The organism is Rhizobium vallis, assembly GCF_003985155.1.
Classification (GTDB): domain Bacteria; phylum Pseudomonadota; class Alphaproteobacteria; order Rhizobiales; family Rhizobiaceae; genus Rhizobium; species Rhizobium vallis.
Genome location: NZ_ML133704.1, coordinates 1 through 57588 on the forward strand (window position 1 = coordinate 1; position 57588 = coordinate 57588).

The window sequence follows — 57588 nt, forward strand, 5'->3', positions numbered from 1 at the left end:
CGTAAAATGCGATTTGACGCAAATCTGACATATCGCCTTCCTTCTTTCGTTCCATCCATCGCTGAGTAAAAGGCAGGCAGCTCGCGCCGCCTCGCATGGCAATCTTCAAAACCCGTGCCATGTGGGCAGCAGCATATAAAACAGCTGTTTTGCTGATCTTCAGCTATTTAGTTCCGAACTTTCGAAGGCGGGATCGACAAACTCTTGTCTCGAAACCGCCAAACTGGACGAAGCGGCTGCGAGGTCTTGTCGGTTGGAAATCGCTTGCGTCAAAGATCAACAAATCTCGTCCGTATCCTTACATCTCAGGCGAGGGACAGAAGTAGTGTGGCAAGTCGTAGAGCCAAGCAGATCGGTACCGTCTTGACGGCCGATCGGCTTCGCACCACGCGTCGAATCAAGGCCGGATGATCAGCAGAACGCATATGAAGGCACAGTAGAGATTGTCGCTTACAACAAACTCGCTGTTATGCTGTCTCCATGAACAAATAGGGGGAATGCCGACAGCTTGGCAGCTGCAGTCTTGCAGGCCCGGATTGTTTCGCCATTGGCTGAGATTGACAACGGAGCCGGTTTCGATCGTCAGCGGGCCAGATTCTGAGGAAATGCTCGAAGGCTACAGCAAAGATCGTGAGCAAGCTATCAAGTTAAAGCGCTAGTCGCGGACGCTTTTTTCCGGCCATACGCTCAGCTCCGACAAATTGTGGATCGCGTAGTCGAATACGGCGAAGAGCTTAAGGCAATTTTAGTAGGTGCTATCAGAATTGACCGATGATCATTATCCGACGACGACATCACCGCTCATCTTTAGGAAAGTGGCATTTGCGCGTGCCCGCACAGTCGTAATATCGGGAGCAATAATCCCCCGTATCGGTTCAACGTCGCCGGACAAGCCCGCCAAGTTGCATCTGTGGCCTTCACGTTTTCAAGATCTCGCGCCCGACGAACTCTGCCGCTCCAGAAAGACTTCCGCTTTCCTCAGGGAGAAAGCATTCATTAAAATCGCCGCATTCCTTGCAGCTGGGAGCGCTACAAAGGGAAAAGCCTTCAGCTTCGCAAATCTTGCGGTAAAAATACTTCTTCCACCTCATGTTGTTGGTGTTGCCTGCCACCAGCGCCGGAAAATGCGCGAACAGCAATCTCCTAAGTTCGGCTTTGTCAAGCAAGCCGAGATCCCGCCAGAGGTGGTCTTCGCGCATGGAACGTCGCGCAATGATCTTAGCAAAACGCACGCCCTCAGGGTCGCCTGGCCGCACATGCCCTAGGAGCATATCGCGCAACAGTTGCTCCTCCGCATCAGGCACGCAATCACTCGCCTCTTGCAGGGCAAAAGCGCGGATAAGCCTTGCCGGGAAACTGCGGGCTGGTATATCCCGCAGCTCCCTAAGCGAAAGGCCGGTTGCCTCGGTCGCGGTGGCAATCCCCATCTCAATTTCTTCAAGTGCGCGCGAAAAAACGCGGAAGAGCACATAGTCATCAAAATATAACTTGAGACCCATCTGGCATGGTCGGCTGAAATAGCGTGTTTGGCAATCGTCGCAGTGGTCGACGGCTATGCCGGTTTGACGTGCGGCGTCCGCAGCTGGCACCGCCACCGTCGAGACCCCGATGTGATGCACATTTGGCATGCGCTTCGTCGCTTTCTCCAATAATCGAATTCAGTTGGCTGCTTTGATCCCCGCAAGGCGAGCATTCAAAGGTTGTGCCAGCTTGAGCAAGTGACAGTTGAAGCCGGCTTTTCAATCACTCGATCGCCCGTGCAGCGGGGAGGCGATCCCGCCTCCCAGTTATCGCCAAACGGACAAACGCAGGCTTTCAATCTGCGGCGCCGATCGAGCAGTCTGAGTGTAGCAATCTGAGGGAAGATCAAAGATCAATTGCTGCGCAACGACGTGTTAGCCGCCGATAGAGTTATCATATGTCTCTTCGATAGTCCTCAGAGTAGTTGGAGACCGGCACTGAACGTCTTCCGACCTTCAGTGTTGACCTTTGTCCAGTTGAACGGGAGGCCTTCGGCAACGTAGTAAACGCCGCTTTGAGGCGTCAGCTTTCCGTTTCTCGAGCCCATGTCGCCACGCTCGCGGACTCTCAGCGAATCGGCGCGATAGAGTTCATTCTCCTGGATCCTATCATTCGTCATTGCGCTCATAGGAGCACCGGGGAGCGGCGATCAATACGCACTTGCAGGCCTTCCAGTGCGCCCGCAACGATGAGGCCCTTGTTCGCCACTCGGTCCATCGGAACAAACACAGGATCAAGCACCGGCCGGCAACATTCAAAACGTCGCGCGGCTTCCGTCATCGTTATTGACGGCGAACGATAAGGTTTACTACCATCGCCTCCCAAAAGCGCTATCTGCCCGGCAAGAGGGATCGGGTACCCGTCAAAGATCGTAAAGGCGGTTAACCCAACTCGCAAAGCTTCTTCGCCAACAAATAGCGAGTGCATGTCGTCGAAGCGGATCATCTGAATAAGATCACTGCCAATTAAACCGGCGATCGATGCAATGCTGTTGCGATCAGGGAGCTCAGCGGCGCGAAAGATCGCACTTTCTGGCTCCAACAGATACACAAAATTTTCCATATCCTTGCCTTCTAAATTCTTGAAAAGAGCTCGTGCCCAGCTGCTTTTGACGGGAGCGAAAGCGACTCGTGCATCAACTTGGGATAGCGACAACGCGCGGCAATATGCAGATTTCAGCGTGCTGTGTAAATGGTCCTGCGCCAATTCGGTTCGGTTCAATTCAAGCCAGGCTCCGGACGCGTCGCTCCGATGTCGCCCAGCCAGTTGATTCTATTGAGATATTTTAATGGGCGTGTTTTTATTCCGGCCAGCCCCCATACCAACTCCGGGCCAAACATGAACGCGACGATGTTAGACCATACCGGCAGCCGCGAGTCGACTAAGCGGGTTCAGCAATCGAACGCGGCGGCCATCGGCGTCGCCGCACGTATGGCTCGAATTTGTCCCAAATTTGCGGAACGGATCCCGACCTTGGGCAAACTATGCAAACGGGTGCGTGTTCCAAGTTTGACGAGATCTGTACGTTGTACGAATACCCGGCAGAATTAGAAATCATTTCCCATGCTGCAGACGCGAGAGCCTGAACTCGAAGCTAACGAGTGGAGCTTCTATCAAGGCACCCCTTACGACGTATAAAGCAGAAAGAAAATTTGCAATCGGCGAGTTCCATCCGAGCATCACGACATTTGGCTAGCGCAACCGGGGCAACAGCCGCGCTCACTGTTGGCTGACTTAAAGTGTGCTGAAAGCCGCGGTCGCGAGTTCGCGCTCGGTCCCCAGGCGTTTTCGGTGCCGCGTTTTTAGCGTTATTCAAAACGCGGATGATGGCATCCAATCAATCTATTTTGCCTGATTGGCGACCTTGGTGCATGACCAAGGTGTCTCACCAAACAAGCCGATCGCGACCTCAGCGGAGAACGTACAAAAATGCAATAGATAGGAAGCGGCAGATTTTATTGCGTATCCCGGAGAGATACTGGCGCCGCCTTGTTGCTCGCTATGGCGGCGGCCTTCGGAGTCTGGCGAACAGGATTTGCCGAGTCGGAAGCCGCGAAAGAAGAAGTCGTCACTTTGGCGTATTCGCGCTGACCCAACTTTTGGCAACCTATGGCACTCACGGCGAAGTCATGCACGTTCATAGCGTGGACGAATCGGGCGAAACGTCAGCGTCGACGCAGTTCAAGTATTGGACGAACGAACGGGAGCAAGGCCTTGTCCTTTAGAACTTTTTTTTGCATCCTGCTACTGGTCACGTGCACCAGCGCTGTTTCGGCCTACGCCGCGTCGCTTTCCATCTTCAAAGCGTTCGCCGTAACACTAGCGGCTTCGGTTTTCCTTCAGGTCGTTTATTTCTTGAGCCTGCTATTTATGTCCTTCCGGCCCACGCGCGAGAGCGACAGGTCGATACATTCAGGAACTCGGCAGGCAAACCAGCCACAAAAACATGATCGCGATGAAACTGAGCTGACCTGCCACTGAATTTTCATCCGGCGGCGATTAGAGCCTCGGCGGTTTTGAATACGCCAAGTGGCGCGGTGTGAGTTCGCGCGTTACGTCATCGACGATGTTGAGCACGCGAAACCTCCTTCCGCAAGCGAACTGGTCGTGCACGAAGTCTAGCGACCATCGGGCATTGGCCTTAGCTTCGACCAGAAATCGGAGCACGCGTGCGGACAGCACGGCGTCTGGCTTTGCGCTTGCGGACAGAGAGACCCTCCTCCCGATAAAGGCGATAGATGCGATTGACCCCGGACGGTTCTCCCTCCCGCCGAAGCAGGACGAACAGTCGCCGGTAGCCGAAACGCCGCCGCTCATTGGCGAGGTCGCGCAGCTTCGCTCGCAACTCGGTTTCCGGCGGTCGGTTCGACTGATAGCGGATCGTCTTGCGGTCGGCGGATATGATCTGGCAGGCCCGCCGTTCCGAAAGACCCATGACGGTCTTCAGATGCGTGACGGCGTCACGCTTCGCGACAGGCCCTACCATTTTTTTGAAAGAAGCTCGCGGAGTGCTGCTGCGTCCAACATCTGCTCGGCGAGCAGCTTCTTCAGCCTGGCATTCTCATCTTCAAGCGCCTTCAGCCGCTTGGCCTCGGAGACTTCCAGGCCGCCGTATTTGGCTTTCCAGTTGTAAAACGTCGCTTCTGAAATCCGTGCTTGCGGCAAAGGTCGGCCGCCTTCGCACCAGCCTCCTGCTCCTTCAGCACCGCAATTATCTGCTCTTCGGTAAATCTCTGCTTCTTCATTCGTCCGTCCTTTGATGGGCCGGACTCTAATCAATTCTGGAGGAAATTCGCAGGGGCAGGTCAGAGCAGTCCAACGTCCCCCAGCTTGACCTAAGGCGTAAACGGCGCACCCCTTAGTTAGCGGTGTAGGTATTGACCCAATTCATCAGGCTAAAGCTCAATTCGATGTCATGGAACTACTCAACAACCTCCAGCAACCGAGGACCGCTTTCTTCACCACGGTGCGGCGGTCCATGAGATGCTGCATTGGTCTCCCGATTGCTTCATCTTCGGCAGGAGGCTTCTGGATTGGGCATCGTCTGGTTTAGAAAGCACCTCCGACTCAGGCGACTGTTGCCGACCGCCGCTCCTGATTAGATGACATGTTTCCGGAAGAGAACATGCTTCGAAATTTGAGCGTTTCCCGTTGCCTTTTCTACCTACGCCGATCGAGAAGCTCGACCGTCTCGGTAAGCGCGGGGGTGGAAACATTAAGAACAACGTCAACGAGATGACTACAAGCTCAGAACTTGCATTTGGCGGAAATAAGCTCCGCAAACTTTACTACCGGAGGGTCGAGGCGGGTCCAGTCTGATTTGCCCAGAGCCGGCGCTTTTAACGCGGCGGCCTCGGCGCAGTCGACGACGTTCCCGCCCATCGGACGAAAACTGGCGGGGCAACTTCGACGTCGAAGATGGCGCGGATTGTTGCACGAAAGCCCGCCGCGAGGGCATCCCATGCAGGTCGCCGACTATCGGACGCAGACCGGCTTAGAGCAGTCTTTTGTCAGACATGTACTCCGCGGTTGTCGGCATTGAGACTGAATGGCGGGAGCTTGACACTACGCGCTGCTACGAAATGCCTGCTGAACCCACGAATTCACTTCGGCACGCGATTTGCTCTGGTCACGGTATGTCGCCAATCGCAGCGCGATGGTCTTCGGGCGGCGCATCGCTGTTCGCGTCTCGTGAGTTCCGATGGTTTGCTGGGCAATGATAGTGGCTCGGTTGTGTGTGCCGGGAAAATGTGAGGAGTGTTAGATGCGATCTAGAGTTCTTCGTTTGCGACCCACAACAATCGCCCACGTCGCGAGCGGTACAGCCAAAGCGGCAGACCTTGAGCCAGGCGGGAAGCCGGGGGTGTGGGACTGGACTGGAAGTTCTGTTTGCGGACGGGTCGGTGGGCGGGTGCGGTCGAACCTGCTGCGCCAATTCCTACGGTCGGCCGACCTATGGCGATACCGACATGTTCGATTTCAACCGGCTGCAAAACCCGCACCTGCCGCTCGGCCAGGGGCCGCATCTGTGCCTGGGCGCTGCGCTGGCGCGCCTGGAATTGGGAAGTGTCTTCCCCCCGCCGTTCGTGCGGCCGGAGGATCTGGCGCTGGCAATCGCCGCAGAGGGCGTGGTCTACACGTTGCCTTAACTCATTTGCTGCCCGCAGTCTGCCCATCATCTTCCGCCCCTTCCGGGCTTAAAGAGTGAAGCGTCACCATGTCCGAACAATCCTTGCCGACGCTGCCGATGTGGCGGGTCGATCACATCGAGCCCTCGCCCGAGATGTTAGCGCTACGCGCCAAAGGTCCGATCCACCGCGTGCGCCTTCCGTCCGGGCACGAATGCTGGTGGGTGACAGGCTATGACGAGGCCAAGGCGGTGCTGTCTGACGCGGCATTCCTGCCCGCGGGAATGCCTCCGGCGGATTTCACCCCCGATTCGGTCATTCTCGGTTCGCCGGGATGGCTGGTCTCGCACGAAGGGGACGAGCATGCTCGGTTACGCACGATCGTGGCGCCGGCCTTCAGCAACAGCAGGGTGAAGCTGCTTACGCAGCAGGTCGAGGCGATCACCGTGCAGTTGTTCGATACGCTGGCGGTTCAGCCCCAGCCCGCAGACTTGCGACGCCATCTCTCCTTTCCGCTTCCGGCCAAGGTAATCAGCGCGCTGATGGGCGTGCCCTTCGAGGAACACGCCTTTTTCGCAGGGCTCTCCGACGAGGTGATGACGCACCAGCATGAAAGCGGCCCGCGCAGCGCGTCCGGCCTGGCCTGGGAAGAGCTCCGCGCCTACATCCACGGCAAAATACGGGGCAAGCGACAGGATCCGGGCGATAACCTGCTGACGGATCTGCTAGCCGCGGTCGACCAGGGCAAAGCGACCGAGGAAGAGGCGATCGGCCTCGCGGCGGGCGTGCTGGTGGCGGGGCACGAGAGCACCGTCGCGCAGATCGAATTCGGCCTGCTGGCCATGTTTCGCCATCCGCAACAGCGCGAACGCCTGGTCCGCGATCCTTCCCTGGTTGACAAGGCGGTGGAAGAAATACTGCGCATGTATTCGCCTGGCGCGGGGTGGGACGGCATCATGCGCTATCCCCGGACCGACGTTACCATCGCGGGCGTGCATATACCCGCGGAGAGCAAAGTACTGGTCGGCCTGCCGGCGACCTCGTTTGATCCGTGCCATTTCAAAGACCCGGAAGTCTTCGACATCGGACGCGACGCAAATCCCCACCTGGCGTTCTCCTACGGGCAGCACAATTGCATCGGGGCGGCGCTGGCGAGGCTGGAACTGAAGGCCATATTCGGTTCGATCTTCCAGCGCTTTCCCGCGTTGCGCCTGGCCGTGGCGCCCGAAGAACTGAAGTTGCGCAAGGAGATCATCACCGGCGGGTTCGAGGAGATGCCGGTGCTCTGGTGCGGACGCCCCCCGGCATCGCAATCTTCTCATTTGGCGGCGCCTGGCGCGCACCGGTCAGATCAGCCACTCGACAGGTAATCAAGATGGACGTGCAAGACACCACGGCAGCATGCCACGACGCCTTCGCCGAGCTGGCGTCGCCAGCATGCATCCAAGACCCGTACCCGTTCATGCGGTGGTTGCGAGAGCACGATCCGGTGCACCGCGCGGCGTCGGGCCTCTTTCTGTTGAGCCGCCACGCCGACATCTACTGGGCGTTCAAGGCTACGGGCGATGCGTTTCGGGGGCCGGCGCCATCCGAACTGGCGCGCTATTTCCCGCGTGCGGCGAGCAGCCTGTCGCTCAATCTGCTGGCGTCTACGCTAGCCATGAAGGAACCACCGACGCATACGCGTCTGCGCCGGCTGATTTCGCGCGATTTCACCGTGGGCCAGATCGACAACCTGCGGCCGAGCATCGCGCGCATCGTCGCAGCTCGCCTGGATGGCATGGCGCCCGCACTGGAGCGAGGAGAGGCGGTGGACCTGCATCGGGAATTCGCACTGGCCTTGCCCATGCTTGTCTTCGCTGAATTGTTCGGCATGCCCCAAGACGACGTTTTCGAGCTCTCAGCGATCGTCAGCGCCATTCTAGAAGGCCTGAGCCCGCACGCCAGCGATCCACAGCTCGCCGCGGCGGACGTGGCCAGCGCCAGGGTGAAGGCCTATTTCGGCGACCTCATACTGCGCAAGCGCGCCGATCCCCGCCGCGACATCGTGTCGACACTGGTCGGCGCACACACCGACGACGCCGATACGCTCTCGGACGCGGAGTTGATCAGCATGCTGTGGGGCATGTTGCTGGGCGGCTTCGCCACCACTGCTGCGACTATCGACCATGCGGTGCTGGCGATGCTGGCCTACCCCGAGGAGCGGCACTGGCTGCAGGGAGACGCCGCAGGGGTGGAGGCATTTGTAGAAGAAGTACTGCGCTGCGAGGCGCCCGCCATGTTCAGCTCCATTCCGCGTATCGCCCAGCGCGACATCGAACTGCATGGCGTGGTGATCCCGAAGGACGCGGACGTGCGCGTGCTGATCGCGGCCGGCAATCGCGACCCGGACGCTTTCGCTGATCCCGACCGCTTCGATCCGGTGCGGTTCTACGGCACCAGGCCTGGCATGTCGAGCGACGGAAAGATTATGCTGAGCTTCGGCCACGGCATCCACTTCTGCCTAGGTGCTCAACTCGCCAGGGTGCAACTGGCCGAGAGCCTGCCGCAGATCCAGGCTCGCTTCCCCACGTCGGCCTTGGCCGAGCAGCCGACCCGGGAGCCCTCAGCGTTCCTTAGGACGTTCCGCGCGCTGCCGGTGCGGCTGCACGCGCAGGCGGCGGCTGAGGTTCGCGTCGTGGTCGACCAGGACCTGTGCGGAACCACTGGTCAGTGCGTGTTGACGCTGCCGGGCACCTTTCGTCAGCGCGAGCCGGACGGCGTGGCGGAAGTGTGCATGGCGACGGTCCCGCAGGCGCTGCACGCCGCCGTGCGCCTAGCAGCCAGCCAGTGCCCGGTCGCGGCCATTCGGGTGATCGAAAGCGAAGCCGGCGATGACCATTGCACCAACCCCGGCCCTACGCCCTCTCCGGCAGACGCTGAGCGACATGCAGCGAAAGACCTACGCAATCCAGGAGAACATGATGGAACGATTTAAAGGCAAGGTGGCCGTGGTGACCGGCGCCGGCGCCGGGATCGGCAAGGCATGCGCCCTCGCCATCGCGCGCGAGGGCGGCAGAGTGGTGGTGGCCGACATTGATGGCCCCGCTGCCATCGCCTGCACCGCACAGATCGCAGCCGAAGCGGGCCAAGCGCTGGCCGTGGCCATGGACATCGCAGATGCGCAGGCGGTGGCAGAGCTGTTCAAAACGGCGAAGCGGCGCTTCGGTGGGGTCGACGTGCTTGTGAACAATGCGAGCGCCATGCATTTGACTCCGCACGACCGCGCGATCCTCGACCTGGACGTGGCGGTCTGGGACCAGACCATGGCGACCAATTTGCGCGGCACGCTCCTTTGCTGCCGGCAGGCCATCCCACAAATGATCGGCCGTGGTGGTGGCGCGATCGTGAACATGTCATCGTGCCAAGGGCTCAGCGGCGACACCGCACTGACGTCATACGCCGCGTCGAAGGCCGCAATGAACATGCTGTCGGCCTCGCTTGCCACCCAATACGGACACGCGAAGATCCGCTGCAACGCGGTTGCGCCAGGTCTTGTCATGACCGAACGTCTCTTCGCCAAGCTGGACGAGTGCATGCAACGGCATCTACACCGGCACCAGCTCCTGCCGCACGTCGGCCGCCCCGAGGACGTAGCCGCGCTGGTCGCGTTCCTGCTCTCGGAGGAGGCTGCGTTCATCACCGGCCAGGTGGTGTGCATCGACGGCGGCATGTTGGCGCATGTTCCAACCTACGCCGACGGTGGCAACAGCGCGGCTCGGCCGGCCGGTGACGCCGCCGAAGCAGCCGCAGCGTCGCATTGGTGATGGACATGCTGCTCAACCCGCTGAACCGCTGGCGCCGGCTACGGGACGACATCCCGGTCATGCCTGGCGCTTTCCCCCTGGTCGGGCATCTTCCCGCCATCGTCTGCGATCTGCCGCGCCTGCTGCGGCGCGCGGAAAGGACCCTAGGCAGCCACTTCTGGCTGGACTTCGGCCCGGCCGGACACCTGATGACATGCCTGGATCCAGATGCGCTCGCATTGCTCCGGCACAAGGAAGTGTCCTCGGCACTGATCGAAGAGATGGCGCCCGACATCCTTGGCGGAACGTTGGTCACTTTGGACGGTAGCGCGCACCGGCAGGCGCGCGATGGGATAAAAGCGGCGTTTCTGCCGAGGGGTCTGACCGAGGCCGGCATTGGCGAGCTGTTCGAACCAATTATTAGGGCTCAGGTCAAGGCGTGGCGCGACCGCGGTGAAGTCGCTATCCTGCCAGACACCCGCAACCTGATGCTCAAACTCACCTTCAGTCTCATGGGCATCCCCGCCCAAGACCTGTCGGAGTGGCATCGCAAGTATCGGCAACTGCTACAATTGATGGTCGCGCCCCCGATCGACCTGCCGGGGATGCCCTTGCGACGCGGCCGCGCCGCCCGCGATTGGATCGACGCGCAGTCGCGCCAGTTCATCCGGGACGCGCGCGCGCGCGCCGCGCGCACCGGGTTGATCAACGACATGGTGAGCGCCTTCGATTGCAGCGATGGCGCGCTCTCCGATGACGTCCTGGTCGCCAATATCCGCTTGCTGCTGCTTGCCGGCCACGAGACCTCCGCCTCGACGATAGCCTGGATGGTGATCGAGCTGGCGCAGCATCCAGAGCTGTGGGACGCCCTGGTCGAAGAGGCGCAACGCGTGGGCGCGGTGCCGACCGGGCACGAGGACCTGGCGCAATGTCCGGTCGCAGAGGCGCTGTTTCGGGAGACGCTACGAATGCATCCGGCTTCCTCGCTCGTACCGCGTCGCGCGATGCAGGAATTACAACTCGGCCAGCGGCGCATTCCTTCGGGCACTCATTTGTGCATCCCACTACTGCATTTCTCGACCTCGCCGCTGCTGCACGAAGCGCCCGATCAGTTCCGTCTGGGGCGGTGGCTGCAACGCACGGAGCCGATCCGGCCGGTGGACATGCTGCAGTTCGGTGCCGGCCCACACGTCTGCATGGGCTATCACCTTGTATGGCTGGAGCTGGTGCAGTTCAGCATCGCCTTGGCATTGACCATGCAGGAGGCCGGGGTGCGGCCGCGATTGATGAGCGGCGTCGAAAAAGGCCGGCGCTATTACCCGACCGCACATCCGTCCATGACAGTCCGCATCGGATTCTCATGAGCTGGGATCCTCTGCCCCGTGTCAAGAGGCAGCGGCGACGACGATGGGCGGCATTGCTGCACTCGGCGCGCGCGCGCGGTGCGACGCCGGCAGCACCGCGGCGGCTCGCCGCTCGCCGCGGCATTCTCTGTCAGGTAGAAGGAGATGAACAACATGCAGAAGGGTTCCACGCTAAACGACGACCGAACTGGCGTTTCCCCGTTCGGCGGATCGGGCGCGCAGGCGTGCGGCGGATTGCCGGTGCGCGCGTCCATAGGCATTGGCGCGCTATGCGCCGTCGCGGAGGATGCCGCGCTTTACTCTGTACCGCGCACTGGATCGCTATCGCGCCTGTTTCGGCCTTGTATTGTAGGTGGTCGAGGATGACACGCCAGCGGATGACGCGACGCTGGGCAAGCCCCCGGCAAGCATGCGGCGGAGAAGAAAGCAACCGGCGTGCCGATCACGAAGCTGCATGCAGCGCCCCAGTCAGTGCCGGGCCTATGGCCAGAGGCCGAGGAAGCCATCACCTCGCTGCGCCCGCGTGCGGAGCGGTTGGCGCAGGCCGTGCAGCGGGCCAAAAGGGTATCTGTTCAAGCACGCGCCGTGCGCATTGGCGCCGGTCCGCACGGAGGCGCCGCCGTACCGCTGCGATCGGCCGGCGGCACCGCTAGATGCTACATTGTGTTCGATTCCACGGCGCAGATCGGAGCGGTTGCCCACCGCGGACCGCCGCCAGCATAGGTGCGCTTCGCCGCGCTTCTCGTCAACTGCCTGCAGAGGGAACATCCCGCATGAGTGCGCTGTCCGAACAGATCCTTTCTGAATTGCGCCACTTGCTGAACGAGACGCGCGATGGCGGCAGCGTGAGTCCGTCCGTTTACGACACGGCGCGCGTTTTGCAGTTCAGCGGCAACGTCACCGGTCGGCAGAACGGATACGCGTGGCTCATGGCGCAGCAACAGGCCGATGGCGGGTGGGGAAGTGCTGACTTCCCACTGTTCCGCCATGTACCCACGTGGGCGGCGTTGCTTGCATTGCGGCGTGCCGATCCTCTTCCCGGCGCTGCGGACGCAGTTCAGGCTGCAACGCGGTTCCTCGAGCGCCAGCCGGATCCCTACGCGGATGCGGTGCCGGAAGACGCGCCGGTAGGCGCGGAGCTGATCCTGCCGCAGATCTCCGGCGAGGCCACATCCTTGGTGGGCGACGTGGTGTTTCCGCGCTACCCGGCGCTGTTGCCGTTGCGGCAAGCGTGCCTGGTTAAGTTGGGGACGGTGGGACCGCTGCCGAGCGGCCATCCGTTGTTGCACTCCTGGGAAGCCTGGGGGACGTCGCCGACCACGGCATGCCTGGACGACGACGGCAGCATCGGCATCAGCCCGGCGGCAACCGCCGCGTGGCGTGCGCACGCCCTCACACAGGCGAGCGCGCCACAGGTCGAGCGTGCCGACAGGTATCTTCAGGCCGCATCGCGCGCGGCGCGCAGCGGCATCGAAGGTGTCGTTCCCAGCGTCTGGCCGATCAACGTGTTCGAGCCATGCTGGTCGCTGTACACTCTGCATCTGGCCGGGTTGTTTTCGCATCCCGCGCTCGCCGAGGCGGTGCGCGTGATCGTCGCGCAGCTCGATGCCTGTCTGGGCGTGCGCGGTCTGGGTCCGGCCTTGCACTTCGCGGCCGATGCAGACGACACTGCTGTTGCGTTGTGCATCCTGCACCTAGCAGGACGCAACCCGGCTGCCAACGCGTTGCGCCACTTCGAAATCGGCGGGCTGTTCGTTACCTTCCCCGGCGAGCGCAATGCCTCGGTGTCGACCAACATCCACGCCCTGCATGCGTTCAGACTGTTGGGAAAGCCCACCGCCGGTACCAGCGCTTACCTTGAGGCCAATCGCAACGCGGACGGTCTATGGGACAATGACAAATGGCATGTTTCGTGGCTGTATCCCACCGCGCATGCAATCGCTGCGCTCGCGCAAGGCGCGCCCCAGTGGCGCGACGAGCGCGCGCTGGCGGCGCTGTTGCAGGCGCAGCGCGACGACGGCGGCTGGGGCGCGGGTCGCGCGTCAACATTTGAGGAAACCGCCTATGCGCTGTTCGCGTTGCACGTGATGGATGGGCGCGAAGAGCCGACAGGGCGCGCCCGCATCGCGCTGGCGGTCGCGCACGCGCTGGAGTGGATGCTCGCTCGCCATGAGGCGCATGAATTGCCGCAGACGCCGCTGTGGATCGGCAAGGAATTGTATTGCCCGACCCGGGTCGTGCGCGTGATCGAACTCGCCGGCTTGTGGCTGGCTCTTCGTTGGGGGCGGCGCATCCCGACCGAGGGAGCAGGAGGAATGGCGCAATGATCCCGACGGAAAGCGCGCTGCAGCAAGTACTGGAGTGGGGGCGTTCCCTGACCGGATTCGCCGACGAGCATGCCGTAGAAGCAGTTAGGGGCGGACAGTACATCCTGCAGTGTATCCAACCGAGCTTGCACGATATCAGCGCCCGCACCGGCCGAGATCCGCAGGACGAAAAGCTGATCGTGGCGTTTTATCGCGAGTTGGCGCTACTGTTTTGGCTCGACGATTGCAACGACCTTGGCCTGATCGCGCCGGAGCAGCTGGCCGCGGTGGAGCAGGCGCTGGGGCAGGGCGTGCCATGCGCGGTCCCCGGTTTCGAGGGCTGCGCTGTGCTGCGCGCTTCCCTGGCCGCGCTCGCCTACGATAGGCGCGACTATACTGAGCTTCTAAACGATACCCGGTGCTACTGCGCGGCGCTGCGCGCCGGACCCGCGCAGGCGGCGGGGGCTGAACGCTGGTCGTACGCCGAATACTTGCACAATTCCATCGATTCGATCGCCTACGCGAACGTGTTCTGTTGCCTGTCGTTGCTATGGGGGCTGGACATGGCGACCCTGCGCGCGCGTCCGGCGTTTCGCCAGGTGCTGCGGCTCATCTCCACGATAGGGCGCCTGCAGAACGATCTGCATGGATGCGCCAAGGATAGGGCGGCGGGAGAAGCCGACAACGCTGCCATCCTGCTCCTGCAGCGTTATCCGGCTATGCCTGTGGAGGATTTCCTCAACGACGAGCTGGTCGGCCATGCGCGCATGCTGCACCGAGTGATGGTGAAAGAACGCTTTCCTGCACCATGGGGACCGTTAATCGAGGCCATGGCGGTCATTCGCGCGAAGTACTACCAGACCTCGATCAGCCGCTACGGCAACGATGCGGCGGGGGGAGGCCAGCGTGCGCCGGCGTGAACGCGCGGGAGGCGGCGGCGTGCGCGCGGCGCCCTCGGTCCGATCCGACGCAACGCCAACGCCCAATACGGCGGATCGAGCGAGCGGGTGCGACGACGCCCTGACCCGGCGCAAGGACGACCATCTGGACCTCGTGCTGGATCGGCGAACGGCGCCAGCCACGGTCGCTGCCGGCTGGGAGCAAATCCGGTTCGAACACTGCGCACTGCCCGAGCTGGACCTGACGCAGATCGAACTGCGCACATCGCTGTTAGGCAAGCCAATACGTGCGCCGCTGCTGATCAGTTCCATGACCGGCGGAATGCCACGCGCAAAGGCCATCAATCGGCACCTGAGCGAGGCGGCGCAAGCCTTGGGGATCGCCATGTGCGTCGGTTCGCAGCGCGTGAGCCTCCAATCGCGCAATTCCCAGGGGCTGACGCGCGCCCTACGCCGCCTGGCGCCTGACATTCCCTTGCTGGCCAATATCGGCGCTGCGCAACTGCGCGAGGCCGACGGCCTTGATCTGGCGCGCCGGGCTGTCGATGCGCTGGAGGCTGATGGGCTGATCGTCCATCTCAATCCGCTGCAGGAAGTGCTACAGCCGGATGGCGACCGCGACTGGCACGGCGTACTGGCGCAGGTGGCTCGCGCCGCGCGTAGCGTGGGCGTGCCTATCGTGGCCAAAGAAGTCGGGTGGGGCCTGTCCGCCTCGGTGGCCTGCGCGCTCGTCGAGGCGGGTGTTGAGGTGATTGATGTCGCCGGAGCCGGCGGCACCAGTTGGGCCGCGGTGGAGGGCGAGCGCGCCCGCGATGCCGCCGGCCGTGCAGTGGCGATGGCGTTTGCCGATTGGGGGATCCCGACACCGGCCAGCTTGCAGGCGGTCCGTCGGGCACTGCCAACGGTGAAGCTTATCGCGTCCGGCGGGATCCGCGACGGCGTCGACGTGGCCAAGGCCATTCGCCTGGGTGCGGACATTGCCGGGCAGGCAGCCGGCGTGCTGCCGGCGGCTACGGTATCGACCGAAGCGGTCGTTGCGCATTTCGAGGTCGTCATCCGCCAGTTGGCCGTCGCCTGCTTTTGCACCGGCTCACCTGATCTGGCGACGTTGCGCCAGGCGCGCTTGTTGCCCTCCGCGCACTTGTTGCCCTCCGCGCATCCGCCAGTCGGATGATGCCGGCGTCGCCCGCTCTGTCGGCCGGCCCTCCAAGCTGGTTGCAAAAACCGTTAACGCTAAAGCTAGACCTCTAATCCACCTTGGCCCAGCGGTTCGATGCAGGGAACGAAATGTTCATGAAGCAGCTGTTGACGATGAAGCGGTAATGATGCCGCCGGCTAGGTTATGCGTACCGTAACTCGGGCTTACAAAGGCGCGCAATCCAGCGCCGTTTGTTGAATCAGACCGGCTTTTCCCGGTCCAGCCACGCCTTTGCAAAGTGCATGATTAAGCCAGTCAACGAAGGACCGTTTTTGAGGGCTGGCAGGAATGGTGTCACCTATCTGTTCGAGATACGCATAAAATCTGGCGGCTGCGCTGTCCAATCCTTGGCCGCGAACGATACTGGGTCGATTCAGCTGCGTGTCCACGGCAGGCAATTTGCCAAGCACTTCTGCGCGGCCGACTGTATCTGCGATGTCGTCGGCGATCTGATACGCGTGCCCGAGCAATTCCCCCACCTTAGACCATGGGGCCGGATCTGCACCACTTGCCAGGGCACCGCAAGTGGCCGCCGCGACAAAGAGGGAGCCGGTCTTGTAATGGTGATAGCGGTCGATTGGGACGTGCGTCATTGCCTCCATCGACTGTCCGGCGATCAGTCCGTGACTGGGGCCGACCGCCTCCGCAACCACCTCGATCATGCGCGCGCCCAACTCAGGTGTTAGCGCAGCCTGCAAGCTGAGGTATTTGAAAGCCATCACAATCAAGGCATCGCCGGTCAAAACGGCGATAGGCTCTCCGAAAAGCCGGTGCACCGTTGGTCTGCCGCGGCGTAGCGCCGCGTTATCGAAGCAAGGCAAGTCGTCATGCACCAACGAGGCACAGTGCAGCAATTCAATTGCTGCCGCGGCTCTTGTCGCCAGCTCAGGATCTTTTTCGCCGCACACATAGGAGACTTTCAAGCAGAGCTTGGGGCGCATCCGGGAGCCCCCTGGAAACACTGCCGCGTCCAGCGCTCCACGCAGGTGAGCCGGCGCAGCCGGACTTAGAGCAGTATCCATGGCAGCTCGCAGCGCTTGCTCGATGAGCTTGTCGCTATCGCCAACCACGTCGGCTTGGTGATTCGAAATCATATCGCATCTCCACTTTTGAGACGAAAACGAAAACGGGCCTAGTCCAACCGGTGCCAAACAAAAGGCCGATTTCGCTGTGTCTCTTCAGGTTCTAAGGCACCGTTAAGTTTAGCGGATTGCGGCGGCCAACATGCGGCACCGGCGTGACCAATGAAACCGTGTGCCAGTGGGAGCCTTAACTCGGCAAGGCGATCTCCCACTGGAATCCCTTGAAGCAGTCTCATTCGTGGCGACCTGACATCTGAACGTCGGTTACTTCGATCGCGCGCGAAGAACATTGGCTCCGGCGGCGCTGTCGGCCAGAATGGCATCGCTCTCAACGTCTTGGTCCAAAGCTGAAGAGGCTCCCGCGCTGAGCAGTGGCTGGTGACAAAGCTCTTTGGATCGGCTGCACGCCGCCGCGCGTGATGATCGCTGACGAGCTCCGTTCGTACGGTACGACATGGGCGAAGATGGGCCTTACATCTAAAGGTGTTGGTCATCGTCGATAGTAGCCACTGGAGCTTGGACCGGAACCATTGCTGGCAGAGATCTGGGCTCCTACAAGCAATTGGTGTGCCACCAGATCATTGTTAGTGAATGTTTCAATGGCGACAGAAGGCGTCTTCCGGTGCTCACCGTGTGTCGGGAGTCGCGGATTGTGCCACTCCGCCTAGTATTTGAACAGCGTCAACCTTGCGAGCGATCCGTCCGAAGGCCAACCCAGCATTGGAGTGATTTGGGTTGAGGTCACAATGCACGTCGGCGCTTGCATCATGCCAGCCTGTCAATGTGCGCGATCGCACACGACTGTCAGCTTTGCGTCAACTACGATCGAACCGATGCTTTTGACGTTTCACGAGGTTACGCTGCCGATAGACCCAGCGTGAGAAGACGACTGAGCCTTCCAGTTGTTCTTCGGCGCGATGTTGCCGAAGCCTTACACTCGACCGGCTTGGCGAGGATTTCAGCGCTGCCGTAGCCCTTGTCGGCCGGCAGGAAACCGCTTCGAAAAGTCGGTCCCCTACCGCCTTTTGCTAGCGGACTAAAAGGGCGGAGCAGGTGGATCTATACAGCGCTTTCTTTCAAAGCCCTGGTTGCGCCTTGTGTTCGTCAGCGATCAGGAGCGCCTTCGGCTCCACATGCTTGGCGACGGCCGCCCATGCATCCTTGCCGTTCTCGTCCAGGATCACCCGCGTCACCGTTCTGTTCGGTGCATGGCGGTTGGCCTCCCTCAGCGCCAGAACTCACATACGCTTGCCGTTCTGATTTTCCTTCTTGCGCCCGTCCTTGCGCTCTTCCTTCTTGTCACCTTGCGGAGGACGCCGCCCACATACTTGCCGTCGATCTGCACCGTACCGTGCAGCTTGATCGCATCACGGCGAAGGTCGGCTGCCTCCCGGAGCTTCTGCAGCAGGAAGTAGGCGGTCTTGTACGTACCCATCCGGCGAAGGCCGTCTGTCCTGACTTGCTGATTGGCTTTAAGTCCATGCCTTATGTCATGCGCTACAATCATTTCCCCCATTGAGGTCTTGTCCGTCGACGATCTTGGTCGCCGACGGGATTGGTCGGACGAAGAGAAGGTTCGGATCGTCGAGGAAAGTCTACAAGGCTTTCGGAAAGGCTCGGTGACGGCGCGGCGATATGGATTGTCACGGTCATTGTTGACCCGTTGGCGTCGGGAATACCGTAGTGGTCTTCTGAGCAGTTCCGCTACAACGGGCTTCGTGCCACTTACGATTTCGCCACCGGCGGCGGCATCTTGCGAGGTAGCCTCACGGCCGCGATTTGAAGACGACATGACGATCGAGATCGGCCTGCCGAATGGCCGACGGCTGACGATCCCAGCCTCGCTTGATCCGACCATTCTTGCCCGCCTGTTGCCCGTCGTGGATGGGTCATGATCGCGTTTCCCGCGGGGGTAAAGGTGTGGATCGCGGGCGGGGTGACGGACATGCGTTGCGGCATGAACAGCCTGGCGCTGAAGGTTCAGCAAGGTCTTGGCCGCGATCCTCATGGCGGCGAAGTCTTCTGCTTCCGGGGTCGCAAGGGTGACCTGATCAAGGTCCTCTGGCATGACGGCGTCGGCATGTCGCTTTACCTGAAGCGGCTGGAAGCTGGAAAGTTCATCTGGCCGGTCAGCCAGAATGGCTCCGCCGTGCCTGTATCGTCGGCGCAGCTCGGCTATCTCCTGGAAGGGATCGACTGGCGCAACCCGCGCTGGACGCAGCGGCCTTCGAAGGCAGGCTGACCGCCTGCATTCCTCTGTTTTTGTTGGGCTTTCGGCATGCGGCATGGTAGCTTTCGGCCATGGATGATGCTGCTTCGGAGATAGCCAGTCTGCGCGCCGCGCTTGCGGCATCGGAAGCGCGTGCCGCCTCTGCCGAGGCCGACCTCGCACAGGTGCGCGCGGTCGTGACGACGTCTGAGGCGATGATCCGGCATCTCAAGCTCGAGATCGCCAAGATACGTCGCGAGCAGTACGGCCAGAGCTCGGAGCGCCGCGCCCGGCTGATCGAGCAAATGGAATTGCAGCTCGAAGAACTTGAAGCCGACGCCACCGAAGACGAGATCGCTGCGGAACGCGTGGCGACGAGAATCACAAATGTCTCCGCTTTCGAACGCCGCCGGCCGGCCCGCAAGCCGTTTCCCGAGCACCTGCCGCGCGAGCGCCTGGTCATCGATGCCCCGTCGACCTGCACCTGCTGCGGCTCGCACCGCATCGTGAAGATGGGCGAAGACATCACCGAGACGCTGGAGATCATTCCGCGCCAGTGGAAGGTGATCCAGACGGTGCGCGAGAAGTTCACCTGCCGGGACTGCGAGAAGATCAGCCAGCCACCGGCCCCTTTCCATGCGACACGCGGGGATGGGCAGGACCGCACCTGCTGGCGACGATCCTGTTCGAGAAGTTCGGCCAACATCAGCCATTGAACCGCCAGGCTGAGCGCTACGCCAGGGAAGGCGTCGCTCTCAGTCTCTCCACACTGGCCGATCAGGTCGGAGCCTGCACGACGGCCCTGCAGCCGATCCATGACCTGATCCGTGCCCATGTTCTGGCCGCCGAGCGGCTGCATGGTGACGACACCACCGTGCCGCTTCTGGCCAGGGGAGCAACAAAGCAGGCGAGACTCTGGACTTACGTCCGCGATGACCGCCCTTTCGCGGGCGGCGCGCCTCCCGCCGCACTCTTCCACTTCTCTCCCGATCGCGAGAAGACCCACCCCAACACGCATCTCGCCGGATGGCACGGCACCCTGCAAGCCGATGCCTATGGCGGCTACAACGACCTCTATCGTGCCGACCGCCGCCCCGCGCTGGTGATCAGCGCACTTTGCTGGAGCCACGCGCGGCGCAAATTCTTCGAACTCGCTGACATCGCCGGCAACGTGCGCAAGGGCAAACCTGCCCACGAGATATCGCCCGTCGCGCTTGAGGCCGTTGCCCGCATCGACGCGCTCTTCGACATCGAGCGCGGCATAAACGGAATGCCTGCCGAGGATAGGCTCGCAGCGAGGCTGCAACATGCTCGCCCGCTCGTCGAAGAACTGCACGATTGGCTCATGGCCCAGCGCGGGCAAATGTCGAAGCACAACCCCGTCGCCAAGGCGATCAACTACATGTTCGAGAAGGAGGGTCGCTGGGAAGCCTTCGCCCGGTTCCTCGACGACGGCAGACTGTGTCTGACGAACAATGCCGCCGAACGAGCCCTGCGCGGCGTTGCCGGACCTGAGTCATTGTGCACTCCCTCTTTAAGTATCTGTAAACATTGGAAGCGTCTCGGTGTCAGCAATGCGACACGGGCGGCCCTTTCGGGCTATCGCGGCTTGGACGGTTGCCGAAGTCAGATTGCTGGCCCGGATTTGATACGGCGCGCCGGGAACCACCTGCTCGGCAGACAACACGTTCGTCTTGATCAGGTGGCGTATTCGGTGGTTGGTCACGCCCAAAACCGCCGCCGCCTCTGTCATGGTCAGCCATTCGCCCTCTTTATCGGCTGATTTGTACGCGTGAATGGCCCGGACCCGCCTTACTGAAGCGACCCGGTGTGCAGTCCAGGTTTTTCCTTGCCCCGTGGGCATTCCCATTCGATTGAGCGACGCGGCGATATGTTCATCGGACCAGCGTCCTGCCATGCTCCGCATCACTGCCAAAGCATCTTCCGTTGTGGCGCACCCGTGTTCAACCGTCTGGGGCTTGCGAACCTTGAGCTCCGAATGCTGACCGCCTTTCCAATGGATGGTCAGCACCACGTCGCGCACCTCATCATCGACATCGACAACAATGTCGGCGATCAATGTACGTAGCAGTTGCTGGCGCACGCGCATGGTGACATCCGGCGACTCCCAGGCCGCCTGCAGATTGTCGGCGAGGTTTGCGAAAGTGGCCTGGGTCAACTTCGATGGTTGAAGGACTTTCGGTAGGCCTGCGCACTTCCAGATCACGGACGCGGCGTAGCGCCGTTTCCCAATTCTTCTCAAGCTGTGCAGCTATCAGGCGGTTGTCGGGATCGCATGCCGCATAGCGGCGCTCGGCGAGGCTAGCCTCGTAGCGGGCCTGTTGTAGCTCCAGATCGTGAATGTGGCGCTGGTCTTCCTGTCGCTCCCGGTGCATCCGCTCTGCTTTAAAAGTCGCCTCGATCGCTAATGGTTCTACCGCGCGCAACAACTCGCGCGCAACCGCCGCATCGACCTTCGAGCCGCCGAACGTCATGCAACGGGGCAAGCCCATCATCAGGTTCTGTTTATAGCAGCGATAGACAGGATTTTGTGGATTTCCCGTATAGGCAACACTCAGTCGCCGTCCAGACCGTCCGCAGGTCAGGAGACCTGATAATAATGCTTTGCCGCCGCGGCCCGATTTAGTCCCACCCGATCGGCCATAATTATTGAGGGCCAGTTGCTGTTGGTTACGCTCGTATTCGCCCCAACTAATTTAACCTTCGTGATGGTCCCGGATCATCACCTCCCAGGTACCGACGGGCTTGCCGTGCCCGTAACTGCGCCGAGCCCATCCATCGACGATGGCAGTCCGCTTCTCGCTCTTCCCATAGACGTAAACGCCGGCGTAGAAGGGGTTTTTGAGGATGCCGATCACATTGCGATAACGTACTGGCATCCATACGAAGTTGGTCATGCGCCCTTCATCCGACGGCCGAGGGAAGTGAATGTGATCTTTCGTCATCGACAGCAGCACCTGACGCGCGCTTCCAAGGTCGTGGAAGCGGGCGAAGATGGATCGAATTACCTCTTGCAGACGCAGATCAGGATCGAGCCCAAGCCCGGCCTCCCGATGCCAAATGTAGCCGAACGGAACAGAAAGTCGCAGTTCGCCACGGCGCGCCTTCGACCTGGCGGCATCGAGCATCCGGGCTCTCAGCACGCCCAGTTCGAACTCGCTGATACTGCCCTTCATTCCCAGCAGCAGCCGATCGTTGGGTCGACATGGATTGTAGACGCCGTCATGGTCAATGACGCGGGCTTCGACCAGGCCGCACAGTTCGAGCAGGTGATGCCAGTCCCGACCGTTGCGCGCAAGCCGTGAAGCATCGAAGCAGAAAACGGCACCAACTTTGCCGGCGCACAGTAGGGCGACGAGACGATCGAAGCCCGGACGGGCGACGGTTCCGCTGGCAGAGCGCCCGAGGTCGTCGTCGATCACCTCGACGTGGCTGAAGCCGTGGTGTCGCGCAATGTCAACAAGATCATACTGCCGTCGCTGGCTTTCCAGATTGGTTATAACCTGCGACTGAGTGGATTGCCGCACATAAACGACGGCCTTGCGCGCGAGCAGCGCTGTCGGAATCAAATCAGTGATGGTCATCGTTGAGCTCCTCGAATATCAGGTCGAGCTGCCGGCCCGACGCCGGCACCAGCGTATTGCGGGATCTCATCATGGTCCTCCTGAGTGATTCTACGTCCACTTCGGAAGGGTGCCGCTTTGCTGCCGCCAGAGACCAGCCTGTTCAATTCGATTAGCGTCGCAAGATCGACGCGTGGCGTTCCCATGGTCATGCCGCGGCAGACCACGGGATCGATCATCCACCCTGAGATCGCGATGACGACACCTGTCGGCCCCAGAACCTTCAAAAACCGGCCTGTCGCTCGTTCTTCGACGCGACGAATGGAAACCTTCTGGCCAAAATATGGATGCCAGCGATAGTGAACCTCGACTTCATCGCCGACATGGGCAGAATGAACGGGGCATTGCTCTCGGAAGAAAGGCATGGCTATTCGCCGGTTCCCAGCGCGGAGGCGAGCGTGCTGCCTTCATGTATTCCCTAATCGTCACGGCAAAGACGAACGATATCGATCCGCAGGCCTGGTTGGCGGACGTGCTCGCCCGCATGCCTGGCATTCCCGTATCACGGCTGCCGGAACTGCTGCCGTGGAACTGGCCCGCCGGAAGCGCCCGGCAGATGGCGGCCTGATGGCGCGCCCGACGCATGTCTACACGATCAACTACGTCGCCACGCTGATTGGCGAGAACCTCGAACTCATCCAGGAGGTCGCCAGCAACTCCGACAACATCGACTGTGGTGAGATGATCCATGCCCATGACGGCAGCGAAGAGGGCATCACGACCTTCACCGACCGGGGCATCGAAAGCTTGAAGGAGTTCCTCGCCGATATCCGCACCTGGGAAGGAGGTGTTCGGCAGTTCCTTGTCGACGAGCAATGCGATCGCGACAAGATTCGAACGCATCATGGCAGACGAGCCGAAATCATAAGTGCCGCGGCCTTCGCCGGATGGATACTCTTGTACTGGACGTTGACCTTGCGGCTCAGATGGAGCGCCGCCATGCCCTTGGCGGCCGTGATTCCTCCCAGATTGCCATGATGATCTTCTTGAATGAAAGCTTGCGGTCGGCGAAAACCGAAAATTCGGCGCGGCATTCCGGCTCCGAGCATCAGAACGACGACGCCGTACGGCGCCAGGCAGCCACAGCGAGGGCAATATGGCTTCCCGACGTTCTTGGGCCAACGGAAGTCGACGAACAGGCCGTAGGTGTCGTCCTCGGCTGCCCGAAGCCTCTCTCGGGTCAGGCCAGGCGCACTGGTCGTATTTCGAACCTCCGGTCTCCTGCGGAGAAAGCGTCGTAGGAATTCGGTCTCAGGATGGAATTCGCTCCTGCAGCATGTTCAGGCTTCCGGTCCATACGCGAGACATAAGCAGACAACTCCGTCGTAAGGACGGAAGCGAAAGGTCAGTGCTCTATTCGTATCGATTTGAACATGAAAGGACCCTTACCAGGAGAACGAAACCACGTTCAGGGGTTAGCACTTTCGTAAGGTTGTCAAACCCGTGCCCTTATATCGGGAGAAAATTCAATGTCTCAGAGCCAGACTACCCAGCGCAATCTATAATCCAGTTCAGTGAATGGGTCCAGATCGTGAGAGCTGTCTTCGGGTGACCGCGCCTCATGACGACTATTAACGACTCGTTCCCAACAATCGAACATCCGCAAGGTAGATTCACGTTCGAGCATCTTGTGCCTACCTCTGTATGCCTTACTGGGCAGGTAACATTGCCGTTTCAGGCCCTGTCCTGACCTCTGGCCTTAATGATCTTGTTGTTTATTACCTTTTCCCGAGCAGATCAGACGAACACAACGTAGAACTGGTGGTAAAAAGCGCTGATCAGAAAGAAATTAATTTCAGCCGCATCAAGCGAAGGTGTAACGTCTGCCAACTCGTAAAAAAGGCTCATTTCCAGCAAATAAGGGTGCCCTAGAAACAAAAAAGGCCCCCTAAAGGAGCCTTCCCATGGCGTTTCCGCCGAACGCGTGTGCCCTACCGTGGTGTACCGACCTCTAAGGGTGCACCTGCAACAGCGACCTTTCGGAAGCCTCGTTGTCTGCTGCTCACAAACATATAACCCTCACGGTCGACTATTTCAAGCCCTTTGTGTGGATGCGATAAGGTGGCGGCTTCGTTTAGCAAAGTTCACGTTTGTGGCACTTGCTCCATGATGCCGGAATTTTCAGAGAGCATCGAACCTACACGCTAGCGGGAGCGGTAACCGATATGGGTTCTTGGCTGAGTGATTTCCAGCACGGCGGAGCTTTCCCAGCTAGCCAAATGGGATATCGTGGGACGGGGAAATGGATCGGTTTTCGAGGATTATGTCTTATCGTCCTCAACGAAGACCGCTTAGAAGATGTTGAGCATTGAATGTGAATTTTCGCTCAAATTCGACGCAACCTAGATGTTTCAGTGGCGGGTGCGGCCATAGCCGACTCATCTTTCATGGAACTGGGCCACCGGTCTAGCGAGACTGTTTTGAATGCATTCATGAAGCAATTTGGCTAAACTCTCAAATATTTGCTATAACGCAAAAAATGCCCAAAATGGGTATTTAAAACGGTTGTAGTGTGGCGATGACAAGTGGTTCAAATCGGTTCAGGTTGGCTCAAGCCTACAACGAGTGGCAGGAAAACAGGGACGTGCGGTGACGGAAGATCTAGCAAGCTACAGAAGTTCGAGAGGCCTCGTCAGCACCGCCGATCCGGAGGTTGACAAGGCGATCTATCGAAAGCCAGGTTTCGGCGGCGAAATTACATCGTTGGGTCACATGGAGGAATTGATCAGCGCGTTCCTGAAAAAGACACGCGAAGCGCAGGGCCTGTCTCGCGCAGACGTTGCTCCAATGCTTGGTCTGTCCATCCCTGTATACGGACGCTACGAGCGGGCATTTTCCAAAATGACTGTTACTCGGATGATCCATCTGTGTGAGATTCTTGGCTTCATGCCTATCGATATGATCTTTGAAGCTGCGCCACATCTTTGGGGCCGCACATCGGAGGAGGCCGAGGATTGTCTCACACTGGCGAGGATTCTTAGGAGACTTCCGAACGGCACGACGCGCGATCTTATTCGGCTCCTGCAGCGAATGATCCCCGATGACGACGAGAGCGACAGAGGTATCAGTGATGTAGCGGAGCCCGTGAAGTGAGCTGGGTTTGTCTATGACGCCCCGACCAGTAGTTAGCAGTATTGGTGATAGCTGTCGCAGCCGACGCGCTGTCGTCGGTGTGCAGACACCCGCAATCTCACAACTTAGTTTTTCACTCGAATTTCCGTCTGATCAACAATACGCGCCGATTGCGCAATTTTTCGATCTTTGGTTGGCGTTGATCTCGCTCGATGCTCGAGCGATTCGTCGGCGAGCGACGCCAAGTCTATTTGCATGCGCTTTGCTTCGACAGTAGGGTCTGTGTTAAACTCCCTCGTTGGGTTTTCCCGCTCAATGCCATGTGGGTATTCGAGCTGCCGGCGCGCATGCTTTGATTTCGATTGCTGAATCTAAGCCCGTCCTCTCCGCGCCTCCGTTCCATCGCGCCGATCCTTTTTGCCATTCGGCTCGGAAACAGCCTTTTGACATCACGATCAGGTTCCGCGAAAACGGGGTCGAGTCGCTGAGACTGGAAACGCTGTTCATGGCTGTCGCCGTTCAGAGGTAAGGGCATCGCCTAGGTGTTTAGTCCCGGCATTTGATGGATGGGGTCGATGATGAATCGATCCGGCTCCAAAGTCCATCGTCTACAGATGAACTCGTAAGGCGTAAGGCCCTTTAACGTCTTGAGCCGGCGCCCGAAATTGTAGGCGTCGATAAAGTCGGCCAGATGTTTTTTCAACTGCGCATGATCGTCGTAGTGGAAGCGCTTGACGGTCGCCTCCTTGATCGTTCGGTTCATCCGTTCGACCTGTCCGTTGGTCCAGGGATGCTTCACCTTGGTCAGGCGATGCTCGATGCTGTGATCGTCGCAGACCCAATCGAAGATGTGCTGGAAGGCATTTCGATCACAAGCTCGGTTGGTGAACTGAATGCCATTGTCGGTCAAAACGGTGTGAATGGTGTAGGGCACTGCCGCGATCAGATTGCGCAAGAACTGAGCGGCATTCATCTTGCCGGCTTTGGTGTAGAGTTCCGCGAACGCGAACTTGGATGTTCGGTCAATTGCGACAAAGAGATAGAGCTTGCCCTCAGCCGTCTGCACCTCGTCAATATCGATGTGGAAGTAAGCGATCGGATAGCTTTTGAACTTCTTCTTCGGCTCCTTGTCGCCTCTGACCTCCGGCAGACGTGAAATGCCGTGGCGCTGCAAACACCTGTGCAACGACGAACGCGTCAGATGTGAAATGGTCGGCTGAAGAGCGTAGAGGCAATCATCGAGCGGCAGCAACGTGTGCCGGCGGAAGGCGACGATAGCGGCCTCTTCTTCGAGGGAAAGGGTCGTCGAGTGCGGGTCCTTTGGGCCTGTAGGAAGGTCGACCAACGATGTCCGCTTCTTCCATTTCGCCACGGTTTTCTGGTTGATCCCGTATCGCTTCGAAAGCGTTTTCAGGCTCTCTTCACTATTGCTCGACGGATTGCCTCTGTCGTCGTGGCGCTCCCGTGTAGAACCTGGCCCATAGTGCTTCCCTCCATGCCAAGGAAAATATTGCACCATCAAATGCCGGAACCAAACACCAGAGCAGCCAGCGCGCGGAGCCGTGATTGGTCTGCCGTGAACCGAGAGCTCCACGTGCAGGACAAAAGGCCACCATGCCCGCACACGACGTCCCGGGAGCTAGACGAGGAAATGAAGCGACCGTTATCACCAAAATCACTGAGGGTCATAGCCAATTTGGCGCAAGTGGATAATCCTTGCGTGAAGCGATTTCGGTATGATCTATGTCTATGTACTTGCGATCACTTATATATTTTGGTGAACGATAGCTATCGGGTGAGGTCCGCGTGGCCCAAAATGCGCCAAATTAGATCGAAACGAAACATTGGTGGTTCCAAGCACATCACTTTCCGTATAAAGAGCTTTGGCGCATTTACCTCAGTCGGAGCAATGTCAGGACCACCATTGAAGCAATGGATTAATGAACTCGGTTTGCAACAAGTCGATGATCCAGGCATAGACAAGCCGGTCTATCGAAAACCTTTTGACGGACGGATTGCACTTAGCGCCGAACTCGAAAACTTGATCAGCATCAGCCTTCGCGAAGCCCGCGATAAGCGAAAACTCCCGCGCTCGAAACTGGCGCCCTTGCTTGGCATCACTAAGCAGGTCTACGGCCGGTACGAAAATGGAGTATCCCGCTTGACCGTGAGCCGACTGATTCATCTGTGTGAGGTTTTGGATGCCACTCCGGAAGAGATTATCGCCCCGGCGGCACCTTATCTTTGGGGCGAAACTGAAACCAAAGCGGTTCTGCTGCTGGCTACTATCGTGAAGTTGCGGACTTTCGATGAAGAGATCTTGCAAGATATTTTCAGCTTACTAAGCCGCATAGACGAGACCGGTAGCGATAGCGGCGATCGTGCCATGAAAGTCGCGTCTACCAGCGCCACTGCAGACGATCGCGAATAGGACGTAGATCGCTAGCTTCAATAAACAGAACGTGCGTCCCTGATGAAGTTCCATCAGAAACCGCGAAGGACTAGCTGGCGACCGTTCATCGCCACTCCGGGACATAGGTGGGTAAACCGGGGAGGGCGCAGTTGGGTCAACTGGTCCAACGCATCCCTGCTTTCGGCCGCTGGAGGGGACGCGCGGTCGTCTTTACGCCGCGAGTGCCAGGGAGGTCACGTCAAAGTCTAAGAAACCCGTATATTCGACATACAAAGCATCGATAATTCCATTCATACAATCCATTTTACCAATCTCCCGTGATGATGCATTAGGAATGATCTCAGACGCGAGTGACGGCGAAACATTTGACGATCCGGACTGGCTATAGCGCGAACCCGAGAGCAACGGCGCCGACATGCATCGGGGCGGCCACTGCTTCGATCGCACAGTGCGGGCTTCAAAAACAGCAGCAGGAAATACCAAAGGAGGTCTTTGCATGTTCTGAGGTGCGGTGGAAGCTGTGCTGGGAAAACGAGCTGGAACTCATCGACCACGTCGATCCTCCCGAGCTCTTTCGCAAAGCCCAAGGGCCGACCGGGGTCTTCAATTTCAGTGGCAGCCAAAGCTGGGCAAGGCGCGCCGACAACCTGCATTGGCAGGCGACCGACGCTGACAAGGGCGCGCGCGGCGATGAAGAGTCAGCAGCCAGCCGTCCTTTTGTTCACTGGACTTTCCGGCTCCGGCAAGTCGACAATCGCCAATGCGCTCGACCGGCTGCTGCATGCCCACGGGAAGCACACCTACATCCTCGACGGCGACAACGTGCGCCACGGGCTCAATCGCGACCTGGCTTCAATCAACCCGATCGCGTCGAGAACATCCGCCGCGTTGCCGAGGTCGCCGAGCTGATGGAGGAGGGGAGCTTATTGAAATCCTCGTCGACACGCCGCTTGAGGAATGCGCGCGACGCGATCCGAAGGGGCTTTATCGGAAGGCGCTCGCCGGCAAGATCGCCAATTTCACCGGCGTTTCCTCGCCGTACGAAATCCCTGAGGGCGCTGAATTACATCTCGAAACGGTTGGCCACGACCCTGCGGCGTTGGCGTTTGAGATCGAACAGTTCCTCGAAAGGCGAATGGAGCAAGTGACGCATGAGTGTGAGAGTGGGGAGGCTTGACCATTGGCGGCTTGAAGCGGCCGCGGCGGTCCTTGGCCTATTAACTACGCGGCGACCGTAGCAGCCCGCAGGCGGCCCGCGCCAACGTCCGATGTGGCTTCAACAGGAGACGGCCGATCACGCGCTCACGACTCGGCTTACTGAAACGGAGAAAAGATATGGCTGATGCAAAGCTGCAAGCCGTGCTTTCGGCTCTTTCGCCGATGGCGAGACAGCTAAATGCGCTACCCTCCAATCAACCGGGGCGAGATGCGAACTGCGTTAAACTAAACACGAATGAGAATCCGTTTCCGTTGCCGATGATGGTGTTGCAAAGTGCGCTGGCGGCCCTCGAACGGCATTATCTGTATCCCGAAGATGACAATCTGAGCTTGCGCGACGCAGCCGCCAGCGCGTATGGCCTCTCCCAGGATCAGGTGGTCGCCGGGAACGGCTCGTCGGAGCTGCTTGGGCTCATCTACAGAGCATTCCTCGACCCGGGAGATAGCGTTGCGATGATATCGCCAGGTTTTTCCTTTAACCGCAAACTGGCCAAGTTGCAGGGTGCCAGATTTCTCGAAATCGAATGGGGCGAGTCTTATTCTCTGCCAATCGAGCAGCTGCTTCTTGGTCCAGCAAAAGATGCAAAATTCATACTGCTGGCCAATCCGAACAATCCAACGGGAACATTCGTTCCGGTGGCTGAAATCGACCGCCTCGTCGCGCAATCGGACCAGTTGATAGTGGTGGATGAAGCGTATGTCGACTTTGCACCCGATGATGCCCTGCGCCTAGTCGATCGTCATCCAAACCTTCTAGTATTGAGAACACTTTCGAAAGGCTTTGCAGCCGCGGGAATTCGCGTCGGTTTCGGCTTTGGTCATCCCGAACTTATTGGGAGGCTACGCAACCTGCAAAATGTCTTTAACATGAACGTGATCGGCCATGCGGTGGGCATTAGTATCCTTTCGCACCGCGCCGACTACGACGAGAACCACAGATATATTAAACATGAAAGACACAGAACGACCACTGCCTTGTCTCAATTGGGCTTTTCTGTCATTCCCTCCCACACAAACTTTTTGCTAGCTCGGGTGCCACCCGGACGAGATGGCAAATGGTGGCAAGCGTCTTTGGATAGGCAGAACATACTTGTAGCCGTCTTTCCCGATGCCGGTTTGGAAAATTTTATCCGCGTCAGCATCGGCACCAGAACCCAAATGGACGCGTTCCTTTCAGCCGCCAGGGACATCATTTCTGGAAGTATGAAGACGCAGAGCTAGGCGGTTAGAATTATTGGCCACACTGCTTGTCACTTGGAAACACCAAGTATCGAAGTCCATATTGTGGGATAAAGATCACAAATAAGCGCAAGACCGTAAAGCGTGTGCCGTCTCGATCCCGTTGATTACGCGTGTTATTGGCGCACGAGTGGAGCACCCGGTGGCCGATGCGAGGCTTATTTCTGGCGATTCCGGCCGCGGCTCTGCCGCTGTATTGGGAATGGTTTAGGTTTCTTCATAATCGGTCCTTCGATTGACATTGAGTGAACAGTAATCTGCGGTCGTCGCCGATCTTCCGTCGATCACCTGCGACAGAACCTCGATCCGCTAAAGATCACGCTCGCTCATCGCCATTGATCCCACCCGCAATCCCCCACGCCAGCAAACGTGGGCAGTATGGCATTCGAACTTGGCAGAAACAGAACGTTTTCAATCTGCGGCACTCTAGCCGCTACAGAGATTCGAAGCGGAAGCCGTGCGGCCATGGTCACCATCCGCCTTGCTACCAAATGGTACAAGCAGAGCCGCGGCTTCGCCGATCGGCAGGTCGACCACCGTGATTCCGCTTGCTGCAAGGAAACGGCGCTCGTTTTTGGTAAGGCCTTCCGCATCAAGTACTGCAAAGTGGGGGCCGTGAGAGCGCTTGATGATCTGTCGAGCGTAGATCCGGAGCATCTGATCGTTGAAGCGGCAGCCAATGAAAAGAAAACCGCGATCTATACGCCGTTCTTTCACCATTCCAGGTATTGGCGTCTGGATATCGATTTCGGTTAGGACTTCCACGTAATCGGAATCGGACACCAGAAAGTTCGAAGCTGGTATAACACTGCCGTACGGCGCATAGAGGACCGTCTTTGGCGCTGAGACGCATTCGACGTCTCTCCCGGACAGATCGTAAGTTTTTGTCCAAATGTCGCCGCCGCCGTTTGCACGCGTGACGCCCTGAATCTCGACGACATCCGTTCGACCGGTCTTCGCGAAAGCCGCACGCATTGTCCCGTCGTACCAGCCGTCGACGATAAGGGAGAGCGGCAGCGTTGCGAGCCAGTCGTGGAGGGCGGTCGGCGCCACGGGTGCTCCAAATATTTCTGCCATCCAGGCCTGAAGCGTCCGGCGATGCCGTCGCTGTTCAATAAACTGCGCGACTGACCACATATTGCTGCGTATCCTGGAAGGGGCAGGTGTGCGTTCGTTGAGTGCCGCGGAGACGGCTTCCGGGGTGTCCGGTACAGGTGGTTCCGTGGATTGCAGCCGAAGGAGATCTGGACCGAGATAGGGAACGATCCGATCCGCAGCGAGCGCTTCCTGGAGCAGCCTAAGTCTTTTTTCGGCGTCACCGTTGCGAATGATCAGGAGACGGTCCGAGGTTAAAATTTTGTTCATGCTGGTTTCTCTTACCTCTCGTTTGCAGCATCAGTCCTCGTCAGGAATCTTCCTTGCGTGGACGGTGATCGGCAGAGGCGTATCCCGCGATAGCTTGGGCAAGACGAGTCTCCAGCCGTTCCTGAGAGTGATCGTGCCGCCCCACATGTCATCAGCCTCGACATCTACGATCGGCTCTTCGAGATCTTTCTTTGGTACGTAAGCCGACAAGCCGGCGCTCGTTCTGCGAATCATTATCTTCATGTCGCTATTCCTTCGTTGGGGGCCCCGCGATTTCAGCAGGGCCGCAAGCAGCGGCGTTGTCTAGACTCGTCAGTTCACGGGCACGCATGCCGACGATAGTGCCACGTTCGACCCATTCGACGGCATAGATGTAAAACTGCTGGAGAAAGGTGCCGATGTCGCGCACATAGCCTTCGTCGCCCTTCCGCACCAAATTTTCGCCAATTTTTTTGCCAGCATAGGTGCCGTCATTCTTTACGTGAAGTCTGGCCCGCACCCGCTCGCCGGGTGTAAATCGTGGAGGCCTGTGAATTTCGACCTCCTGTTCACGTCCAAGGCCCATGGGCATTCCTCCTTGCAGGATGTCATTGAAGGCTTCTCCGCAGGAGCCCCGACCATGCTGAAGGTCAAATCGCAGGTGCGGCGGGGACGCAGGTCTTCGGCACGGGGCAAACCTCCGCGCATTGCTGCGTTTCGAAGGTACCCTTGCATTCGGTGCATTTTTCCGGGTCGATAACGTAGATCTCACCTTTGAACCTGATCGCACCGGAGGGGCATTCGAACTCGCAGGCACCGCACTGGGTGCATTGGGACGCTATGATCCTGAAGGCCATTTTTAAACTCCTGAAGATGTCGGATTAAGAGCGCTCACGCCGTCGCCGCTTGTGGTTCGACGCCAAACTTGGCGGCGTAGAGGGTGCCGATGGCGGTCTCGATGTAGTCATAGCAATAAGCATCCGTTGCCCGAACCCCGGCCTCCATGAGCTTAGTCTTAGGGCACTCCCCGATCTTGGCGCATAGCACGACGTCAATACCGACCAGCGCAGTTATGATGCCGTCGAGGGTGGCTTCCTCGCCCCTGCCTCCGAGGCAATACTGTTCGATCTTGCGATGCCCGACGTAGGTGATGCCTCTCGACGAAGCTTCGTATACTTGGAACTCCTTCGCATGGCCGAAGTGCTCGTTGATGCGACCGCCACCCTTTGTCGCGACCGCGACGTGGAGGGACCCATCGCCGGCTGCTTTGACTGTCTCGATTGCCTCGCTCTTGGCGGTCGCGTGATCGCCGCGTTCGCGGGCGATCACTTCCCGATAGGCCTCGCGCTTACGGGCGTCATAGGTGATCTCTCCGGGAAGCTGGTCGAGTGCGAACTCCTGGCCCCGATCATCCCCAAGCAGGCCGACGGCATCGGCCCTACACTGCCGGCAATGGCGCATTAGCTTTGCGCCGCCTTCGAGACGATCCTGGAGCGCCTTCAATTCGAGCGCCCGCGGGCCGCGCTGTCCGGTCAAGCCGTAGTAGGTGCCATGGGCCGGATCGGAAATAAGCGGCATGACGTTGTGCAGGAACGCCCCCCGCTCCTTGACCCATTTATTTACCTCGACCAGGTGTTCGTCGTTGACACCAGGAATCATCACCGAATTGACTTTGGTGATGATGCCGCACGCGGTCAGCATCTCCAGGCCCACCATTTGCCGCTCGTGCAGAATTCTCGCAGCTTCGATGCCGGTGTAACGACGGTTGCGGTAAAAGATCCAGGGATAGATCTTTGCGCCGATTTCAGGGTCAACCATGTTGATCGTAATTGTCACGTGATCGACATTCATGTCGACAAGTTCGGCGACGTGATCCGGCAGCGCAAGCCCGTTGGTGGAGATGCACAGCTTGATGTCGTGGATCTCCCCCGCAACTCGTTCGAACGTTTCCTTTGTCTTCTTCCAGTCGTAACAGGCATCGCCCGGTCCGGCGACACCCAGCACGGAAAGTTGCGGCACTTCGTTGGCGACGGCAATGACCTTGCGCAGCGCCTGGTCTGGCGTCAACTTCTCCGAGACGACCCCAGGGCGGCTTTCGTTGGCGCAGTCATATTTACGATTGCAATAGTTGCACTGGATATTGCAGGCTGGTGCGACCGCGACATGCATGCGCGCGAAATAATGGTGAGCCTCTTCTGAATAGCAGGGGTGGTTTTTGATCTTCGCCCAGATAGCCTGGTCCACGTCGGCCGGTTTTGTGGACACGCCACATGACGAGGATGTGCAGCCACTCGGTTTCGCGGTCGCCAGCAATTGATCCAAGGATGTCGTGCTGGTCGCACTTTCAAGCGAAATCATCGGTGCGGACATTGAGTGCTCCGTTGCTAGTTGACGTCGCCTTTCAAACGCAAAAGCCATGCCATCCCAAGGACGGGATTTGCTTTAAGAATTTGCATTTATTGCCCGTTTCCGACCGTGTTCGGACACAGACTTGTCAAGCTTCCGACAGTCGACAAAAGAGTTGTCCGTAAGCCACCAAACCAGGCATTGGAGATCGAGAAGGTCCAACATCACCCAGGCGCTTAAAGCTTTTTCACCTCGATGCGATGCTGGCGTAGAGCATAGCCGACCTGACGAGGCGTAAGGCCGAGAATACGAGCCGCTTTGGCCTGAACCCATCCGGCCTTTTCCATCGCCTCGATCAACCGGTCCCGTTGCGTGAGGCGCGACTCCATTGCGGGACAACCGGAACCGTGCGGATCACAAGCCTTGACGGAAGATACCTCGTCCGACGCACCGATGCTCCCGCCCGAGCGCGGCGATGAAGTCGGCATCACATTGCTCCGGGCATGCCCATCGACGGTGATGCCGCCGGGCGACCCGTCGGTTTTCCAGAGGAGCGACGAAAGGCACTGGCTGTTCTTGCAGGCAAAATCAGACGAAACGATCGAGCTTGAACGCGCAAGGGTGGCAGTCCTTCGCACGCAGTTTTCGAGTTCCCGGACGTTACCTGGGAAATAGCATTGCGACATCACCTCGATCGCCGACGACGAAAACGTCAGCTCGCGTTGGTTCTCCTTGTTGAATCGGTCAAGAAGAGCGTTCGCAAGGCGTGGAATATCGCCGGGTCGCTCTCGAAGCGGCGGCAGGACAATTGGAACTACGCTGATGCGGTAATACAGGTCGGCCCTGAATTCGGCGTTTGCAACAGCCATCTCGAGGTTCTTATTCGTGGCGCATATGAGCCGGACGTCGACCGCAAGCGTCTTGGTTCCGCCCACCCTCTCCAGTTCGCCTTCCTGCAGGACGCGCAGCAGTTTGGCTTGAAAGGCGGGCGAAATCTCGCCAATCTCGTCAAGCAGAAGCGTTCCGCCATTTGCCAGTTCGAAGCGTCCGGCGCGCTGCGCGATGGCCCCGGTGAAAGCCCCTTTTTCATGCCCAAACAGCTCCGATTCCAGGACGCCTTCGGGCAGCGCGGCGCAGTTCAATTTGACGAACGGCTTGTTTTTACGAGGGGAAAGTTCATGGATCGCCTGTGCAAAAAATTCCTTGCCGGTGCCGCTTTCGCCCCGCAGAAGCACGGTGGAATTCGTCCTCGCCACCACCGAGACGGTTTCAACCACCTGCTGGAGAGCCGGGCTATCCCCGATAATCCCGTCGATTTTGACGGGTGGATGTCGGCCCGGCGCGCCCCTTTGCGCGATGATCGGCTTCTCCGGTCTCTCTTGTTCGTCGATAGGTCGCCGACCCTCCAGGTTCAGGAAACGATGAAGCCTGATCGTCCGACTGACCAGATTGGCGACCATGGTCAGAAAGCGAACGTCCTCGTCGGCGGGGAAGGGGGCGGCGTCGTTCCTGACGCGATCGATCGATATTGTGCCAAGTATTTTATTATCGGCTTTTACCGGAACGCCAATAAAAGAAATTGGGACGGTGCCGCTGCTCCAAGGCGGTTGCGGCTCAGCCTGAAATAATTCGGACTTGCTGACATCCTTTACGATTAAGGGCATACCGGTCGTCGCGATATGGTCGATTACGGCCTTAGGTATAACGCCTCGAGCGGCTGATTGAGAGGATGGGGGGATGTCGCCAGTTGCGGCAATCTCGGGCTGACCTTCAGCGTCTAGAACAACGATTGCTCCGCATCGAATCTGCAGAAAGGAAGAGAGGACGTTCACGACGTTGGCAAGCGTAATCTCTAGCCGGGCGGGGGCAGTCAGTACCTTTGATATCTCGTAGATTCCGCTGCGCTGCGTGCCCGCTTGGCGCATAGGTCCAGCAGGTAGCGCAGATAGGGGTTCCGCTCCATCGACCGGTCGGGCGGGCATGTGGGTCATTATATGGCCTTGGGTTGTCTAACGTTTCTTATCACCCTTGCTTGCATGTATATATAGTAATTTCTAATACCAATCTGCAACGCGCACCTCTGCAAGTTTCCGATGCGCCCGTCTGCAAACCCAAGTTGGTTCTGAATCGTGGAGTTGCAAACCTTTATCCGAACTTGAAGAGAACGCCGAAACCGCCTCTCGGATAGTTCCACTCGATATCTCCACTTGCCTCGCAGAGTACGCGGCACGTGCCGCACTCCATGCACCCGTCGGCGATAACCTCCACTTGGCCCTGGTCATTCAATTCGTAGCACTTGGCCGGACAGACACTTGTGAGGGCATACAGATTTACGCTTGGCCAATCGTGTGGACGCACCCTAATATGCGGGCGTCCGGCATCGACCACGTATCGATTTTGGTAAAGCTTGTCCTCTACGCGTATGTTCGTCACTGCAACCGTCATCTCATCTCTCCTTTATCGCCACGCGCGCGCCAAGCGAACCGCGTCACCAAACAGCCCCCAGCGGGAGCGTGCCTTGATGAAGGTGCCCGTGGTCGCCCGTTCCTTGTCGATCTTCGGGGTGCCATCGACTCGCACAAAGTTCTGTGCGGCCTGCGACAGCAACCTTGGATAAGTCGTGAAGAAATTGCGGGAATTGGTGTGCAGCAGGGCAGGCATGTCCTTGTATTTCCGCAAGTCTTTGATAACGAACGACTTTTCAAGCATCGACTTGTAAAGGGAGAGGTTCTCCTTGACCATCGGCTTTTTGCGATTCTTGATCTGGACGATTGCTTCGCCGGCGATGCGCCCCGACGTCATGGCGAGGTTGGACCCCTCGCGGTGCACCGCATTATTAAGTTGTGCCGCGTCGCCGACGACGACCCAGCCGTCACCAAAAAGCTGCGGAATTGCCTTGTAACCACCTTCTGGAATGAGATGCGCCGCATATTCCTTGACTTCCGCTCCTGCGATCAGCGGCTTTACCGACGGATGGCTTTTGAATTTTTCGAGCAGATCATAAGGACTTTCCATTGTTGCCGCGAATTCGGAGACAAGGCAGCCAATGCCGATCGAGATCGATTCTTTGTTGGTGTAGAGGAAGGCAAGCCCGGCCATGTTGCGAGAGATCGTGCCAACTGCCTCGATGACGCAGCCTTCATTGGCCTGGAGGCCGAACCGCTGGTCAATTACCTCTTCGGCCAGGAAATGCATTTCCTTGACGGCGAGCGCGACAGTTTCCGGTTTTGGCGTGTCACGCAATCCAGCACGCGTGCCGAGCAGCCCATTGACGCCCTCTGCGAGAACGACCACGTCAGCAAGAATCACGTCGCCGGCGCGGTCGGTGCGAACGCCAATCACCTTGCCCTTTGGATCACGAACGAGTTCCGTCACGGTCGTCTCGCATAGAAGCGTCGCTCCGGCCTCGCGCACCTTGCGTGAAAACCATTTGTCGAATTGGGCGCGAATGACCGTGTAGCGATTGTGTCTCGACTCGTTGAAGTCGTCCGACCGGTATTGCATACCGATGTGGGACGAGTCGTCCATCATCCAGAAGCGCTGCTCGACTAAGTGCCGCTCCAGAGGCGCATCATCCCGGAAATCCGGCAGGATTTTCTCCAGCATGTCCGCGTACATGATGGCGCCCTGCACATTCTTGGAGCCCGGATACTCGCCACGCTCCAACTGCAGCACCTTCATGCCGCGGTTCGACATCGTGTAAGCAGCTGCGTTTCCGGCCATGCCGGCCCCGATAACTATGGCGTCGAAGTTTTCCTCAGTCATGGGGCGCCCTCAGTTTGCAAGCTTATCGCGACTGTGCGGCGACAGTCGATGGGTGAAGAGTTCCGTTAATGACGGCAGTAAACGGATCGCATCGGTGACGACGCCGAGGTGGGCGAAATCAAAAATCGGCGCGTTAGGATCGGTGTTAATGGCTAAAATAAGATCAGCTCCCTCGACGCCAACGCGATGCTGGATGGCGCCGGAAATGCCGGCTGCTATGTAAAGCTTCGGCCGGATAGTTTTGCCAGTTTGGCCGATCTGCCGATCAGCAGGCATCCAGCCCTTTTGGACGAGGGGGCGCGAACAGCCATAATCGGCCCCGATCGTCCGCGCGAGTTTCTTCATAAGCTTCACGTTCTCCACCGCGCCGAGACCGAGGCCTCCAGCAACCACGACGTCCGCATAGGCGAGATTCGCCGTCGCCGACTGGCCATCGGACAAGAAACCGAGGACCTTAGTGACGATCTCTTCCTCGATCATCGACACTTTGTGTTGAATGACGCGTCCGATCTTATTATTCCCGCGCGGAGGCATGGCCATGACCCTCGGCCGGACCGTTGCCATCTGCGGCCGGCAGTTGAGCGTGTAGATCGTGCAAAGCAAGGAGCCGCCGAAAGTCGGCCGGGTCGCCGCAAGCGAGCCGTCCGCATCCACATCAAGTTCGGTGCAATCCGCCGTGAGCCCTGTCAACAAGGTCGTCGCCACGGAACCGGCAAGGTCGCGCCCGAGCGTCGTTGCCCCTAAAAGAAGGATTTCCGGTTTGTAGTTAGTAACCAGATCCGTCAATGCTTTGGTGAAAGGCTCATTTCGGTAGTCGGCGAGCAGTGGGGCCTCGACGAGGTAGGCCAGGTCGGCGCCATAAGCAAAAGCCTCGGCGATGGCAAACCACGTGGCCTCTCCCGGTGGTCCGAGAACGACGCCGGCAAGCTGGACGCCCAGCTTGTCGGCGAGCTTGCGGCCTTCGCCGAGCAGCTCGAAGGAGACGGGATGCACCTGATCGCGCTCCAGCTCGATGAAGACCCAAACGTGCCGATGGTCCTTAAACTGATCGGGCAGCTCTTTCTTCATGGCGGCACGGCCAGCGGCTGGAGGAGGGCTCTCTCGATTCGTGCTCAACATCGTCGCTCCTTGCCTTCATTCGCCGTCAAAGGCGAGTTCGCTTTCGAGCGCCGGCTGGCGCAAAAAGATCCCAGCGATCAACTCCTCCGCGAGATCGCGCGGTGTTTTTTCCGCGGTGTCGATCTGCTCCGCCTTTTCCGCCCGCTCAGGAGGGGCAAAGACCCTCTTAACGACGGTTGGCGAGCCACGCAGGCCGCACTTGGTGAGGTCCTCTATGCCAGCGTCGGCCGCATTCCACTTCACGATCTGGCTGCGCGCGGCCCGTAGCGCGTCATCGAGCGAGCCGCGGCGGATTTCGTTTGTGCCTTCGAGCATTGTAATTAGGCAAGGGAGCTTGCTCATCAGCGTCTGCGTGCCCCCTTCCGAGCGGCGCTCCACCGTAATCTCGCGCCCATTGATGTCGACAGAGACGATTTTGGCAACGTAGGTGAGCTGCAGGAGGTCGAGGCGCTTGGCGATGCCAGGCCCAACCTGGGCGGTATCGCCGTCGATGGTCTGTTTGCCCGTAAAGACGATATCGGGCGTACCGAAGGCCTCTCCGATCTTCGCGATGGCTCGCGAAAGAGCAAACGAGGTCGCCAGAGTGTCGGAGCCGGCAAAATGACGGTCGGTCAAGAGTACGGCGCGGTCGGCGCCGTAGGTGAGCGCCTTGCGCAACGCGTCCTCTGCCATGGGCGGCCCCATGGTGAGCACGGTCACCTCGCCGCCATGGCGGTCGCGCAACTGGAGCGCCTCTTCAAGGGCGAACAGATCATAGGGGTTGATGATGGTTGGCACCCCCTGACGCATGATTGTGTTCGTCACCGGATGCACTCGTATTTGTGCGGAGTCCGGTACCTGTTTGATACAGATAACTATGTGCATGGCGGTTTCTTACTCCCTCCCTCTATGGGTGGCGGGCTTGTCAGTACACATGCTTGCGTGCATCATTCGTGCCAACCGTTTGGCGTTCTCTATCACATTGAAATGGCTTCGATTCCGACGTTGCTAGCATATGACTGAATTGTAAGCTTCCCGACATTGTCGTGTCGCAACCGTGCTCACTTCTTTTCGAACGGCTTCAGGAAAGAGTCTAACGGGACAACGGTGCGGCCGGGTGTGACAGGTCTGTTCGGATTGTGGTCCTTGAGCACCTTGAAGACCCGGTGCGAGAGCGGCGCGGAGGTCGCGAAATCACAGTAGGCCCTTTCCAGTATGGCACGGGCACGAGCAGCGATTACCCGGTCTGGGAGATGGGAGAAGTCCTCTGCCGCGAGGTATTGGCCCATACGCTTCATGATATGGAGTCGTGAGACATCGAGAACCTTCGGGTCATAGGGGACCCCTAGGGCTTTGAAGAACTCCTCCGCAGCCGAGAGAGATTTCAGCCGATTGAGGATGTCTTTGACATCGACGGGACTGCTGTCAGCGGAGCAACGGCACATAAGATTCCCCCTGGTCGTGAGCGGTGATCGCGAGATCGTTCTCCCGTAGCTTAAGCTGCAACGTACGGAATGCGTGGTTCGACGCGGCTAGGCGCAAGGCAGTCGCGTTGCAACTGGAGTCGGCATAGGCTGATGGTCGGATGCGATCCACCGATGGTGTCGAGAGATTGATTAAGATGATATGGCGCTGGGCCCCCTCCATGAACACGCATGGGCGGTGAACCGGCGATCTATGTGACTGAGAGCCCCGGCTTTTACCTGATCGTTCATACGATGCCGGTGCCGTCATGCAGGTCGTATCGGTGAAAAGGAATTGCCGTTTCATGAGCGTGCCTGCTCCTACTCCCCTGAACGAACCCGGCTGCTCGTGTCGGCCACGTGGCCGGAACGGGATTGGCTCCGGAGCCTTTCAACGATGCCCGGTAAAACTTCGAGCACCCGGTCGACATCCTCGTCACAGTTATCGCGCGAGAACGAGAAGCGGATTGTTCCGTGCGCCATAGCATGAGGGATATCCATTGCCCTCAAGACATGGCTCGGCTCCAGCGAACCGGAGGAGCAAGCAGAGCCGGAAGAGCAGGCGATGCCATAGCGGTTGAGAAGAAGGAGCATACTGTCTCCTTCGACACGTTGAAAGGCGATGTTCGCCGTGTTCGGCAACCTCTTAAGCCTATCGCCGGTTATGAAGGCGCCTGGAACACGCTGGACAATGCCGTTCTCCAATCGATCTCGGAGCGACTTTAATCGGGTGCTCTCGTCGTCTATTGATTTCAGGGCGAGTTCGGCAGCCTTGCCTAAACCGACAATCCCGGCCGTATTTTCTGTCCCTGCGCGTCGGTCGCGCTCCTGATGACCTCCCTTGATCAGTGAGGAGAAAGATAAGCCCCGCCTGAGATAGAGTGCACCAATGCCTTTTGGTCCATGGAATTTGTGTCCGGACAACGAAAGCATGTCGATTGCAGTAGGTTGGAGGTCCATTGGAACCTTGCCGACCGCCTGGACCGCGTCGGTGTGGAAAAGTGCACCGATTCTCTTGGCCATCTCGGCAAGCTTAGCGACCGGGAAAATGGTTCCCGTCTCGTTGTTCGCCCACATGATCGAAGCAATCGCTACACGATGAGTGAGGGCGGTCTCATAGGCGTCAAGATCGAGACGTCCATGTCGATCCACTGGGATCCTGTGTACCTTAATGCCGCGCGTCTTCTCCAGATGGCCGCAGAGTGTCAGCACCGCTGAATGCTCGACTGCGGAAGTCACGATCTCTGTGCGCTCAGGCATCACCTCCAGCGCCGAAAGGATCGCCGCATTGTCGCTTTCCGTCCCCCCCGAGGTGAACACGATCTCATGATCGAACTCGGCGCCGATCAGCGCTTGCAATTGCCGGCGCGCCTTCCTCACCGCCTCGCGGATGGAGGAGCCAAAAGCGTGCGTCGACGAAGGGTTTCCAAACTGATCCGCAAAGAACGGCAGCATGGCTTCAACCACTTCAGGATCGACTCTGGTCGTTGCATTATTGTCGAGATAGATCGCTCTCATGGGTGGATCTCGACTGAGGGGAAGCGGTGACAATGCTGCGGCGTCTTGCACATGCTGTTGTTTGCTAACCTCGGGCAAGCAGCGCGGGGTGGAGTCGTGCGATGGCGCGTCATGCGATCTTGTTGGCATCGATAACGTCGCATCGCCGCCATCAGTAGGAAGGGAAGAACGTTGTGCGCTCGCGCCCTTTCCAACGGTTGGATTCGCCGCGGCTGCTTAACTAGATGGGTCGCCAGCTTAGCTTGTCGCTGAGAACTGAACTGTTGCAGGCTGCGGCGATTTTTAGACCCTGTCCTACGCGATTGCCGGCTACAACATCGATTTCGACCCTGCCAATTTCTCCAGGCCTCAGATTTCTGTTGTGACGGTCTGATCGTCCTCCTCTGCCGGAGCGAGGCTTTCGACGACCAGTACTGTATAAACCGCTGACACGTCTTCGACGGCTTGAACGAGTGTCGTCCGTCTACTGCCAGATCTAGCGAAGTGAGCGACTTGGTCATGAAATCAAGCCTGTTGACACGCACGCGTCTTCGCTCACCTTTCCTCGGCGCGGAACTGCTTGCAGAGGGAGCGTCTCCTTTGGAATCCTGGCCCGGATGCCCGCCAAAAAATTTTGCTGCCTCAGGATAATCCGTTGATGAGCAGACCTTTTTCTCCGGCAGCAAACCGCTTAAAAAGCCTGCTGTCTCCTGACGGACGGTTTGAGGCGCTTCGGCGGGCTTTAGGGTTATGAGTTCGGCCAGCGCTGGCGAGAAGGCGGTCGCTGGGTTGGAACGCAAGGACGACGGCGTCACCAGAAACGCTCCCACCGTTGGATCGACTCCAATTATCAATTCAGGCCCTCTACCGTAGGAAACTGCCGCGGTCTCGCTGAGGGGATTTTCCTGCACGCCGTCGTTCTTCGGATTGAAAAAGGAAACCATGACCTTTTCGCAATAATTCCGCATGGCTCTCTCGCTTTCTCGGTGATCAGCCGAAGGATTTGCCGCAAGTGCAGTTCTGGTGCGCATTGGGATTGTCGAAGACAAAACCGGAGGTTTCTGGTCCCGTCACGAAGTCGATCGTCATGCCGTTGATGTGTGCTTGGGAGTCTGCGTCAACGAACACCTTGACCCCATTTGTTTCGATCACCGCGTCGCCCTCGCCCTGGACGCTTTCTAGCCCCACCAGGTATTTGTAGCCGGCGCATCCACCTGCCTCGACCGCGATGCGAAAGCCTTCCGCCTGCTCGGCTCGGGAAAGCGTTACGTTCATGATGGCGGCGGCATTCTCTGTGAGCTTGATCATGGGATGATTCCTTTTTGTTCGATGGCGCATTTTCGGATTACCGTGCATGCGTCGTGCCAAGCGGTAAGGAAGGCCAAGAGTTCGATCAGCCCGCGTGTTGTATTCCTGCGTCGTCGAACATCGGAGATCTCGAAAGCGCGCCAACTCCAGAACGTCTGCCCGCGTATCTCCGTCTATCATTTTCGGTTGAGGCTCTCGTTGCCGCCGCACCGAAATCCCAGCGGTTCGGCGAAAATGAATGGGAGGCGACAACTGCTTCTAGATTTGTCGCTTGCGCGACATAAAAATTCTGCACGAGTTTCGTGATTAACCGCTTAGCCCCTAAGCGCTTGGGCTATGGAACAGACATCTAATCTTTTCTAGAACGTTAGCTTAAGCGGCCGGAACAACTTTTGAAGCTCCCGTGACGAGGCTGCGGTCGCCAGCCCATATGAAGTCGATCCTCCATGGAGAGGACTAGGCACAATGTCACATGTGCCTCAGTTCCGCGGTTTTTGGGAAAAGGGCATCACCTACGGTACAAAGGACTTATCCCTCCGCGGCCGCCAGTACAAACCGTTTCTCCCGCCGGCGTTGCGCGGACGAGGGGATGTTCATCGCCTCGCGATATTTGGCGACTGTGCGGCGAGCAATGTCGACGCCTGTTTCCTTGAGCTTGGCAACGATGCCATCGTCGGACAGCACATCATGGAGCGTCTCTGCGGCAATAAGTGCCCTTATCTGATGGCGCACAGCTTCGGCCGAGTGCGCGTCACCGCCTTGTGAGGACGGGATCGCGACGGTGAAAAAATACTTGAGCTCGAACACGCCGCGGGGCGTGAGAATGTATTTGTTCGACGTTACCCGACTTACAGTGGACTCGTGCATGTCGATCGCGTCAGCGATGGTCTTAAGATTGAGAGGGCGAAGATGAGCAATGCCATCTTCCAAAAAGACATCCTGGTGGCGCACGATTTCGGTCGCCACCTTAAGGATCGTCGTGGCGCGCTGATCGAGACTCCGAACCAACCAGCTCGCGCTCTGGAAGCATTCGTTGAGGAATGACTGATCTTTCGAGCTTTGGGCGGTTAGGCGAGTAACTTGCGCAAAATAGGTTTGGTTGATCAGTACCTTGGGCAAAATCTCCCGATTAAGCTCGACGTGCCATCCGCCTCCCGGCGAGGGTAGGACGAAGACGTCGGGTATGATGGATTCCGACCTTGCGGACTGGAACTGGTTTCCAGGCTTTGGGTCAAGTGCACGAATTTCGTTCAACATATCGAGAAGGTCGTCTTCATCGACCCGGCAACGTCGCTTCAGTGCTCGAAAATCGCGTCGCGCAAGCAACTCGAGATTTGCGACCAGAGCTGCCATGGCCGGGTCGAACCGGTCTCGTTGGCGCAACTGAATCTCGAGGCATTCGCCCAGACTTCGCGCAAATATGCCCGGCGGGTCAAATAGCTGCAAAGCCTCAAGAACCCGCTTCACTCCAGCCTCAGGGCTATTTAGCCTCTCTGCTAGCTCCAGAAGGTTCACTTGCAGATACCCAGTGTCATCCAGATGGTCGGCAAGCGCGCCAGCAATCAGCCGCTCCTGGGGTGTGAAGGCAGTGAGGGCGATCTGATGGGCGACATGTTCGTGCAATGTCTCAGTTGAGGCGGCGAACTCATCCAGGGAAGGCCTTTCCCCCGGCGAAAGGTTGCCTGTGTCACGGATTGATTTCCAGGGACTAGACAGCTCAGGCATGTCCGTCCTGGCCGGTCCATCAACGTGGTCTTCGCGTGCGCTGATATTTGGATCATCCGCCGCAGTTGGCGATACGCCAGAAGCCCCGCCGTCATTCGACGCCAGGTCGAGAAATGGGTTCTTCTCGATTTCCTGTTCCACGAACTGATTCAGTTCGGTGTGCGCCAGCTGCAGCAAGCGAATAGACGCGATGAGCTGGGGCGTAATAACCAGCGATTGCTGCTGACGCTGATGAAGGCTTGTAAAGGACTTCATGGTTCGAGCAAAACTCCTATCGTTCGGCGCAGGTGTGCACGACAAGTCGTAGCTGCTGGTCGTTGGCTTCAATGCTCATACGAAGGCTGGGGCCTTAAGGCATTTCAAAATGTTTTGCGGCGAAGAAACGCCATACGGATCGGTTGCGCAGTTGTCGCCAAAGCCTTCTTCCTCGAACCACCCCTCCACGACGCCATTATTGATCACGGCAGCGTAGCGCCAGGAGCGCAGACCGAAACCGAGATTGTCCTTGGCGACGAGCATACCCATTTTCCGAGTGAATTCTCCCGAACCGTCCGGGATAAGCTTGACATTTTTCAACCCCTGAGACTTGCCCCAAGCATTCATGACGAAGGCATCGTTGACGGAGAGACAGTAGATGTCGTCAATGCCATTCTTCTTAAACTCGACATAAAGACTTTCGAAATCAGGCAGTTGGAAGGTGGAGCAGATTGGCGTGAAGGCGCCCGGCAGCGAAAAAAGGATTACCCGCTTACCGCTGAAATAGTCGTCGGTCGTCTTGTCTTCCCAGCGGTAGGGGTTGGGACCGGATATAGACTCGTCGCGAACCCGCGTGCGAAAGGTGACAATAGGGACCTGCTTTTCCATGGTCATCAATGAAGCTCCTCTAGGAAAATTTATTTGCGGCCTCTCAGTCACGGCTAACACGAATCCGACCTCGGCCCACACGCCAGGGCAAGCAAGCGTCATGCCATTTGGCCTGAAGGAGATGGACTTGCGGTCAGCACAGGGCCTTCGTCGCCGCACTCGTGCGCTGCTCGTGCGGGCGAGCGAATTGTGAAGCCGTTGTGCCGCGCTGACGGCCGGGCGCTGTTTCGGCTACTTCCGACCGCATCTCGATCAAGGTTTCTCTGCCGCCTTTTAGAACCTTAGCATACTGCCCGCCAGTCCGGTCGCGGCGGGAAGGCGCGGGTCACGGGGTTTGAGGTTCTGCTCGTGCGTATGTCTACCCGCGCACGTTTTCTTGTTTGAAACTGCACAAGAAAGTTTGAGGTCCGACAAAAAGGGGGCGCCAGGCTCGGACCGCGCATCGAAAAATGGTGAAACGCAAACGGCTCCGATAATTTCGTCACAGAAGACGACGATGGCGGATATCCGCAGGTTGGGGGCGTGAAGAGCTCGCAGCCGCCAATATCGATCGGCTGATGCCGACCGGCACCCGGGTCGCGCTATGTAGCCTTTGGCCTACGAGCATTTGTTGCTCGGCTGACGTCGCCGCGGAGCTGATATTTTGTTCCTCTCACCGCTCACCGCTCAGCTCGCTGGCGACCTGCTGGGCGCCCGGCGCCGATGGCGACGCCACCCACCTGCCCGGCGGCTATCCCGAGCTGCAAGCCGGCGGCTCCGGGACTAGAAGTTTTCTCGCCCGGAATGCTCGATGTGGTAGCGCCCGGCACGTCCGTCTGCATCCCGACAATGCCGCCTAGTTCTTTACGCTGGCGCGCCAGGCTGGCCTTTCCAATACGCGGGTGGTAATTACCCGCTGATTTTCTTTGCGAGCGCATCCATGTCGGGCACGGTGATATGCCGGATGTTCTCGATGCGGATGACGCCCTCTTTGCGAAGCCGGGTCAACTGGCGGCTGACGGTTTCGATCGTCAGCCCGAGAAAGTCGGCAATCTCGGCACGCGATAGCGGCAGATCGAAGGCAGTGCTCGTCGCCGTCTCGGCGTGGGCGGCAATGAGGTGGAGCAGGCTTGCGACCTTCTCCTCGGCGGTCCGCCGGCCGAGCGTCAGCATCCATTCGCGCGCGGCATCCAGCTCGTTCAGCGCCTGAGCGTGCAGGCTACGCTGCAATTCCCTAGTCTCCAATATCATGCGTTCGAGCAAATTGCGGGGGAACACGCAGATCTCCGCATCGGTCGCGGCCTCGGCCGACAGCGTGCTTTCGCGCACGAAGGGGCGGCCGACGAAATCGGGGGCGAATTGCAGGCCAACGATCTGCTGGCGCCCGTCCGACATCACCTTGCAGAGCTTCACCACGCCGCGCGTGATGTTCGAATAGAAAGAGTTTTCCGATCCTTGTGCAATGATCTCGCAGCCTGCGTCGACCTTGCGGCGCAGCGAGTGGCGGCCAAGTTCGCTAAGCTGGCCAGCCGACAAGGCGCCGCAAACGACGCCGTGCCGCGCCTGGCAGGAACGGCAAGCGACGGAAGTGCCAATCACGAGAACCTCACTGCGTGCGACGTCCATGTCCTGATCCCTTCGAAAACCGCCTATGCCGGACATGCCCGAGACGACCACGCGGCCGTTGCGACTTCGGCTATCCCTATTTCTTCCAGCGCGTCTTTGATGGCTATCAATTTCATCGGGATTGCGATTTGATCCAGATCAAATCTCCGTACCCACGCTCTTGCCGTGCCAGGCAGGGCAGTTTGTGGATTTGTTTCGGACGGCATTTTCGGCCCGCCGCTTGAGCGGGCTTTCTGCGGCCATCGCCTTCCGTCTCGGCGGACGGTAGGCCACCATACCCATTGCTGTCAGGCAACACCCAATCGGCAGATTGCCGCCGACTCTTAGGGTGGTGTCGTCGGGCTGGTAGAACTGACATTCAGGACAAAGGAGTAGCACGCTTCGAGCTGTTCCCGGAATTCCGCCGCTAGCTCGATGCCACAATTCAAAGCTACCCACCCTCAAGCTATCCCACTGCATCGCAGTACATCAGGACATTCGTTACTCGTCGCGCTGTCTCTGGCCCCCGGCTGTGGTGGCTGGAAAAAAGTCGCACCTGAATAGATGGCATCCGGCACCTGATGTCGGGTTTTGTTAGATACGCGACACGGCCTTGATCAGCCAATCTTTAGTTCTGCCTTGAGCCAAAGCGCTGAAAGGCAATTGAAAAATTTCTTTCCGGCCAAATCAATCAAATTGGCATGAACTTTGAAGTTCTTCTTGCGGGGCGGCAAGGACTGTCGGCCGGTTTCTTTGGTGACCGCCATGGAGCGGAGGAAATCAAAATGCATCTGTGCTCAGAACGCATTTACCGGAAGAGAGGTACCCGTGAAAATCCGATGTCGACCGGAAGGGCGGGCGAGGCATCCAAGAAATTTCGACTTCGGCCAACAAAGCAGCGTGGATTTCGAGCCGCACGGCGATCTGATCGCTGCATCGCATGTCATTGGCGCCTCGCGCTGCTGAGATTGGAAATCTGGCGCTCAACGATTTTGCTCGCTCCCTCTCCGAGGAGAATTCGTTCTCGGCGAAGGGGCTTTGATGACAGGAGAAAAGCAGTGGCTACCATTAGGGTTCCAGAACATGTCCCTCCCGAAATGGTGAAGGACTTCAGCCTGTTCACGTCGCCCGGCATGGAGCGCATGCCAAATGGGGATCCGCACGCAGCTGTCGCTTGCCTCCATAATGGACCGAGAATCTTTTATTCTCCCTGCAATACGCGCGATGGCCGAGGTACCTGGGTCATCGTTCGCGCTCAGGACCAACGCAAATTGCTGCAGGACACCGGAACCTTTTCCAGCCATCGGAGCCTTTTCGCCTCGGCGCTTGGCGAAAACTGGCCGCTGATCCCGCTTGAACTCGACCCCCCGGCTCACAGCGTGTTTCGCTCACTTCTCAATCCGCTGCTTTCGCCCAGGCGGATAATGGAGCTTGAACCGGCGGTCCGTGATCGGGCGATTGCGTTGATTTCCAAGATTTCCGCGTCGAGCACAAGCTGCGACATCTTGACGGACTTCGCCTTTCCTTTTGCGGTTAGTATCTTCCTCCGTTTGCTCGGCTTATCCGATGAGCGCCTCAATACATTCGTGGGCTGGGGGAAGGACCTGCTCCACGGCGACGGCATCAGACGAACCGCAGCCGCCCGAACAATTTTGGCGTTCATCGATGAACTTGCAGCGATGCGCCGCAAAGAACCGGCCGACGATTTCATGACCTTCGTCGTGCAGGCAAAGGTCGACGGCCGCCTGTTGAGAGACCAGGAAATCCATGGAATAGGCGTGCTTCTATTCGTCGCGGGACTGGACACCGTGGCAACGGCGATCGGCTTTGACCTGGCCTATCTCGCGCGCAATCCGACAGAACAGGAATTGCTGCGGAGCAAACCGGATCGAATTGTGCTCGCAGCCGAAGAACTGCTTCGCGCCTATTCGACCGTGCAGATGATCCGTGTGGCGACGAAAGATATCAATTTCGAAGGCGCGCCGATCCGTAAGGGTGACTACATTTCCTGCGCCACGATGATTGCCAATCGTGATCCGGTGGAATTCGAAAATCCGAACACGATCGATTTGGCACGAGAAGACAATCGCCACACCGCTTTTGCGTACGGTCCCCATCGCTGTCTTGGATCACACCTTGCCCGGCGAGAGATCATCATCGGCCTGGAGGAGTGGCTGTCGCGCATCCCTGACTTCCGTATCAAGGATGGTACGGCGCCCATCACCTATGGGGGCCACGTGTTTGGAATGGAGAATCTGATCCTGGACTGGTCCTGATAATTGAGAGGAGGAAAGACATGGAGTACCGTATGCGCGTCATAGTGCACACTTCCAAATGCCAAGGTCATGCAAGATGCTGGGCCCAAGCGCCCGAAATATTCAATCTTGACGACGAGGGATACATACTGCCCGGTGCAATCGATGTCGAGGAGAGGGACGAACTGTTCGCGTCGCGAGGCGCTCGATCCTGCCCTGAACGTGCGCTGGAGATAGATTGCGTTTCGGATGCGTTGCTCGATCGCCTTTTGTTCAACCAACATTGTGGGGGTTGAAACGCAACGCAACTGGTGCATGACGGCGCCGTCGCTGTCCAAACACCTTACCCGCAGCTCTCCCATTGGTGTCTACTTCTAAGGGCAGTTGTTTACATGCATGCCTAAGCAGAGGGAGGGTTTTTCCTTACGTCAGCCGAGCAGTTGAAAGCTGGCTGCGTCACTGGATGGGTAAGCGCCCCGATATCAGATGTGCGACAAGCGATGAAACACAAAAAAAAATTACCGAATTGCTCGACCGCGAGGCGCTCCGCGACTGCCTCTATCGGTATTGCCGCGGGATAGACCGCGCCGATGAAAGGGCGCTGCGCAGTTCCTACTGGCCCGATGCACGTGACAATCACGGGACCTATCCCGGTTCGGCCGAGGGCTTCATCGAGTTCGCCCTTGGTGTCTTCAAGACGGGACCGCGCAACATCCATCAAATCACGAACATTCTGATTGAGTTCAGCAGCCCGGAAAAAGCCGCCGTCGAAAGTTACTTCGCCGCACTGCAACGCGCACCGGACAAGGCCGGAACGCTAAGTCAGGCCCTGATCTGCGGCCGCTATTGCGATCTGTTCCTGAAAAAGGGAGGGGATTGGAGAATTGCCGAACGGACGGTGGTCTATGATCTAGTCGAGGAGCAGATCTTGGCCGCGGCATCCGAGACTGAGCAGTTCGGCCACCGGCAGCCGATCGGAGCATCATGTCCCGATGACCCCGTCTACGCATTTAGGAAGACTGCATTCCTTCAAGAGGATGAAAGTGAGACTTGATCGATCAGGATTCAGCCTCGAGATCGTCAACGTTGGTCAGGGAACTTTTACGTGCGCATGCCGATGGTTTCGGAACTTGAACGCGCGGGCAAGATAGACCTCACCGCGGTGCGCAGCCGGGTGCCAATGGGTCGCGTGGCGCGTCCAGACGAAATTGCCCGAGCGGTGCGCTTTCTCGCCAGCGCGCAAGCGTCACCGGGTCTGTGGTGACCGTCGACGGTGGCTGGAGATCGTTTAATAACCGGGGTAGGCGCACCCGCCATGCCCGGGACGCCACGAGCCGAACTCTTCCCTCCTGCCGAGCACTCCACCGCGCGAATTGCGCTTGTCATGGCGGGGCGGACTGCATAGGCGCTGCCGTTGTGCGCCGCTTTGCGGAAAACGGCGACGCGCTTACCAGAACACTGCCGGAGCTGCTCGGAGTTTTCTCCCTCGTCTGCGGTTGATTGGCGCGCATGCGGCGCTGCCGATTTGTTGAAACGCGACGCGATATTGTTCGGGCGCTGTTGATGCAGTTGCATTTAGGCTCCGAGCAAATAGGAAAACTTTTCCTAGGCTCTTTTTGCAGCTGGCACGATTTTTGGATCTACCACATGCCGAGAGATTGGAGTTTTGTTTATCAGCAATGGGCGCCGAGTCGACCGTAATGGTGAAGTGGGGCTTCATACGACCGTATGGGCCTCCCGAAGCCGCCTTATACTTCTTGACAAGCTGGAAAATCGCCAGCGATGGGTTGGGCCAAATGAAAGGCTCGAAGAGGAGGAAAAGAGCATGAACGGCGTTATGTTTCGGACCGTCCACCGCGGTTCTGCCATTGGCGAAGAAGACGTCAAACTGCAACAAGGGCGACGTGTGTCTGTCCCGGCTGCAAATTCAGGTGCGATGTCGCCCCTCGTACCGAGTGAGGTCGCTCGTGCACTACTTTAAGCCGTTATTAAAGCGTTCTCATCAGGTGTTTGTAGCCGACGACGGGAGTATCTGGATCGGGAAGGAATCCCAGAAATCAAGAAAGATCATCCAATCTCCTCCGCCTTGGGTCGCCGGTTTGGTTTCGAAACTGGACGGCGAGTATACACTACCAAGGATACTGAGCGAGCTTAAATCAGAACGGTATGACGTCACCAAATGCGACGTTCACGATTTCGTCTCTGCCCTTGCTAGCTGTGGCCTCATTGAAGAGAGCTGAGCCACTTAAGTTGGAGACTGGGGTCAATCGGGCAATGGTTGCCCCATGTCCGGCCGCGGCGTTGGAACTGGCTAAAAGGGTTTCTCATCAAGGGCGATCACGCAACGAGCGTTCGACGACAAAATGGGGTTTCGATGAAAGAGATCATGCGGAAGATTGTCGAACAGCCCTTTGATGTCGAATTCCAGAACCCAATCGTACTTCCAGCACCGCTGACGCGTTACCCCAACGGCATCCAAAGCCGACTTCATCGGCCTGTAGCCATAGGAGTCTCGCAAGAAGAGCGGCCCTAAATCCGGCTCAATCATCTGCTTGACCACCATCTGCGCGATCCGATCACTGACCGTCGGCACACCCAAAACCCTTTCGCCTCCGGTCTTCTTTGGAATGGAGACGACGCGCACCGGCGGCGGAAAGTAAGCCCCAGCCACCACGGCTCTTTATCGCAGCAGTTCGGACTGGTTTGAGACCCGCTCCTGAAAGCCGATCCCGGAGGGCCATCCTCCATCATTCACGCAGCTTCACGTTACGGGGTTAGCTCATACTGAACTCCTTCCGTGCCTCTGCAGCACACTTTCGTCGATGAAGATCAGCTGTTCTGGATCGAGATCAGTTGGCCGTCGAACCAGACACGCCGGCGCTTTAGGACATCCGGCTGGTTCCGCAAAGCCAATTTTTTCGCCGATACCAAGCTCGACGAATACCTCAAAGCCCTTTTCTGTGTAGTACGGCACTTCATTCGGCACGATCATAGTGCGGAATTCAGAAGGGTATTTTTCGCGCACGAAAACGATTTGTCTAGACATGTTCCGCCTCGATTTCGGAGAATACTTTCGGTTAAAGCGCTTCCACAATATTTGGATGCGTTATTCTTGTTCCAAGAAGACGCTTGTGCTCGCTAATATGGATCCGGGATGGACGAAATACGTCGCGCAACGCGGTGATACTCGCGTACGGGTCTAGCGAACCACAAAAAAATACGTCTATCGCGACCATGCGTTCTTCGTGCCAGGTATTTACGCAAATGTGCGATTCAGCGAGAATTGCGAAGCCCGTGACGCCCCCATCTTCGCTATATTTTCTATAACTCGATTCCAACATCGTTGCGCGGCAGTCATGAACGGCTTGCGCTACCGCCGCCTCAATCGCTTCAGCATTTCCCGTATTTTCTGCATCCCACATATCGATAAAGAGATGGGTTCCGGCGCATACTCGGTCTGAGCTAGGGTAATTTATTCCGCCTTTAGGCGCTCCGTTCAGCATATATATGCTCCGCTTCTTGATCGTGTCCAATGGAGTGGTGTAGCTGGATTTCCTAGCCATCGGTGATTTCCGGTAGGGTCGGGTTGCTTAGAGCCAACCTGAGGGACACCACCGATGACCGACGACATGATGAACCTGCGCTCACTCGTTGAGAAGAGCGCCGATGCCGATTTGCTGCGCGAGATGATCGGCTTTACTGCCGAGAAGCTGATGGCGCTGGAGGTCGGCACGAAGACCGGCGCGGGCTATGGCGAGAAGAATGGCTTCCGACTGGCCCAGCGTAACGGCTATCGCGACCGGGATTGGGAGACACGGGCGGGCACCGTCGAGCTGCGCATTCCCAAGCTTCGCACAGGCAGCTATTTCCCGAGCTTTCTCGAACCACGCCGGATGGCCGAGAAGGCCCTGACGGCGGTCATCGAAGAAGCCTATATCCATGGCGTTTCGACCCGATCCGTCGATGACCTCGTCAAGGCCATGGGCATGAGCGGCATCTCCAAAAGCCAGGTATCCCGGCTGTGCGAAGAAATCGATGAGAAGGTGAAGGTCTTCCTCGACAGGCCCATCGAAGGAGAATGGCCCTACCTGTGGATCGATGCGACCTCCCTCAAGGTTCGGCGCGGTGGTCGTATTGTCTCCGTCGCCGTAATCATCGCCGTCGGCGTCAACACCGACGGTCGACGCGAGGTGCTCGGCACGTCCGAGGCCGAGGCGACCTGGACGGAGTTTCTTCGAAAGCTGACCATGCGGGGTCTGCGTGGCGTGAAGCTCGTTGTCTCCGATGCGCATGAGGGCATCAAGGCCGCAGTATCGAAGGTGCTCTCCGCCACCTGGCAGCGCTGCAGGGTCCACTTCATGCGCAATGCCTTGGCCCATGCTGGAAAGAGCGGACGCCGAGTTTTCTCCGCCTTCATTGCCACGGCCTTCGCTCAGGACACGCCGGAGGCGGCAAGCACTCAGTGGCGCAACGTCGCCGACCAGATCAGGCCAAAGGTACCGAAGCTCACCAGTCTTATGGACAGCGCCGAGCAAGACGTGCTCGCCTACATGTCCCAAGCAGCATTGGGCCAAACTTCACTCGACCAACCCGATTGAGCGATTGAACGGCGAGATCAAGCGGCGGACAGAGGTCGTCGGCATCTTCCCCAACGACGACGCCATCGTGCGCCTGGTCGGTGCGCTGCTGCTCGAACAGAACGATGAATGGGCCGTCCAGCGATCCCGCTACATGACACTTGAGACAATCGCCACAATGAGCGATGATCCCCTCATCAGCCTGCCAGCAGCAAGCTGACACTCATCCGGCTGGGATGAGCCGTGGTCGTCTAAGCTACACCACGTCCTGGGACATGATCCGCTTCTTGCTTTTGCATTGGGTGTGCAGGCGGCATAGCCATGATCTCCTTGGTGGCTTGGAGAATATCCTTTACGGAGGCTTCGTCTGGGCTTGTACCGCCGGCAATTGGATAGATCTCAGAGGATTCGCCAAAATTCCTTAACAACGACAGCATGGGACCGGGCGACACCGCCCAATCCAAATAGGTATATTCATTCCCCTGAACCGTGTTTCTCAAAGGGTGTTGGACGGCCCAGTTCATGCTGATTGTGATCAGAGAGCCCGTTTTCCGCCAGCATTCTAAGGCCGAAAACAATTGCTGCCTTTCAGCAGCTCCCTCGCCCATACCAAATAGGAGGGATACCCCAACCTTGATTCCGGCTTCGGACAAGATCTCAACTGCTTTGTCCGCGCGTTCCATCCACGAACCCTTCTTGGTGGCGATGTTCTTGTGAAGACCTCCAACAAGTTCTGGGCGCGGTGTCTCGACCCCGATGAAAAGATATCCAGGCCCATGCGGCCTAGTCTTCGTGCAAGGGCTGGGTTATTGACAATTTGGTCAATGGTCGCTTGTCCGCCAAGCCGCACAGGATTTTCGAGTGGGTCGAATACCTTTTCAAACTGGGCTACGAGGGCCGAATTCCATCCAAGAAGAGTTGAGTCTTCAATGAACGCCGAGACAGGAAAGTTTTCGCCGTAATCTGCCTTGACTACGCGGCGGGCTGCTGCGAGTTGGCCGCATAACCGGTGGGGGCTTATCTTGAACTGTCGAGGAGGCCCGCCAACGCTGATCCTCTCACTGCAGAAGATACAATCATAGATACATCCACGCCCGATGTCGCTGAAGACGTGCGCGGTAGGCGCGCCACCAAACACGTCAAAGCTAGTTGTAACTCCGAACATTTCGGCTGGGGATGGCATCCCATTATAATCGAGCGGCATGCCCGAAGAGCACACAGTGTGGACCTGATCGTCCATGATTGTGCCGGCGATCCAGTGCCCCGGGGTGGTCGTCAGGTGGCCCAATGAGAATTTCGCCTCCCTTGGCGAAAAACCTCTTGCTTCCAAGGAAGCTACGACGCACCCAATTTCCGCGATAAAGTGTTCACCATCTCCGGAGAGCGCGATGTCGAAACAGCTGGAAACTTTTCCGTCAGCAATTAGCCGCAGAGGGGACGCTAGATGATGTCTTACACGATTTTCGTCATCCCGATATATTGTTTCGGTGGCGTGGCGACCGCCAAGAACGATACAAACGTCATCGCCTAGAAACTCTCTGATGTATTTCGCTGTCTCAATCGCACCACGGAAGCATATCGACATCGCTCCTATGAGAACTAAATTGGGCCGGACCCGGACTAATAGCGGCGTTAGCCTTCGCTGCACATCGTCCCTGTCAGATAGCAGAAGCGTTGATTGTCGCCTGTCACTCCTGGTGCCGCGCCAATTGCTTTCGCCCCATGCACCTTCCGCCTTGGATGCCAGTGACGCAGCATATCTGCAGGCATTGTAGAGGCTTGCCGGATCGGCGCTTGATAATGCCATTTCGCCCGCCTCGCCGTGAGAAAACTGGGGAGCAGAACACGCGATTACACGTAAGCCCACGGGCTTCCTCCACTATCTGTAATATTTTTTGAAATGATTCGGGCGGTTAAGCGATCTTTTCTCCGGTATTAGACTCGGTCGTATCCGATGGCATAAGTATTGATACAACAAATAGGGCTCGTATAACCGCGAAGCACGCAGAATACACCAAGTGGTAATGCCCGGTATATTTGATAATCCGTCCTCCGCCGAAATTGCCTAAGAGCCCGATTTAAAAGAAGTTGAGCGATAACAGTCAGTTGTGATTCCCTATTGGTGCTAAATCAAATGGGGTTTCGATGAGCTGGACTGCTATCGCTCGCCGTGAGCATAACCGAGACGTGCTTCGTTTTCCAAGTGATTTGAAGGACCGGGAATGGGCGTTGATCAAACCGCTGATCCCGCCAGCGCGTCGTGGCGGGCGGCGTCGGACGACGAATATGCGCTCGGTCGTGGAGGCGATCCTCTATATCGCCTCGAGCGGCTGCCAATGGCGCATGCTGCCGGGCGATTTTCCGCCGGTTTCGACAGTGCGCGGTTATTTTTATGCTTGGCGCGCGATCGGACTGTGGCAGAGCATCAACCAGCTTCTGGTGATGGCGGCGCGGGAAATCGAGGGACGGGAGGCGCAACCGACGGCAGGGATTATCGACAGCCAAAGCGTAGCGACGGCGCACCCCATGTCCTCAAGGCGATCCGCCGCCGTTTTCCGTGGCTGCGCCACATCTTCGCCGATGGTGGCTACGCCGGAGCCAAGTTGAGGCGAGCAATGTGCGGCCATGGTGACTGGACGATCGAAATGGTCAAGCGTTCGGATCACGCCAAGGGCTTCGTCGTCCTGCCCAAGATATGGGTGGTGGAAAGAACTTTCGCCTGGCTTGGACGCTGCCGCCGTCTCGCCAAGGATTGGGAGAAATCGATCGAAAGCGCAACCGCATGGGCGCAAATCGCTTCAATCAGAATGCTCACAAGGCGCATCGCAAGATAGGATATACGAATGAACTTTTGAATCGGGCTCTGAGACGCGGGTGCGCTACGGCTATCGCCGCGTGCATGTGCTGTTGGAACGCGAGGGTTGGGGCACCAACATCAAGCGAACCTACCGCATTTACAGGGACTTGGGGCTACAGTTGCGGAACAAGACACCGAAGCGGGGGGTAAAAGCCAAGCTTCGCGAGGATCGGCACATGGCCGTCGGACCCAACGACGTCTGGGCGATGGACTTCGTTCACGACCAACTCGCAACGGGTAAGAAACTGCGCGTGCTGACGGTGGTCGACACCTTCTCGCGCTACGTGCCGGTGCTTGATCCACGTCATAGCTATAGAGGCGAAGACG

45 protein-coding genes and 14 pseudogenes are annotated in these 57588 nt (G+C 58.3%); 27 read left to right on the plus strand and 32 right to left on the minus strand.

Annotated elements, in window-relative coordinates; translation table 11 throughout:
• Positions 1-917: 917 nt before the first annotated feature.
• The 3 genes and pseudogenes from EFQ99_RS31660 to EFQ99_RS31680 all read right to left on the minus strand — a co-directional run.
• On the minus strand, positions 918-1628 hold the full coding sequence (locus EFQ99_RS31660; protein WP_008536495.1) for a nitrogen fixation protein NifQ: 711 nt from the start codon (positions 1626-1628) through the stop codon (positions 918-920).
• Between the two features lie 517 nt (positions 1629-2145).
• Positions 2146-2583, minus strand: coding sequence for a DUF3846 domain-containing protein (locus tag EFQ99_RS31670; RefSeq protein ID WP_008536498.1), 438 nt, complete (start codon positions 2581-2583; stop codon positions 2146-2148).
• Positions 2584-4065: 1482 nt separating this feature from the next.
• Positions 4066-4766 (minus strand): annotated as a pseudogene (locus tag EFQ99_RS31680) (transposase); the annotation flags it as partial.
• A 1224-nt stretch (positions 4767-5990) separates the two neighbouring features.
• Between EFQ99_RS31680 and EFQ99_RS31690 the strand changes: the two are divergent.
• The 8 genes from EFQ99_RS31690 (at position 5991) to fni (ending at position 15677) form a co-directional block, all read left to right on the plus strand.
• Positions 5991-6170: a cytochrome P450 gene (locus tag EFQ99_RS31690; protein WP_008536508.1), complete on the plus strand. Its 180-nt coding sequence runs from the start codon at positions 5991-5993 to the stop codon at positions 6168-6170.
• Positions 6171-6238: 68 nt separating this feature from the next.
• The gene (locus EFQ99_RS31695) at positions 6239-7519 is read left to right on the plus strand and encodes a cytochrome P450 (RefSeq protein WP_011053445.1); all 1281 of its coding nucleotides are present in this window, start codon (positions 6239-6241) and stop codon (positions 7517-7519) included.
• A gap of 5 nt (positions 7520-7524) precedes the next feature.
• Positions 7525-9126, plus strand: coding sequence for a cytochrome P450 (locus EFQ99_RS31700; protein WP_029875528.1), 1602 nt, complete (start codon positions 7525-7527; stop codon positions 9124-9126).
• Entirely contained in the window at positions 9113-9955 is an 843-nt protein-coding gene (locus EFQ99_RS31705; RefSeq protein ID WP_008536513.1) for an SDR family oxidoreductase, read from the plus strand. Before EFQ99_RS31700 ends, EFQ99_RS31705 begins: the two co-directional genes overlap by 14 nt.
• Positions 9955-11298, plus strand: coding sequence for a cytochrome P450 (locus EFQ99_RS31710; protein WP_011053442.1), 1344 nt, complete (start codon positions 9955-9957; stop codon positions 11296-11298). The genes EFQ99_RS31705 and EFQ99_RS31710 overlap by 1 nt, the downstream gene beginning before the upstream one ends.
• 773 nt (positions 11299-12071) lie before the next feature.
• Entirely contained in the window at positions 12072-13625 is a 1554-nt protein-coding gene (locus EFQ99_RS31720; RefSeq protein ID WP_011053441.1) for a hypothetical protein, read from the plus strand.
• The gene (locus tag EFQ99_RS31725) at positions 13622-14524 is read left to right on the plus strand and encodes a terpene synthase family protein (protein WP_008536520.1); all 903 of its coding nucleotides are present in this window, start codon (positions 13622-13624) and stop codon (positions 14522-14524) included. Before EFQ99_RS31720 ends, EFQ99_RS31725 begins: the two co-directional genes overlap by 4 nt.
• The gene (gene fni, locus EFQ99_RS31730) at positions 14490-15677 is read left to right on the plus strand and encodes a type 2 isopentenyl-diphosphate Delta-isomerase (RefSeq protein ID WP_185171564.1); all 1188 of its coding nucleotides are present in this window, start codon (positions 14490-14492) and stop codon (positions 15675-15677) included. Before EFQ99_RS31725 ends, fni begins: the two co-directional genes overlap by 35 nt.
• A gap of 188 nt (positions 15678-15865) precedes the next feature.
• Here fni and EFQ99_RS31735 read toward each other — a convergent pair whose 3' ends face one another.
• The 4 genes and pseudogenes from EFQ99_RS31735 to EFQ99_RS31745 all read right to left on the minus strand — a co-directional run bounded on the left by EFQ99_RS31735 (position 15866) and on the right by EFQ99_RS31745 (position 18299).
• A complete protein-coding gene (locus EFQ99_RS31735; protein ID WP_008536525.1) occupies positions 15866-16795 on the minus strand; it encodes a polyprenyl synthetase family protein in 930 nt (309 codons plus the stop codon).
• Positions 16796-17625: 830 nt separating this feature from the next.
• A pseudogene (locus EFQ99_RS36355) lies at positions 17626-17773 on the minus strand (IS5/IS1182 family transposase); the annotation flags it as partial.
• Positions 17774-17859: 86 nt separating this feature from the next.
• On the minus strand, positions 17860-17976 hold the full coding sequence (locus EFQ99_RS31740; RefSeq protein ID WP_008536526.1) for a transposase: 117 nt from the start codon (positions 17974-17976) through the stop codon (positions 17860-17862).
• A 32-nt stretch (positions 17977-18008) separates the two neighbouring features.
• Positions 18009-18299 (minus strand): hypothetical protein, encoded by a 291-nt coding sequence (locus EFQ99_RS31745; protein WP_008536527.1) that lies wholly within the window; start codon positions 18297-18299, stop codon positions 18009-18011.
• On the opposite strand from EFQ99_RS31745, the gene tnpA reads away from it, so the two are divergent.
• The 3 genes from tnpA to tnpC all read left to right on the plus strand — a co-directional run bounded on the left by tnpA (position 18271) and on the right by tnpC (position 20775).
• Positions 18271-18678 (plus strand): IS66-like element accessory protein TnpA, encoded by a 408-nt coding sequence (tnpA, locus tag EFQ99_RS36360; protein ID WP_011053439.1) that lies wholly within the window; start codon positions 18271-18273, stop codon positions 18676-18678. The genes EFQ99_RS31745 and tnpA overlap by 29 nt on opposite strands.
• Complete coding sequence (gene tnpB / locus EFQ99_RS31755; protein ID WP_016737501.1) at positions 18675-19025, plus strand: IS66 family insertion sequence element accessory protein TnpB; 351 nt, start codon at positions 18675-18677, stop codon at positions 19023-19025. Before tnpA ends, tnpB begins: the two co-directional genes overlap by 4 nt.
• Positions 19026-19084: 59 nt before the next feature.
• A protein-coding gene (gene tnpC, locus EFQ99_RS31760) for an IS66 family transposase (protein WP_239789231.1) occupies positions 19085-20775 on the plus strand; the annotation gives its coding sequence in 2 pieces (ribosomal slippage) (positions 19085-19637 and positions 19637-20775; 1692 coding nt in all).
• 265 nt (positions 20776-21040) lie between these two features.
• Here the strand turns inward: tnpC and EFQ99_RS36365 are convergent.
• The 3 genes from EFQ99_RS36365 to EFQ99_RS31770 are packed head-to-tail and all read right to left on the minus strand — an operon-like array spanning position 21041 to position 23001.
• Positions 21041-21709, minus strand: coding sequence for a recombinase zinc ribbon domain-containing protein (locus EFQ99_RS36365; protein WP_409518896.1), 669 nt, complete (start codon positions 21707-21709; stop codon positions 21041-21043).
• On the minus strand, positions 21710-22597 hold the full coding sequence (locus EFQ99_RS36370) for a recombinase family protein (RefSeq protein WP_239789230.1): 888 nt from the start codon (positions 22595-22597) through the stop codon (positions 21710-21712).
• Positions 22594-23001: a hypothetical protein gene (locus EFQ99_RS31770; RefSeq protein ID WP_011053436.1), complete on the minus strand. Its 408-nt coding sequence runs from the start codon at positions 22999-23001 to the stop codon at positions 22594-22596. The genes EFQ99_RS36370 and EFQ99_RS31770 overlap by 4 nt, the downstream gene beginning before the upstream one ends.
• Here EFQ99_RS31770 and EFQ99_RS31775 point away from each other — a divergent pair.
• The 3 genes and pseudogenes from EFQ99_RS31775 to EFQ99_RS31790 all read left to right on the plus strand — a co-directional run.
• Positions 22974-23204, plus strand: a pseudogene (locus tag EFQ99_RS31775) (transposase domain-containing protein); the annotation flags it as partial. The gene EFQ99_RS31770 and the pseudogene EFQ99_RS31775 overlap by 28 nt on opposite strands.
• A pseudogene (locus EFQ99_RS31780) lies at positions 23204-23504 on the plus strand (hypothetical protein). The pseudogenes EFQ99_RS31775 and EFQ99_RS31780, both read left to right, overlap by 1 nt.
• Before the next feature lie 1721 nt (positions 23505-25225).
• The gene (locus EFQ99_RS31790; protein ID WP_010069248.1) at positions 25226-25729 is read left to right on the plus strand and encodes a helix-turn-helix transcriptional regulator; all 504 of its coding nucleotides are present in this window, start codon (positions 25226-25228) and stop codon (positions 25727-25729) included.
• 517 nt (positions 25730-26246) lie between these two features.
• Here the strand turns inward: EFQ99_RS31790 and EFQ99_RS31795 are convergent.
• Positions 26247-27190 (minus strand): annotated as a pseudogene (locus EFQ99_RS31795) (IS481 family transposase).
• A gap of 442 nt (positions 27191-27632) precedes the next feature.
• Between EFQ99_RS31795 and EFQ99_RS31800 the strand changes: the two are divergent.
• The 4 genes and pseudogenes from EFQ99_RS31800 (at position 27633) to hisC (ending at position 30560) form a co-directional block, all read left to right on the plus strand.
• Positions 27633-28139 (plus strand): helix-turn-helix domain-containing protein, encoded by a 507-nt coding sequence (locus EFQ99_RS31800; RefSeq protein ID WP_004671987.1) that lies wholly within the window; start codon positions 27633-27635, stop codon positions 28137-28139.
• A 488-nt stretch (positions 28140-28627) separates the two neighbouring features.
• Positions 28628-28714 (plus strand): annotated as a pseudogene (locus tag EFQ99_RS36070) (adenylyl-sulfate kinase); the annotation flags it as partial.
• A gap of 39 nt (positions 28715-28753) precedes the next feature.
• Positions 28754-29298, plus strand: a pseudogene (locus EFQ99_RS31805) (adenylyl-sulfate kinase); the annotation flags it as partial.
• A 158-nt stretch (positions 29299-29456) separates the two neighbouring features.
• On the plus strand, positions 29457-30560 hold the full coding sequence (gene hisC / locus EFQ99_RS31810; RefSeq protein WP_008536542.1) for a histidinol-phosphate transaminase: 1104 nt from the start codon (positions 29457-29459) through the stop codon (positions 30558-30560).
• Between the two features lie 444 nt (positions 30561-31004).
• On the opposite strand, the gene EFQ99_RS31815 is transcribed toward hisC, so the two are convergent.
• From EFQ99_RS31815 to EFQ99_RS31890, 15 genes are all read right to left on the minus strand, one after another.
• Positions 31005-31943, minus strand: coding sequence for an SIR2 family NAD-dependent protein deacylase (locus EFQ99_RS31815; RefSeq protein WP_008536543.1), 939 nt, complete (start codon positions 31941-31943; stop codon positions 31005-31007).
• A 30-nt stretch (positions 31944-31973) separates the two neighbouring features.
• Positions 31974-32186 (minus strand): putative nitrogen fixation protein NifT, encoded by a 213-nt coding sequence (nifT, locus tag EFQ99_RS31820; protein ID WP_004678514.1) that lies wholly within the window; start codon positions 32184-32186, stop codon positions 31974-31976.
• Between the two features lie 4 nt (positions 32187-32190).
• Positions 32191-32508 carry a nitrogen fixation protein NifZ gene (locus tag EFQ99_RS31825; protein ID WP_008536544.1) on the minus strand — a complete coding sequence of 106 codons (318 nt, stop codon included), beginning with the start codon at positions 32506-32508 and terminating at the stop codon, positions 32191-32193.
• A 64-nt stretch (positions 32509-32572) separates the two neighbouring features.
• Positions 32573-32779: a 4Fe-4S binding protein gene (locus EFQ99_RS31830; protein ID WP_008536545.1), complete on the minus strand. Its 207-nt coding sequence runs from the start codon at positions 32777-32779 to the stop codon at positions 32573-32575.
• 34 nt (positions 32780-32813) lie between these two features.
• Positions 32814-34292, minus strand: coding sequence for a nitrogenase cofactor biosynthesis protein NifB (nifB, locus tag EFQ99_RS31835; protein WP_011053432.1), 1479 nt, complete (start codon positions 34290-34292; stop codon positions 32814-32816).
• Between the two features lie 212 nt (positions 34293-34504).
• Positions 34505-36193 carry a nif-specific transcriptional activator NifA gene (gene nifA, locus EFQ99_RS31840; RefSeq protein WP_097603407.1) on the minus strand — a complete coding sequence of 563 codons (1689 nt, stop codon included), beginning with the start codon at positions 36191-36193 and terminating at the stop codon, positions 34505-34507.
• A gap of 220 nt (positions 36194-36413) precedes the next feature.
• On the minus strand, positions 36414-36713 hold the full coding sequence (locus EFQ99_RS31845; protein WP_004678523.1) for a ferredoxin family protein: 300 nt from the start codon (positions 36711-36713) through the stop codon (positions 36414-36416).
• A gap of 12 nt (positions 36714-36725) precedes the next feature.
• Complete coding sequence (locus EFQ99_RS31850; protein WP_008536548.1) at positions 36726-38033, minus strand: FAD-binding protein; 1308 nt, start codon at positions 38031-38033, stop codon at positions 36726-36728.
• A 9-nt stretch (positions 38034-38042) separates the two neighbouring features.
• Positions 38043-39152 (minus strand): electron transfer flavoprotein subunit alpha/FixB family protein, encoded by a 1110-nt coding sequence (locus EFQ99_RS31855; RefSeq protein WP_004678527.1) that lies wholly within the window; start codon positions 39150-39152, stop codon positions 38043-38045.
• A 15-nt stretch (positions 39153-39167) separates the two neighbouring features.
• The gene (locus EFQ99_RS31860; RefSeq protein ID WP_004678528.1) at positions 39168-40016 is read right to left on the minus strand and encodes an electron transfer flavoprotein subunit beta/FixA family protein; all 849 of its coding nucleotides are present in this window, start codon (positions 40014-40016) and stop codon (positions 39168-39170) included.
• A gap of 176 nt (positions 40017-40192) precedes the next feature.
• Entirely contained in the window at positions 40193-40576 is a 384-nt protein-coding gene (nifW, locus tag EFQ99_RS31865) for a nitrogenase stabilizing/protective protein NifW (protein ID WP_097603406.1), read from the minus strand.
• A gap of 339 nt (positions 40577-40915) precedes the next feature.
• On the minus strand, positions 40916-42112 hold the full coding sequence (gene nifS / locus EFQ99_RS31870) for a cysteine desulfurase NifS (RefSeq protein WP_097603405.1): 1197 nt from the start codon (positions 42110-42112) through the stop codon (positions 40916-40918).
• Positions 42113-43081: 969 nt separating this feature from the next.
• A complete protein-coding gene (locus tag EFQ99_RS31880; protein ID WP_004678546.1) occupies positions 43082-43399 on the minus strand; it encodes a HesB/IscA family protein in 318 nt (105 codons plus the stop codon).
• Positions 43400-43927: 528 nt separating this feature from the next.
• The gene (gene rpoN, locus EFQ99_RS31885) at positions 43928-45379 is read right to left on the minus strand and encodes an RNA polymerase factor sigma-54 (protein ID WP_011053429.1); all 1452 of its coding nucleotides are present in this window, start codon (positions 45377-45379) and stop codon (positions 43928-43930) included.
• 75 nt (positions 45380-45454) lie between these two features.
• A complete protein-coding gene (locus tag EFQ99_RS31890; protein WP_004678566.1) occupies positions 45455-45994 on the minus strand; it encodes a peroxiredoxin in 540 nt (179 codons plus the stop codon).
• A gap of 803 nt (positions 45995-46797) precedes the next feature.
• Here EFQ99_RS31890 and EFQ99_RS31895 point away from each other — a divergent pair.
• Positions 46798-46887: pseudogene (locus EFQ99_RS31895) on the plus strand (L,D-transpeptidase); the annotation flags it as partial.
• On the opposite strand, the gene EFQ99_RS31900 reads toward EFQ99_RS31895, so the two are convergent.
• On the minus strand, positions 46877-47593 hold the full coding sequence (locus tag EFQ99_RS31900) for a Crp/Fnr family transcriptional regulator (RefSeq protein ID WP_010009905.1): 717 nt from the start codon (positions 47591-47593) through the stop codon (positions 46877-46879). The pseudogene EFQ99_RS31895 and the gene EFQ99_RS31900 sit on opposite strands and share 11 nt — an antisense overlap.
• Before the next feature lie 596 nt (positions 47594-48189).
• Positions 48190-48363, minus strand: coding sequence for a hypothetical protein (locus EFQ99_RS35245; RefSeq protein WP_010009909.1), 174 nt, complete (start codon positions 48361-48363; stop codon positions 48190-48192).
• Positions 48364-48669: 306 nt separating this feature from the next.
• Between EFQ99_RS35245 and EFQ99_RS31905 the strand changes: the two genes are divergently transcribed.
• The 5 genes and pseudogenes from EFQ99_RS31905 (at position 48670) to EFQ99_RS36200 (ending at position 52067) form a co-directional block, all read left to right on the plus strand.
• Positions 48670-49848 (plus strand): cytochrome P450, encoded by a 1179-nt coding sequence (locus EFQ99_RS31905; RefSeq protein WP_042120111.1) that lies wholly within the window; start codon positions 48670-48672, stop codon positions 49846-49848.
• A gap of 20 nt (positions 49849-49868) precedes the next feature.
• Positions 49869-50123 carry a ferredoxin gene (locus tag EFQ99_RS31910; RefSeq protein WP_004678571.1) on the plus strand — a complete coding sequence of 85 codons (255 nt, stop codon included), beginning with the start codon at positions 49869-49871 and terminating at the stop codon, positions 50121-50123.
• A 167-nt stretch (positions 50124-50290) separates the two neighbouring features.
• Positions 50291-50881 (plus strand): nuclear transport factor 2 family protein, encoded by a 591-nt coding sequence (locus tag EFQ99_RS31915; protein ID WP_011053426.1) that lies wholly within the window; start codon positions 50291-50293, stop codon positions 50879-50881.
• Positions 50882-50929: 48 nt separating this feature from the next.
• Positions 50930-51276 (plus strand): annotated as a pseudogene (locus EFQ99_RS35830) (SDR family oxidoreductase); the annotation flags it as partial.
• Between the two features lie 557 nt (positions 51277-51833).
• Positions 51834-52067 carry an RNA-binding protein gene (locus tag EFQ99_RS36200; protein ID WP_334546204.1) on the plus strand — a complete coding sequence of 78 codons (234 nt, stop codon included), beginning with the start codon at positions 51834-51836 and terminating at the stop codon, positions 52065-52067.
• Positions 52068-52207: 140 nt separating this feature from the next.
• Here EFQ99_RS36200 and EFQ99_RS31930 read toward each other — a convergent pair.
• The 3 genes and pseudogenes from EFQ99_RS31930 to speD form a co-directional block, all read right to left on the minus strand.
• A pseudogene (locus tag EFQ99_RS31930) lies at positions 52208-52495 on the minus strand (reverse transcriptase domain-containing protein); the annotation flags it as partial.
• 138 nt (positions 52496-52633) lie between these two features.
• Positions 52634-52731 (minus strand): annotated as a pseudogene (locus tag EFQ99_RS36375) (IS630 family transposase); the annotation flags it as partial.
• A gap of 173 nt (positions 52732-52904) precedes the next feature.
• On the minus strand, positions 52905-53330 hold the full coding sequence (speD, locus tag EFQ99_RS31935; RefSeq protein WP_097603409.1) for an adenosylmethionine decarboxylase: 426 nt from the start codon (positions 53328-53330) through the stop codon (positions 52905-52907).
• Between the two features lie 114 nt (positions 53331-53444).
• Here speD and EFQ99_RS31940 point away from each other — a divergent pair.
• Positions 53445-54624, plus strand: a pseudogene (locus tag EFQ99_RS31940) (IS256 family transposase).
• A 31-nt stretch (positions 54625-54655) separates the two neighbouring features.
• Here the strand turns inward: EFQ99_RS31940 and EFQ99_RS35835 are convergent.
• On the minus strand, positions 54656-55087 hold the full coding sequence (locus EFQ99_RS35835; RefSeq protein WP_239789226.1) for a hypothetical protein: 432 nt from the start codon (positions 55085-55087) through the stop codon (positions 54656-54658).
• A gap of 1462 nt (positions 55088-56549) precedes the next feature.
• On the opposite strand from EFQ99_RS35835, the pseudogene EFQ99_RS31950 reads away from it, so the two are divergent.
• Positions 56550-57238 (plus strand): annotated as a pseudogene (locus EFQ99_RS31950) (transposase).
• Between the two features lie 31 nt (positions 57239-57269).
• Positions 57270-57588, plus strand: a pseudogene (locus EFQ99_RS31955) (IS3 family transposase); the annotation flags it as partial.

What these genes read in the sequence shown, in the direction of transcription:
- EFQ99_RS31660 (WP_008536495.1), bottom strand. Translation starts at nt 1,628, where the DNA reads ATGCCAAATGTGCATCACATCGGGGTCTCGACGGTGGCGGTGCCAGCT.
- EFQ99_RS31670 (WP_008536498.1), bottom strand. Translation starts at nt 2,583, where the DNA reads ATGGAAAATTTTGTGTATCTGTTGGAGCCAGAAAGTGCGATCTTTCGC.
- EFQ99_RS31690 (WP_008536508.1), top strand. Translation starts at nt 5,991, where the DNA reads ATGTTCGATTTCAACCGGCTGCAAAACCCGCACCTGCCGCTCGGCCAG.
- EFQ99_RS31695 (WP_011053445.1), top strand. Translation starts at nt 6,239, where the DNA reads ATGTCCGAACAATCCTTGCCGACGCTGCCGATGTGGCGGGTCGATCAC.
- EFQ99_RS31700 (WP_029875528.1), top strand. Translation starts at nt 7,525, where the DNA reads ATGGACGTGCAAGACACCACGGCAGCATGCCACGACGCCTTCGCCGAG.
- EFQ99_RS31705 (WP_008536513.1), top strand. Translation starts at nt 9,113, where the DNA reads ATGGAACGATTTAAAGGCAAGGTGGCCGTGGTGACCGGCGCCGGCGCC.
- EFQ99_RS31710 (WP_011053442.1), top strand. Translation starts at nt 9,955, where the DNA reads ATGGACATGCTGCTCAACCCGCTGAACCGCTGGCGCCGGCTACGGGAC.
- EFQ99_RS31720 (WP_011053441.1), top strand. Translation starts at nt 12,072, where the DNA reads ATGAGTGCGCTGTCCGAACAGATCCTTTCTGAATTGCGCCACTTGCTG.
- EFQ99_RS31725 (WP_008536520.1), top strand. Translation starts at nt 13,622, where the DNA reads ATGATCCCGACGGAAAGCGCGCTGCAGCAAGTACTGGAGTGGGGGCGT.
- fni (WP_185171564.1), top strand. Translation starts at nt 14,490, where the DNA reads ATGCGGCGGGGGGAGGCCAGCGTGCGCCGGCGTGAACGCGCGGGAGGC.
- EFQ99_RS31735 (WP_008536525.1), bottom strand. Translation starts at nt 16,795, where the DNA reads ATGATTTCGAATCACCAAGCCGACGTGGTTGGCGATAGCGACAAGCTC.
- tnpA (WP_011053439.1), top strand. Translation starts at nt 18,271, where the DNA reads ATGTCATGCGCTACAATCATTTCCCCCATTGAGGTCTTGTCCGTCGAC.
- EFQ99_RS31745 (WP_008536527.1), bottom strand. Translation starts at nt 18,299, where the DNA reads ATGGGGGAAATGATTGTAGCGCATGACATAAGGCATGGACTTAAAGCC.
- tnpB (WP_016737501.1), top strand. Translation starts at nt 18,675, where the DNA reads ATGATCGCGTTTCCCGCGGGGGTAAAGGTGTGGATCGCGGGCGGGGTG.
- EFQ99_RS36370 (WP_239789230.1), bottom strand. Translation starts at nt 22,597, where the DNA reads ATGACCATCACTGATTTGATTCCGACAGCGCTGCTCGCGCGCAAGGCC.
- EFQ99_RS31770 (WP_011053436.1), bottom strand. Translation starts at nt 23,001, where the DNA reads ATGCCTTTCTTCCGAGAGCAATGCCCCGTTCATTCTGCCCATGTCGGC.
- hisC (WP_008536542.1), top strand. Translation starts at nt 29,457, where the DNA reads ATGGCTGATGCAAAGCTGCAAGCCGTGCTTTCGGCTCTTTCGCCGATG.
- EFQ99_RS31815 (WP_008536543.1), bottom strand. Translation starts at nt 31,943, where the DNA reads ATGAACAAAATTTTAACCTCGGACCGTCTCCTGATCATTCGCAACGGT.
- nifT (WP_004678514.1), bottom strand. Translation starts at nt 32,186, where the DNA reads ATGAAGATAATGATTCGCAGAACGAGCGCCGGCTTGTCGGCTTACGTA.
- EFQ99_RS31825 (WP_008536544.1), bottom strand. Translation starts at nt 32,508, where the DNA reads ATGGGCCTTGGACGTGAACAGGAGGTCGAAATTCACAGGCCTCCACGA.
- EFQ99_RS31830 (WP_008536545.1), bottom strand. Translation starts at nt 32,779, where the DNA reads ATGGCCTTCAGGATCATAGCGTCCCAATGCACCCAGTGCGGTGCCTGC.
- nifB (WP_011053432.1), bottom strand. Translation starts at nt 34,292, where the DNA reads ATGTCCGCACCGATGATTTCGCTTGAAAGTGCGACCAGCACGACATCC.
- nifA (WP_097603407.1), bottom strand. Translation starts at nt 36,193, where the DNA reads ATGCGCCAAGCGGGCACGCAGCGCAGCGGAATCTACGAGATATCAAAG.
- EFQ99_RS31845 (WP_004678523.1), bottom strand. Translation starts at nt 36,713, where the DNA reads ATGACGGTTGCAGTGACGAACATACGCGTAGAGGACAAGCTTTACCAA.
- EFQ99_RS31850 (WP_008536548.1), bottom strand. Translation starts at nt 38,033, where the DNA reads ATGACTGAGGAAAACTTCGACGCCATAGTTATCGGGGCCGGCATGGCC.
- EFQ99_RS31855 (WP_004678527.1), bottom strand. Translation starts at nt 39,152, where the DNA reads ATGTTGAGCACGAATCGAGAGAGCCCTCCTCCAGCCGCTGGCCGTGCC.
- EFQ99_RS31860 (WP_004678528.1), bottom strand. Translation starts at nt 40,016, where the DNA reads ATGCACATAGTTATCTGTATCAAACAGGTACCGGACTCCGCACAAATA.
- nifW (WP_097603406.1), bottom strand. Translation starts at nt 40,576, where the DNA reads ATGTGCCGTTGCTCCGCTGACAGCAGTCCCGTCGATGTCAAAGACATC.
- nifS (WP_097603405.1), bottom strand. Translation starts at nt 42,112, where the DNA reads ATGAGAGCGATCTATCTCGACAATAATGCAACGACCAGAGTCGATCCT.
- EFQ99_RS31880 (WP_004678546.1), bottom strand. Translation starts at nt 43,399, where the DNA reads ATGATCAAGCTCACAGAGAATGCCGCCGCCATCATGAACGTAACGCTT.
- rpoN (WP_011053429.1), bottom strand. Translation starts at nt 45,379, where the DNA reads ATGAAGTCCTTTACAAGCCTTCATCAGCGTCAGCAGCAATCGCTGGTT.
- EFQ99_RS31890 (WP_004678566.1), bottom strand. Translation starts at nt 45,994, where the DNA reads ATGACCATGGAAAAGCAGGTCCCTATTGTCACCTTTCGCACGCGGGTT.
- EFQ99_RS31900 (WP_010009905.1), bottom strand. Translation starts at nt 47,593, where the DNA reads ATGGACGTCGCACGCAGTGAGGTTCTCGTGATTGGCACTTCCGTCGCT.
- EFQ99_RS35245 (WP_010009909.1), bottom strand. Translation starts at nt 48,363, where the DNA reads ATGCATTTTGATTTCCTCCGCTCCATGGCGGTCACCAAAGAAACCGGC.
- EFQ99_RS31905 (WP_042120111.1), top strand. Translation starts at nt 48,670, where the DNA reads ATGGTGAAGGACTTCAGCCTGTTCACGTCGCCCGGCATGGAGCGCATG.
- EFQ99_RS31910 (WP_004678571.1), top strand. Translation starts at nt 49,869, where the DNA reads ATGGAGTACCGTATGCGCGTCATAGTGCACACTTCCAAATGCCAAGGT.
- EFQ99_RS31915 (WP_011053426.1), top strand. Translation starts at nt 50,291, where the DNA reads ATGGGTAAGCGCCCCGATATCAGATGTGCGACAAGCGATGAAACACAA.
- speD (WP_097603409.1), bottom strand. Translation starts at nt 53,330, where the DNA reads ATGCTGAACGGAGCGCCTAAAGGCGGAATAAATTACCCTAGCTCAGAC.
- EFQ99_RS35835 (WP_239789226.1), bottom strand. Translation starts at nt 55,087, where the DNA reads ATGGAACGCGCGGACAAAGCAGTTGAGATCTTGTCCGAAGCCGGAATC.